Origin of the sequence: Acinetobacter haemolyticus CIP 64.3 = MTCC 9819 (genome assembly GCF_000369065.1) — a bacterium.
In the GTDB taxonomy this organism is placed as follows: Bacteria; Pseudomonadota; Gammaproteobacteria; order Pseudomonadales; family Moraxellaceae; genus Acinetobacter; species Acinetobacter haemolyticus.
On record NZ_KB849801.1, the window covers coordinates 1 to 52,096 of the forward strand.

The 52,096-nt window shown below is 38.3% G+C and carries 43 protein-coding genes, 2 pseudogenes and 1 other annotated feature; of the genes and pseudogenes, 32 read left to right on the forward strand and 13 right to left on the reverse strand.

What is annotated here, in order from left to right:
- Positions 1-364 precede the first annotated feature (364 nt).
- Entirely contained in the window at positions 365-2,506 is a 2,142-nt protein-coding gene (locus tag F927_RS05585) for an STAND family AAA ATPase (protein ID WP_409360445.1), read from the reverse strand.
- 8 nt (positions 2,507-2,514) lie between these two features.
- Positions 2,515-3,003: a toll/interleukin-1 receptor domain-containing protein gene (locus F927_RS05590; protein WP_005082404.1), complete on the reverse strand. Its 489-nt coding sequence runs from the start codon at positions 3,001-3,003 to the stop codon at positions 2,515-2,517.
- Between the two features lie 141 nt (positions 3,004-3,144).
- Between F927_RS05590 and F927_RS05595 the strand changes: the two genes are divergently transcribed.
- The 5 genes from F927_RS05595 (at position 3,145) to F927_RS05615 (ending at position 11,808) form a co-directional block, all read left to right on the forward strand.
- Positions 3,145-5,151 (forward strand): type I restriction-modification system subunit M, encoded by a 2,007-nt coding sequence (locus F927_RS05595; protein WP_005082407.1) that lies wholly within the window; start codon positions 3,145-3,147, stop codon positions 5,149-5,151.
- A gap of 2 nt (positions 5,152-5,153) precedes the next feature.
- A complete protein-coding gene (locus tag F927_RS05600; protein ID WP_005082409.1) occupies positions 5,154-6,482 on the forward strand; it encodes a restriction endonuclease subunit S in 1,329 nt (442 codons plus the stop codon).
- A gap of 109 nt (positions 6,483-6,591) precedes the next feature.
- The gene (locus F927_RS05605; protein ID WP_005082411.1) at positions 6,592-9,876 is read left to right on the forward strand and encodes a type I restriction endonuclease subunit R; all 3,285 of its coding nucleotides are present in this window, start codon (positions 6,592-6,594) and stop codon (positions 9,874-9,876) included.
- A gap of 12 nt (positions 9,877-9,888) precedes the next feature.
- On the forward strand, positions 9,889-11,238 hold the full coding sequence (locus F927_RS05610; RefSeq protein WP_005082412.1) for an ISL3 family transposase: 1,350 nt from the start codon (positions 9,889-9,891) through the stop codon (positions 11,236-11,238).
- Between the two features lie 36 nt (positions 11,239-11,274).
- Positions 11,275-11,808: a hypothetical protein gene (locus tag F927_RS05615; protein ID WP_005082415.1), complete on the forward strand. Its 534-nt coding sequence runs from the start codon at positions 11,275-11,277 to the stop codon at positions 11,806-11,808.
- Positions 11,809-11,854: 46 nt separating this feature from the next.
- Here the strand turns inward: F927_RS05615 and F927_RS05620 are convergent, their stop codons facing one another.
- The 3 genes from F927_RS05620 to F927_RS05630 all read right to left on the reverse strand — a co-directional run bounded on the left by F927_RS05620 (position 11,855) and on the right by F927_RS05630 (position 14,455).
- A complete protein-coding gene (locus tag F927_RS05620; protein WP_005082417.1) occupies positions 11,855-12,121 on the reverse strand; it encodes a helix-turn-helix transcriptional regulator in 267 nt (88 codons plus the stop codon).
- 115 nt (positions 12,122-12,236) lie between these two features.
- Positions 12,237-13,244, reverse strand: a complete 1,008-nt coding sequence (locus F927_RS05625) for a hypothetical protein (protein ID WP_005082419.1) — start codon at positions 13,242-13,244, stop codon at positions 12,237-12,239.
- A 5-nt stretch (positions 13,245-13,249) separates the two neighbouring features.
- Positions 13,250-14,455 carry an inovirus-type Gp2 protein gene (locus tag F927_RS05630; RefSeq protein ID WP_005082422.1) on the reverse strand — a complete coding sequence of 402 codons (1,206 nt, stop codon included), beginning with the start codon at positions 14,453-14,455 and terminating at the stop codon, positions 13,250-13,252.
- Positions 14,456-15,342: 887 nt separating this feature from the next.
- Here F927_RS05630 and F927_RS05635 point away from each other — a divergent pair.
- The gene (locus tag F927_RS05635) at positions 15,343-16,179 is read left to right on the forward strand and encodes a hypothetical protein (RefSeq protein ID WP_004669036.1); all 837 of its coding nucleotides are present in this window, start codon (positions 15,343-15,345) and stop codon (positions 16,177-16,179) included.
- 23 nt (positions 16,180-16,202) lie between these two features.
- Here the strand turns inward: F927_RS05635 and F927_RS05640 are convergent, their stop codons facing one another.
- On the reverse strand, positions 16,203-16,523 hold the full coding sequence (locus tag F927_RS05640) for a pyrimidine/purine nucleoside phosphorylase (protein WP_004669035.1): 321 nt from the start codon (positions 16,521-16,523) through the stop codon (positions 16,203-16,205).
- Between the two features lie 533 nt (positions 16,524-17,056).
- On the opposite strand from F927_RS05640, the gene F927_RS05645 reads away from it, so the two are divergent.
- From F927_RS05645 to F927_RS05710, 13 genes are all read left to right on the forward strand, one after another.
- Positions 17,057-18,088 carry a hypothetical protein gene (locus tag F927_RS05645; protein ID WP_005082424.1) on the forward strand — a complete coding sequence of 344 codons (1,032 nt, stop codon included), beginning with the start codon at positions 17,057-17,059 and terminating at the stop codon, positions 18,086-18,088.
- Positions 18,089-18,092: 4 nt separating this feature from the next.
- Entirely contained in the window at positions 18,093-18,428 is a 336-nt protein-coding gene (locus F927_RS05650; RefSeq protein WP_004669030.1) for a hypothetical protein, read from the forward strand.
- Positions 18,429-18,550: 122 nt separating this feature from the next.
- Positions 18,551-18,808 (forward strand): hypothetical protein, encoded by a 258-nt coding sequence (locus tag F927_RS05655; protein WP_004669028.1) that lies wholly within the window; start codon positions 18,551-18,553, stop codon positions 18,806-18,808.
- A 12-nt stretch (positions 18,809-18,820) separates the two neighbouring features.
- The gene (locus tag F927_RS17185) at positions 18,821-18,970 is read left to right on the forward strand and encodes a hypothetical protein (RefSeq protein WP_004669027.1); all 150 of its coding nucleotides are present in this window, start codon (positions 18,821-18,823) and stop codon (positions 18,968-18,970) included.
- A gap of 61 nt (positions 18,971-19,031) precedes the next feature.
- Complete coding sequence (locus F927_RS05660) at positions 19,032-19,529, forward strand: hypothetical protein (protein ID WP_004669025.1); 498 nt, start codon at positions 19,032-19,034, stop codon at positions 19,527-19,529.
- Between the two features lie 15 nt (positions 19,530-19,544).
- Positions 19,545-20,159 carry a hypothetical protein gene (locus F927_RS05665; RefSeq protein ID WP_005082427.1) on the forward strand — a complete coding sequence of 205 codons (615 nt, stop codon included), beginning with the start codon at positions 19,545-19,547 and terminating at the stop codon, positions 20,157-20,159.
- A gap of 74 nt (positions 20,160-20,233) precedes the next feature.
- Entirely contained in the window at positions 20,234-20,569 is a 336-nt protein-coding gene (locus tag F927_RS05670) for a hypothetical protein (RefSeq protein WP_005082429.1), read from the forward strand.
- A gap of 107 nt (positions 20,570-20,676) precedes the next feature.
- A complete protein-coding gene (locus tag F927_RS05680; protein ID WP_004669017.1) occupies positions 20,677-20,967 on the forward strand; it encodes a hypothetical protein in 291 nt (96 codons plus the stop codon).
- A gap of 26 nt (positions 20,968-20,993) precedes the next feature.
- Positions 20,994-22,034 (forward strand): DUF932 domain-containing protein, encoded by a 1,041-nt coding sequence (locus tag F927_RS05685; protein ID WP_004669016.1) that lies wholly within the window; start codon positions 20,994-20,996, stop codon positions 22,032-22,034.
- A 179-nt stretch (positions 22,035-22,213) separates the two neighbouring features.
- Positions 22,214-23,335, forward strand: coding sequence for a YqaJ viral recombinase family nuclease (locus F927_RS05690; protein ID WP_005082432.1), 1,122 nt, complete (start codon positions 22,214-22,216; stop codon positions 23,333-23,335).
- Between the two features lie 130 nt (positions 23,336-23,465).
- Positions 23,466-24,362: a recombination directionality factor gene (locus F927_RS05695; RefSeq protein WP_005082437.1), complete on the forward strand. Its 897-nt coding sequence runs from the start codon at positions 23,466-23,468 to the stop codon at positions 24,360-24,362.
- Positions 24,363-24,553: 191 nt separating this feature from the next.
- Positions 24,554-25,048: a CC0125/CC1285 family lipoprotein gene (locus F927_RS05700; protein WP_005082439.1), complete on the forward strand. Its 495-nt coding sequence runs from the start codon at positions 24,554-24,556 to the stop codon at positions 25,046-25,048.
- 79 nt (positions 25,049-25,127) lie between these two features.
- Positions 25,128-26,347, forward strand: a protein-coding gene (locus F927_RS05710) for an IS3 family transposase (RefSeq protein WP_111841927.1) whose coding sequence is annotated in 2 segments (ribosomal slippage) — positions 25,128-25,404 and positions 25,404-26,347 — 1,221 coding nt in all. Because the reading frame shifts where the segments join, the coding sequence is not laid out codon by codon here.
- Positions 25,403-25,519 (forward strand) — a sequence feature (AL1L pseudoknot). It overlaps the preceding gene by 117 nt.
- A 1-nt stretch (position 26,348) precedes the next feature.
- Here the strand turns inward: F927_RS05710 and F927_RS05715 are convergent.
- The 3 genes from F927_RS05715 to xseA all read right to left on the reverse strand — a co-directional run bounded on the left by F927_RS05715 (position 26,349) and on the right by xseA (position 28,547).
- On the reverse strand, positions 26,349-26,768 hold the full coding sequence (locus F927_RS05715) for a cupin domain-containing protein (protein ID WP_228127574.1): 420 nt from the start codon (positions 26,766-26,768) through the stop codon (positions 26,349-26,351).
- Positions 26,769-27,100: 332 nt separating this feature from the next.
- Positions 27,101-27,295, reverse strand: a complete 195-nt coding sequence (gene xseB, locus F927_RS05720) for an exodeoxyribonuclease VII small subunit (protein ID WP_005082444.1) — start codon at positions 27,293-27,295, stop codon at positions 27,101-27,103.
- Positions 27,288-28,547, reverse strand: a complete 1,260-nt coding sequence (gene xseA, locus F927_RS05725) for an exodeoxyribonuclease VII large subunit (protein ID WP_005082446.1) — start codon at positions 28,545-28,547, stop codon at positions 27,288-27,290. Before xseA ends, xseB begins: the two co-directional genes overlap by 8 nt.
- Positions 28,548-28,719: 172 nt before the next feature.
- Here xseA and F927_RS05730 point away from each other — a divergent pair, with 172 nt between their 5' ends.
- Positions 28,720-31,278, forward strand: a complete 2,559-nt coding sequence (locus F927_RS05730) for an AAA family ATPase (protein ID WP_005082447.1) — start codon at positions 28,720-28,722, stop codon at positions 31,276-31,278.
- Positions 31,279-31,653: 375 nt separating this feature from the next.
- Here F927_RS05730 and F927_RS05735 read toward each other — a convergent pair whose 3' ends face one another.
- Positions 31,654-32,544, reverse strand: coding sequence for a LysR family transcriptional regulator (locus F927_RS05735; RefSeq protein ID WP_004639595.1), 891 nt, complete (start codon positions 32,542-32,544; stop codon positions 31,654-31,656).
- A gap of 154 nt (positions 32,545-32,698) precedes the next feature.
- On the opposite strand from F927_RS05735, the gene F927_RS05740 reads away from it, so the two are divergent.
- From F927_RS05740 to F927_RS05760, 5 genes are all read left to right on the forward strand, one after another.
- Positions 32,699-33,760, forward strand: coding sequence for a cupin domain-containing protein (locus F927_RS05740; protein WP_005082450.1), 1,062 nt, complete (start codon positions 32,699-32,701; stop codon positions 33,758-33,760).
- Positions 33,757-34,392, forward strand: coding sequence for a maleylacetoacetate isomerase (maiA, locus tag F927_RS05745; RefSeq protein WP_004639590.1), 636 nt, complete (start codon positions 33,757-33,759; stop codon positions 34,390-34,392). The genes F927_RS05740 and maiA overlap by 4 nt, the downstream gene beginning before the upstream one ends.
- 36 nt (positions 34,393-34,428) lie before the next feature.
- Entirely contained in the window at positions 34,429-35,130 is a 702-nt protein-coding gene (locus F927_RS05750; protein ID WP_004639588.1) for a fumarylacetoacetate hydrolase family protein, read from the forward strand.
- 108 nt (positions 35,131-35,238) lie between these two features.
- On the forward strand, positions 35,239-36,576 hold the full coding sequence (locus F927_RS05755) for an MFS transporter (RefSeq protein WP_004639587.1): 1,338 nt from the start codon (positions 35,239-35,241) through the stop codon (positions 36,574-36,576).
- A 111-nt stretch (positions 36,577-36,687) separates the two neighbouring features.
- The gene (locus F927_RS05760; protein WP_370736368.1) at positions 36,688-37,917 is read left to right on the forward strand and encodes an OprD family outer membrane porin; all 1,230 of its coding nucleotides are present in this window, start codon (positions 36,688-36,690) and stop codon (positions 37,915-37,917) included.
- Positions 37,918-38,197: 280 nt separating this feature from the next.
- Here the strand turns inward: F927_RS05760 and F927_RS05770 are convergent, their stop codons facing one another.
- A complete protein-coding gene (locus tag F927_RS05770) occupies positions 38,198-39,583 on the reverse strand; it encodes an ATP-binding protein (protein WP_005082456.1) in 1,386 nt (461 codons plus the stop codon).
- Positions 39,580-40,251: a response regulator gene (locus tag F927_RS05775; protein ID WP_005082458.1), complete on the reverse strand. Its 672-nt coding sequence runs from the start codon at positions 40,249-40,251 to the stop codon at positions 39,580-39,582. Before F927_RS05775 ends, F927_RS05770 begins: the two co-directional genes overlap by 4 nt.
- Positions 40,252-40,360: 109 nt before the next feature.
- Here F927_RS05775 and dsbD point away from each other — a divergent pair, with 109 nt between their 5' ends.
- Positions 40,361-42,247, forward strand: coding sequence for a protein-disulfide reductase DsbD (gene dsbD / locus F927_RS05780; RefSeq protein ID WP_005082459.1), 1,887 nt, complete (start codon positions 40,361-40,363; stop codon positions 42,245-42,247).
- A complete protein-coding gene (locus F927_RS05785) occupies positions 42,244-43,068 on the forward strand; it encodes a TlpA disulfide reductase family protein (RefSeq protein ID WP_005082461.1) in 825 nt (274 codons plus the stop codon). Before dsbD ends, F927_RS05785 begins: the two co-directional genes overlap by 4 nt.
- A 140-nt stretch (positions 43,069-43,208) precedes the next feature.
- Here F927_RS05785 and F927_RS05790 read toward each other — a convergent pair whose 3' ends face one another.
- A complete protein-coding gene (locus tag F927_RS05790) occupies positions 43,209-44,507 on the reverse strand; it encodes a sigma-54 interaction domain-containing protein (protein ID WP_005082464.1) in 1,299 nt (432 codons plus the stop codon).
- Positions 44,508-44,701: 194 nt separating this feature from the next.
- Here F927_RS05790 and F927_RS05795 point away from each other — a divergent pair.
- The 5 genes and pseudogenes from F927_RS05795 to F927_RS05815 all read left to right on the forward strand — a co-directional run bounded on the left by F927_RS05795 (position 44,702) and on the right by F927_RS05815 (position 51,722).
- Positions 44,702-45,384 (forward strand): annotated as a pseudogene (locus F927_RS05795) (MBL fold metallo-hydrolase).
- Between the two features lie 14 nt (positions 45,385-45,398).
- Positions 45,399-47,054: a bifunctional protein tyrosine phosphatase family protein/NAD(P)/FAD-dependent oxidoreductase gene (locus F927_RS05800; RefSeq protein ID WP_005082469.1), complete on the forward strand. Its 1,656-nt coding sequence runs from the start codon at positions 45,399-45,401 to the stop codon at positions 47,052-47,054.
- 105 nt (positions 47,055-47,159) lie between these two features.
- The gene (locus F927_RS05805; protein WP_005082473.1) at positions 47,160-47,954 is read left to right on the forward strand and encodes a sulfite exporter TauE/SafE family protein; all 795 of its coding nucleotides are present in this window, start codon (positions 47,160-47,162) and stop codon (positions 47,952-47,954) included.
- A gap of 147 nt (positions 47,955-48,101) precedes the next feature.
- Positions 48,102-48,914, forward strand: a pseudogene (locus F927_RS05810) (metal-dependent hydrolase).
- A gap of 465 nt (positions 48,915-49,379) precedes the next feature.
- Complete coding sequence (locus F927_RS05815; RefSeq protein WP_005082476.1) at positions 49,380-51,722, forward strand: TonB-dependent hemoglobin/transferrin/lactoferrin family receptor; 2,343 nt, start codon at positions 49,380-49,382, stop codon at positions 51,720-51,722.
- Positions 51,723-52,096 lie beyond the last annotated feature (374 nt).

Consider the following 52,096-nt stretch of genomic DNA (forward strand, 5'->3'; position numbering starts at 1 on the left):
TTTACGGAATTAGGTCGACCACTTACCCAAGTTACGCCTTAAATTTGGCTCAATTAGGGGCGCTTTGCATTTCAAATCTTTGTGCAACAAAGCCCATATGAAGCTAAATTGGCATTTGTAATACCATATTTGAATTTTCTGTATTTGAATTATATTGAATATTGTTATCAAGGTTCGCCAATTGAAAAATTTAGGCTATTTGCATTATAAGGTGGGATTTATATAAATCTCACCTTAATTTTTAAACTCAACAATTTTAAATATTGCAATCTAGGGTTGATTCTACTAAAACATGTTTAACTCTATAATTTGCATTACAGGGTTGGGATTAATCATTTACTATCTAGACTATACTCATTCACATTTAATTTAACAGAGGTACTAGTGTCTGTGAGTTAGATTTAATCTGTGCTGAAACTGCAATTCCAAGTTGAGTTTGTATCCATTGCTTTTCTTGATAGTCCAAGTTATGCAAATACGCATGATTAGCAACGATGCTACCTAATAAGGACATAACTAGTATGTTATTCGAATGTTCACGTTTAATTTTTTTGATTAGATTTTTTGGTAGTTTTGAATTAATCAATAGTTGTGAATGCAAATTAATAAGCTTATAAGCAGCGGTAGCTTGTTCTACTTCACTTATTTGATTACTGATACTGATCAATTTAGTATGTGCTGTTGATTGGGATACTAACTGAATCATATAAAAACAAATTGCGTAAATAAAGTTGTGTATTAAATTCTTTGCTATCTCTTTAGCTTCTGACTCTGAACAATCTTTATTGCTATCTAAAATAACATTAAGTAATAGCTCTTCTAAATCTTTTTCATTATCGTTGAATACACTCAAATAAAAATTTAATACTTTTAATCCAATATTATAAGTTGAACTAAGAATTTCTTGTAACTCTCCAATAGGAATTGATGAATGTCTATTTTTAGCAATTTGTCCCAAAACATCAATACTTCTCAATGCTGATGTAGCTTGTTGTAATAAATTAAATTCGTTTGAGTTATCTAAAACCTTTCCATTTATATCATTAACATCTAAGGCGTAATTAACAGGAGTAAATTCACCAAATTCGTCTTCAAGCTGATCTTGCTTTTCTAATAACTCTATGCGTTGTTCTTCAGCAGTTTTTGTATCATCTAATGAAATTTTCATTAACCGATCACCAAGTATCTGTTTATAATCCTGAATTGCATCTAAGGACATATCAAATGTTTTTATATGATCCAGTAGGCAAATTGCGTGAGTTAAAATTTCATCTAATAAATCTGTTCCACGTAAATGATGGACTAAAAAAATAAGGATGTTAGCATTATGCTCATTATGTATATTTTCACAAAGATATGTGATGTCACTCTTTAAGAGTTTTGAATTATCAGATAGATGCTTAGCACATGAAAAATAATATAAATACTTTTGAGAAAACTTTAATGAATCATTATCAGGAGAAGATAAAATTCCTGAATTTAGTAGAATATCTTTTACATTGTTTGGAGGAACAAATTGCTGGCTATAATCAAAAACAACTATATCAAATTCTTCCTCAGAAATATTTTCAATCTTTAATTTATAAAAATAATATGCTAGATATGATAAAAAGTTTAATATGCCATCTAAGTCATTTATAGCTACCTTTGCTTTACTCAGCATTCCTGTGATTAATACGTGATAGCATTGTCCATATGAAGTAAGAGAGTAATTCCCATTCGTATAAGATAAATTCTCTAGTGTTTGCATAATACTAATGATATAAATTGGGCGAGAATCCATAATATTTTTCTTCATTATGGAATCAAAGTTACGTGAAAATAAATCAATACGATTATATACTTCATCAGATATTATATTTTGGTCATTATTAGATTCTAATAGCACCCATTTTTTAATCAATTCATGGCGTTTTTTATACCCAAAAGGTAGAATTTCAGCCTCCCTAAACCCATGCTTTATATATTTATTTTGACTTTGAATAAACTGTTTTTTATCAATAAATATAATCACTTGAGAAAATTCATCTGCTAATTTTTTTAGTAAATTATCAAGGTGCTGTGGTTTTAACTTTTGTTTTTCAAAATCATCAATAAAAACGGTAATTTCTTTATATGACGGTAGCTCGCTAACTTCGAATTTATCTTTATATGATTGAATTATACTTCCAATATCAGTTGACTTTATATCCAAACCATTGAAAATTATTACCTTTTTTCCATTATTTAGGTAATCTTGAGCTAGTTTTTTTAGTAGAGATGTTTTACCAATTTCTTCCGTACCTAAAAAGTATATAAACTTATGTGATTCTAGAACCTCTTGAGGTGTCCATGTTTGTTTTTGTATTGTTGAAACATCATTTATTACTCGGATATCAGGATAAATAAAGATTTCATTAAGGCTAAGGAAATCTTTATTAGCATGTTTTATTTGGATACCTAAGTTGTTTAAGTAATCACTTAATTTAGTAGATTCTATGAATTGCCCATCGATTACATTTTGTATCTTAGGCGTTAGTTTTTTTTTTCACTTATTTGTTGTTTTTTCAAATACTGAATCACATCCATCAATGCATCAGTTACATCTGATAAAGCATCATCTTTATCAGTCCACTCTTTTAATGGCTTTCCATCTTTAGGTTGGCAAAGAACTTGTCCAAAAAAAGTATGTTTCCATACGCATTTTCGTAAAATAATAGGGAAAATATTTGCTTTCCCTATTTGTCGTTTAGCAAGAGCGTCTTTTAGTTCTTTTTCAATACAATAATTAGAGTTTAAATATTCTGGACTAACCAAACAGATCATTAAATTCATATCATTAAGAGCATTTTCTACTTCAGAATCAATATGTTGTCCTGTTAGCAATTGCTTGTCTGACCACAATTTAACATTATCCATACTTTTTATTGCAGGATTGATGAACATAAGAATATCGTTAAAGAATTTTTGATCTTCATCATTGGTATGACAATGGCTTATAAATATATTGATATCAGTAGTCAATTGCGTAGCCTATTTGGTAAATAATTTGAATTAAGAAAAACTTATTTTTAATTAATATACACATTGTAATTTTGCATTTCAAGGTTGAAAATACTGCACAAATTGAATAACATTTGACTATTGCAAAATAAGGTTGAAAAAATGGCTTCTGCACCAAACAATACTGAATCAACACTGGCAAGTTTTATTTGGAGTAATGCCAATGACCTACGTGGAGGTGGTTTTCAGCATGTAGATTTCGCCAAGGTAATTTTACCTTTTACCATTTTAAGACGTTTGGAATGTGTACTTGAGCCAACGAAAGAAGCTGTGCTCAACACTTATGCGCAATTTAAAGATCAAGGTTTAGCTATTGATGACATTCTAACCAATGTCAGTGCGAATCCGTTCTATAACAAATCAACCTATAACCTTTCCAATTTAGGTGGTACAAAAACCAAAGCCAATCTTGAAGATTACATCGCCAATTTTTCTGAAAATGTACGTGTCATCTTTGAGCAATTTGACTTTAATACCACCATTAACAAGCTGTCTAAAGCCAATTTACTTCTACGTATTTGCAATAATTTCGCTGCCATCGACTTGCATCCGAATGTTGTACCTGACCGTACTATGAGTAATGTTTATGAACATTTAATTGCGAAATTCGGTGCAGAAGTCGGTACGGGGTCTGAGGACTTCATGACTCCGCGTGATATTGTGCATTTGGCTGCCACACTATTACTTGAAGCTGACAATGAATTGTTTGAACAAAAGAATGGCTTAATCCGTACCATCTATGATCAAACTTGCGGTACTTCAGGTTTTTTAACCGATATGATGAACTATGTAGAAGGTTATAAAGACCGATATAGTGTCGCTCCCGTACTTGTGCCTTATGGTCAAGAACTGATAGAAGAAACTCATGCTGTCGCATTGGGTTCAATGTTACTCAAAAAATTAGAATCTGACCCAAGTCGTGATCTTTCCAAAAATATAAAATTAGGCAGTACATTAAGCAAAGATCATTTTTTAGATCAGCGTTTTCATTACCAATGTTCCAATCCGCCTTTTGGACTATCTTGGGCAAACGATGCCAAAGCCGTACAGTTAGAGCATAAAGAAAAGGGTTTAAGCGGTCGTTTTGGTGCGGGCTTGCCTAAAGCCAGTGATGGTTCAATGTTATTTTTACAAAACCTGATTTCTAAGCTAGAACTGCCTGAAAATGGTGGTGGGCGTGGTGCGATTGTGCTATCGGGTTCACCTCTTTTTAACGGTGGTGCAGGCTCAGGCGAGTCGGAAATTAGACGCTTTATTTTAGAAAATGATTATCTCGAAGCAATTGTGGCATTACCGACAGATATTTTCTTCCGTACAGGTATTGGTACATATATTTGGTTGATTTCAAACCGTAAACCCGATCAACGCAAAGGCAAAGTGCAACTGATTGATGCAACTGGCATGGGTTCTTCCATGCGTAAAAATGAGGGCAATAAACGCAAGTTTATTGACCAAGATTCAATTGATACGATTAGCCGTATTTACGCTGATTTTGAAGAAAGTTCAGTCAGCAAGATTTTTGACTATACCGATTTTGGCTACCGCCGAGTGAAAGTATTACGTCCTCTACGCATCAATCTTCAATTTGATGGTAAAAAACTGGAGTTATTTAAAGCATCAAAAGAGTTTGGCAAGTTACTGGACAGCGACCGACAAACAATAGCCACTTATATTGAGCAGCAGTTTGGTGACAGCAAAGACTATGCTTGGTTTGACAATACATTCCTGAAAAATCTACCACTCAGCAAAGTCAGTAAGGGCTTAAAGAATGCTTTGATCGCTGCGTTTGGTGTGCAAAATCCCGATGCCGTAGCCGTAGAAATTAATGGTGAAGTGCAAATGGACAGTGAACTTACCGATTACGAGAACATCCCACTCAATCAAGATATTGCTGCTTATATGGCAAAAGAGGTACTTCCTCATGCGCCTGATGCGGTAATTGACACCACTTATACCGATAGAAAAGACGGTCAAGTGGGTGTGGTAGGTTATGAAATTAACTTTAACCGTTATTTCTATGTGTTTGAACAGCCACGTCACCCGAATGACATTATGGCAGAGATTAAAGAGCTGTCTGCCGAAGTCGCACAATTGCTTGGGGAGGTTTAAAGATGCAATTTAAACAATACCCAAGTTATAAAAATAGCGGTGTGGAATGGTTAGGTGATGTACCTGAGCATTGGCAAGTCAAACCCAATAAATATGTATTTAAAATCCAAAAGCGTATTGCAGGAACATTAGGTTTTAATGTGCTTTCAATTACGCAAAAAGGTTTAAAAATTAAAGATATTGAAAGTAATGCGGGGCAAATGGCTCAAGATTATTCCAAATACCAAATTGTAAATGTCGGTGATTTTGCAATGAATCACATGGACTTACTAACGGGATGGATTGATATTGCCAAAGTTACAGGTGTTACTAGCCCTGATTATCGGGTGTTTGAAGTTAGAAATGAAAAAGTTAGTAAAGAATATTTTTTGCATTTATTCCAATTAGGTTATAGAGATAAAATTCTTTTTGCTTTTGGTCAAGGTGCTGCTCAGATGGGCAGATGGCGTTTGCAAAGTGAAGCTTTTAATACTTTAAAAATGCCATCCCCTAGCATTGAGGAGCAACAAAAAATCGTTTCATTCCTCGATACTGAAACAGCCCGAATTGACAACCTGATTGCCAAGCAAGAAAAGTTAATTGAGCTTTTGGAAGAACAGCGTAAGTCGATTATTTCTCATGCTGTGACTAAAGGTTTAAATCCCGATGCACCGATGAAAGACAGTGGTGTGGAATGGTTGGGGGATGTGCCTGAGCATTGGACGGTGTTAAAGAACAGACACATATTCAACTTTAGTAAAGGCCTAAGTATCACGAAAGAAAACTTACAGGAATCAGGAATTCCGTGTGTTAGTTATGGTGAGGTGCATTCAAAATTTGGATTTGAATTTTACCCTGAAATTAATGACATGAAATTTGTGTCAGAAGAATATTTAGAAACCTCAAAAAACTGCCTTTTGAATAGTGGTGATTTTATCTTTGCTGATACATCAGAAGATTTTGAAGGTTCAGGTAATTTCTCATATTTAAATAGTAATTCCCAAGTTTTCGCAGGGTATCATACTGTTATTGCTCGTTTAAAATCGAAACAAAAACCGAGATTCTTTGCATACATATTTGATTCAAATGCACATCGCAAACAAATTCAAACACAAGTTAAAGGTATTAAAGTTTTTAGTATTACCCAAGGTATATTAAAAGACATATATTCTTGGCTGCCGCCAGTTCATGAACAAGATTTAATTGTTGAGTATTTAGATAATGAATGTAAAAAAATATCATTATTAAAAGCCAAGCAAATAGAACTAATCGAAAAACTGAAAGAATATCGTGCTTCGATTATCTCCCATGCGGTTACAGGAAAAATTGACGTAAGGGAGTTTGACGCATGATTTCTTTAGCAAACACTATCTAAAGCCAATATGGGAATGCCTGAGTTATGGCATCAAGCCCCGTTTTGGCAACACGCATTACAACAGAATTAAAAATTAGGGGAATCGCATGAATATCTTGGCAGACAAAGCCCATTATGAAAGTCACTTAGAAGCCTATATTGTGCAAAAACTGCAAGCGCAAGGTTGGGTGGTTGGGCAAAGTAAAAATTATCATACCGAATATGCACTCTATCCCGAAGATTTAATCACATGGATTCAAGCTACACAGCCTGAAAAATGGGAAAAACTGCAAGCACTAAATGGTAGTAATACCGAAAAACGCATCATCGACCGCTTGGATGATGAACTGAATAAGAAAGGCACAATCCATATCTTTCGTAATGGCTTTAGCATGGCGGGCGCAGGCACAATCGACCTCAGTGAAAGCGCACCCGAAGATGGACGCAATCAAGCCGTCATTGACCGCTATAACGCCAATATTCTACGTGTTGTCCCACAACTCAAATATCATCCATCCAAAGATGCAGGGATTTTGGACCTTGTGTTCTTTATTAACGGCTTGCCAATGGCAACGGTAGAAATTAAGACCGAGTTTAACCAGTCTTTAGAAGATGCCATTGAGCAATATAAAAATGACCGTAAGCCGATAGACCCTAAAACAAGACGTAAAGAGCCATTGCTGACACCTAAGCGTGGTGCAATTGTGCATTTTGCTTTGTCTGAATCTGAAATTGCCATGACCACCGCTTTAGATGGTGAAAGCACCTATTTCTTGCCGTTTAACAAAGGTAATCAGGGACATGCAGGCAACCCTCCTGCGGATGCAGCCAAAGGTGAGGATTATCCAGTGGCGTATTTTTGGGATTATGTCTGCCAACGTGATAATTGGCTGAAAATATTCCATAACTTTGTCTATGTGGAAAAGAAAAATAAAGTCGATCTATATGGCAACTGGACTGTACAGGAACGCTTGATTTTTCCACGTTATCACCAGTTTGATGCGGTGAATAAAATCATTGCCGATGTGCAAGAAAAAGGCGTAGGACTGAATTATCTGTGTGAACATAGTGCAGGCTCAGGCAAAACCTCTACGATTTCTTGGGTGTGTCATTCACTGGTGCGTTTGCGTCATAATGACGGTACACCGTTTTATAACTCCGTCATTGTGGTGACAGACAGAACGGTACTGGATGACCAGTTACAGGAAGCCATTCAACAATTAGACCATCAGAAAGGCTTAATTGCTGCAATTAACCGTGATGACAAAGAACATGCAGGCAAATCGAAAAGCAAACAGCTTGAAGATGCACTGTTGTCCAATAAACAGATCATTATTGTGACCATTCAGACTTTCCCGCATGTGATGGAAGCGATTCTAACCAATACCAGTTTAAGCGACCGTAACTACGGTATTGTCATTGATGAAGCACATACCTCGCAAACAGGCTCAACAGCATCTAAACTGCAAGCGACATTGGCATTGCAGTCGGGTGAAGCAATGGCTAACCTGACTGTTGAGGAATTACTTGAGCAGATTCAAAAAGCCCGTGTACAGTCTAAAAACATCAGTCACTTTGCCTTTACTGCAACCCCAAAACACTCGACTAAAATGCTGTTTGGACGCACTAAAAATGGTGAGCCTGCCAGTGATGACAACTTGCCTGAATCCTTTCATTTGTATCCGCAACGTCAAGCCATCGAAGAAGGCTTTATTTTAGATGTACTGCAAGGCTACGTGCCTTATAAAACAGCTTTTAAACTCGGCGGTGAAGCTGTTGATGATGATAAACGGGTCAATTCTAAAGCAGCCAAAAAAGCCTTAGCCCGTTGGATGGCTTTACACGCGACCAATGTCACCCAAAAGGTGCAGTTTATTATTCAACACTTTCACCACAATGTTGCCAATTTGCTTAATGGTCAAGCCAAAGCCATGATCGTGACCAGTTCACGCCCTGCGGCAGCACGATATAAAATTGCCTTGGAAAAATATATTGAAGATAACCCTGAATACAGTGCCTACCGTGTCTTAGTGGCATTTTCGGGTAAGCTCACGGGCAAACAGATTAGCCATGAAGCAGATGGTGATACCGAAAACGGGGCGCTATTTCAAGTTGGTGAAGATGCTGAATTTACCGAAGCCAATATGAATGCCGATGCACCTAATTCTGATTTACGCATCGCATTTGACCGCCCTGAATATCGTTTAATGGTAGTGGCGAATAAATTCCAAACAGGTTTTGACCAACCCAAACTCTGCGCCATGTATCTTGATAAAGTCATTGCCAATGAGGTTGAAGTGGTACAAACCTTGTCACGCTTGAATCGTACTACCACTGGCAAAGATCAAACCTTTGTAATTGACTTTGTAAATGACCCTGAATGGATTTTAAAGTGCTTCAAAAAGTACGATAACGGGGCAACAATGGTGGATGTACAAGACCCGAATGTGGTTTATACCATCAAAGATAATATTGAAGAACTTGATCTGATTACCGAAGATGATTTGGAGGAGTTTAAAGCAGCTCGTTTTAAAACTATCCGCGATATTAGTAATCATGATTTCAAAGAAACCACACATCCCGACCTGTTTAAAGCAACCGATCGTGTCGCCCGCCTGTTTAACCAAAAACTGAAAATGCTCAAACAGGCGATTGTGCTACAGGAAACCGCATTTGATCAAGCCAAAGCAGACGGCAATGATGAAGGCGCAGAAAAAGCGGAATTTGAGCGCAAGCAGTTAGACGTAGAATTACAAACTTTAATGCGCTTTAAAGGCAATTTGGATAAGTTTAGCCGTATTTATTCCTATGTAGCACAGCTTATTGACTTTGGCGATCCTGAACTTGAAAACTTCTCGGCATTTACCAAGCTCTTATCCAAACGATTAAATGGTATGTCTGCTAAAGAAATTGATATTTCAGGCTTGGTACTGACTGGCTTTGGCATCTTTAAAAAGAAACTTAAAACCGATGATACAGATCATCCCGAAGCGGATGAACCTCAACCATTAGCCCCCATCCAAGGCACAGCGAACGGTGACTTACAGCCAAACAAAATGACTTATCTCAAAGAAGTGATCGAGCTGATTGCACAGACCTTTGGGGATATTTCTACCCGTGAAGAACAGGTGGTGTACATCAATCATTTAGTAACCATTCTACGAAATAACGATGTAGTTATGGCTCAGATTGAAAATAATCCTGAAGCCACAGCCTTGCAAGGTAATTTGCCATCGGCAACGAAAGGCGCAATTATTCAAGCACTGACCTCACATCAAGACTTATCAGCATTGTTGCTCAAGACCGATGCACAAGCGATGCAGAATGTGATCAAGGTGCTGTATAAATTGCTTAAAGATGGTGAAACCATTGATGTGCATCGTCTAACATAACGGAGTATTGGAATGATTGATATTCTGCAACTGGAAGGGGTACAGCCGATAGATTACCGTAATGAAGATGGCTGTATTATGATTACTGTACAGCCAAGCGGTGAGCATTTGGAAACATGCCCTGAATGCGGTGGACGCTTATATAAGCACGGTCAGCGTATCAATCATTTTGCTGATACCCCCTTGCAGATGCAACCAGTAAAAATTGAGGTGATACGAACACGCTATCGCTGTTCTGAATGCAAAAGCATGATAACACCTCAACTCAGCTTCTTAGATGAAAAACGCAGAGCGACCCATCGGCTGATTCAGCAAGTACGCAAGCGTTGCTTAGATCGAACTTTTACACAGCTTGCCGAAGATACGGGTGTAGTCGTGAACACCATTAAAAACATTACGCTCGATTTCGTGGAGGAATTAGAACGAGATATTAAGTTTGAAACTCCAACGATTATGGGTATTGATGAACTTAAATTGATGGGAACATATCGCTGTGTCATCACCAACCTTGCTATGAACAGCTTATATGATATGTTGCCTGAAAGAACTCAAGATACATTGATACCATACTTCGCCAAACTGCCTGATGCAGAAAAAGTAGAATGGATTTGTAGTGATATGTGGCGACCCTTCAAAAAGTCATTCCGTCTGCACCTACCAAATGCCAAGTTGGTTATTGATAAGTTTCATGTAGTGAGAATGGCAAGTGAAGCTTTAGACACTGAACGTAAAGCTTTACAAAGTAGTTTGGACCGTGATGCCCGACTGAATATGAAAAAACATTTACGGTGGATACTGCTTAGACGACCAAATTCATTGACCGAAGATCAACAAAGAATTTTAGGAAATTTAGAAAAATGGCATCCTGAATTTAAGGAAGCTTATGACCTCAAAGAGCAGTTTTATAATATTTATGAAGCAACAACCAAAGACGATGCCATACAAAGGTTTCATGAATGGGAAAGCAGTATTCCCAAATATTTAAAGTCTTTCCGTGACGTTGCTAAAACTGTGAATAATCACTTTGAGGATATATTCACCTATTGGGATGCGCCAATAAGAATTACCAATGCTTATACTGAGGGGCATAATGGTATTACAAGGGTCGCAAATCGAATGGGACGAGGATATACCTTTGAGGTGCTTCGAGCAAAAATGTTATATAACAAAGTGGCTCGATCTATTACAACTTTAAAGACTCCATCATCTTCATTAAAATCAACCGAAGGTTATGAGGGTTTAACTGCATTTCCAACCAAGCAAGAGAAAACTAAGTTGGAATATGGCGCTTATATTCCAACCTTGGTTGAATTGTATGGCGGTGATAAAGATTTGGATGAAGAACTAATTTCAACCATATAATGCAAATAGCCAAAATTTAAAGCTTATGTTGATCTTTTGGAAGAAAAAATTGATTTATTGAGTGCTACAGAAATTGAGATAGCCAAATATTGCTTTTTTAATACAACTAATTTACAAAAGGGTAAGATTAAAAAATTCTGTCAAAAAATCAGAGAAAACTCGGTTCAAATTAAGGGAAAGCGTGCAAAACAACCAATTGAAATCAGTAAAATATCTTTTAATGCAGCTAGTGATATCCACCTATTACATGTAGCAAATATGATGGATGGAGAATATTTGGATGAAAAAAAGCAAGATTGTTGGGTAGTAACAACAGATAAAAAATTAGCTGCTTTTTGTGAACTTTTTCATCAAGTAAGTATTGATGGGGTACTACAGCCCTATGCTATTGCAACAGTGCCTGATGAAATGATAGATAGTGAATATTGGCAATCGGCAAATGAATATTTTGCATTAAAAAGTATAAATCGTAGGGCACATCATTTATCAACAAAAATTGATCTAGATAAACTACTTTTAGTTGTAAACGATGCTGTTGATAAGATTGAAAGAGATTTTAAATATTTATGAGTATTAATAAATGCAAACAACCTGTCATAAGACAGGCTGTTTTTATTTATGCTGCTTTAAGCTCTTTTTGCTCAAGCCAGTTATTAATCTGGCTTTCGCACCAAGTGGGCATACTTGCAGTCAAATACGTAGGTTCTGGGAAATCACCTCGACGGATCATCTTCCAGAAGGTCGACTCTGCGATATTCAGCAGACCTTTACTTGCAGGCTTATGAGAGAGCCGTCTTCTACGACCCTTACGATCAACATAGTCTTTTGCAGGACGTTCAGGGTAGTTTACGAGGTCTTTTACTCGATAGCGTTTTTCAATCATATCTTTGTTCCTATTCAATCAGCATTGGTTGCTGATGCCGATACCGTTGAGATTTAATGCGTTCTCGACGGTATCAAGTTATTCGGGTGATGCCTTATTTCTGTTAGTTATAGCTTTAAGTAGATGGATCATCGGCTTGATAGAACACTTCAAAAGAGGATTTATTATCAAAAATCCGAAGATAGTGGTCTGTACCTACCAAATAGGCCTTTAGAATTTGAAGCCGTTTACCAAAATTGATTTGATTGACGTTATAGAAAATTGGCGTCAATAATTTGGGTAGGGGTGTCCATACCGAGTGAATCAATCCAGTCTGGTCGATGAATTGATTCAGACTCTGATAAATTTTAGTTTCTTCAAAGGGAATGAAGTCACTTGTTTTTCTTGCAACGAAGAAAAACAAGTTCAGATTTACCTGCTGAAATCGATTGGCTTCCCATTTTCCAACGATACCGAGAATATCTGCCTTTTTAGTGTCCTGAGCAACTGAGACGATCTCCTGAATATGGTGATCAAAGAGTAGGTAATTTCGGCTTAAATTCTCATGACTGGTTTTACTGACATCATTGATCAATGTCATACAATAGACATCAAATGAACGTGTCAGTTCCAGTAGATTGGTTATGAAACTTTCGTAAAACCAGTGTCCCTTTCCAAGCGCTCTTGTCCAAGCCTTTTCTCGGTTTTTATGCTTTTGGGTTAAAATAAGCATTTTGTAATGTGCCATATACATATCAACCGCAACTTCAAAGTTGGGATGTAAATGATCCATCATAGGTAACTGATGTTGTTCTATAAGTTCCTTTTGCAACTGGATTCTTGGTGAAAGTTGGATACATGGAATTGTACCAAGTAGATATGGGTTAACTTTCATTCCATTCAGGACAGCACAGAATCTGAGCCCAAAAGGCAGCAATTGCAAATTAGGGGCATCACCAAAACTTCGCATCACCTTAAAAATCTTGCTAGACTTTTTGTTTACCATTTCTGAACCTAAAGCGTCTATCTCATTCAGTGTGGCTTGTTGAGGCGTTGCTAGAGATAAAGAACCAGGCATAGGGATTTGTTGAGGATTCAGATTCTCAAGGAAATGTTCAGCATAAGATAATTCAAACTTATTCATCAGTATTACCCCTTATAGAACTTTTTGACAGAATCAGGATTTAAAGGCGTACACTTTTTCTCACGTGGTCTGCCCATGCCTGATCGCTCTTTGGGAGCTACACTTTTTTGAATCGTGCGAAAGCAGGCGAGTGGTCTAAAAAGAAAATATTGATCAGCTTTTGTTAAATAGGCGAGACAACGACACAAATTATAGATTTTTTCCTGATCGTCATAGGAAATCGTTCCTGTGCAAGGATATTTATAATCTGAGCTGTTCCGATTGCAATTATGATAAGCACCTCTGCCATTGGTAAGCTTGCCCCAATGTTGACCAATATCTTCTGCCCACTTCACGTCTTTTTGATGATCGTGCCCATCCAGTAGAAGAATACAATGCACGTGCTGTCCTTTGTACGGACCATGTTCAAACCGAACCAAATAGCCAATAATTTCTTTAAGCACAGGATTAGAGCGAAAATCACCAAGCAACCGTTCTACATCTGCTTTAATGGTCATTAGACAATGCACATTGTGTCTAGGACTATTAAAGTCTGGAGAGGTATTAGTCAATTCAGAAATATCATATCTGTAGTAGAGGTCTAGACGAAGTACCAGTAGTTTGCTGTACGTGTTTAAATATTTACCCAACCATTTAACACTGCTACGGTAATTCTTCCGGCAGTGCTTTCTGCGCTTTCTGAGTTCACGCTTAGTTTCAGGTCCTAACATGTTTTCTCGAATACGATTTATAAATTGGTTTATTCGCTGAACTATTTCGATATGACAAGGCTCTAACGGAACGCCAGCAGGAGGCAGCATCTGCAATAAAGGTGTATCTGGATAAGCTGATCTGGCATCAACATAGCTGAGAATTTCACTCCCAACTTTAAAATGCCCTGACTCAAATAACATACATTGATCAAATGTACTGCGAGATGGTTCAAACCATGGTGATACTTGATAGGTAATAATTTCACCTTTAGCAGTCTTGTTTGTCTGAAGCACAATTGCGGGAGTTTTGTTTTCCGCACAATGGATTGATAGACGAGAGATAGCTATCATCGTCGTGTATTGATGTTCATCTGGTACCCGCAGATGGTACGGTACGTTATCAAAAGACATGAGTTGGAATAAATCCACCTCACGGTCATCAAGTATTTCTCGATCCGATAACTCAAAACAACCAGCCGTAGAAAGAGCATTAGCAAGCGGGTTAAAGGGAAGGTTCATATAATTTCCTCTAAGCAGAAATTTAGGCAATAAAGTGCCTGCATTGATGATTTACAGGTCATCAATGGCGGTTAATCAAAGAGGATATTCATCGATTCGATTTATTTAGGCACGAGAGAATACCAGACGCAATTCATAGTAAATGCGCGATTGATTTCCTGATGAGAATGGGCTAGTTTGTATTTGTATACGCTTCAATGTCTGAGTTCATTTGTGAATCACTCATTCATATGATCGTGATAACAATCAATGAGTTTGATCGACTGGAATCTCTCCAACTCATTTCAATATCTAATAAATATATTCATATAGATAAATATAATTAAATTAATAACCCGAACTCTCAAGTGCCAATAAATCGAAAATCCATATGGATATCCATTAATTTTTCATTCATTTGTTGCGTTGATCACTTCAATAGTTAGTCCCCTTTTCAGAAATGATTCATATGCAAAAGTATCTATTTGATGATCGGGGATTAGCAGGTCCAAATATTCATTTTCCACAGCAGATCATCAGCAAAAGCGAGTAGCTCATGAGCATTAGTGTACTAGGATTAAGTTTTGAGGTTTTTTTAAGCAAAATCTAAAAAGATTTAGCTAGCGTCTTTTTTTTGTTATTGATTTTTAAAGATTAATTTAATTTGTTTTTTCATGGGTTAAATTTATGTTTACAACTGAGATAATCAGTGATTTGATGTAGCTAGAAGTGTGATTGGGATGATTAGACAGATAAACTCAAGCCAATAACCGAGCTGTTGTAGGTATTAGTATTAAAATTCAACAGTATTCCCAATAGGGTATAGAGCTTTATGGTAAAGTGTTGAAATACAATTGAAAGATGTTAACTTAAATGATACGGGTACTAACTTTAGATTAGGTGACTAAGTGAATGTAGATATTCCAGGCAAAGAAGAACTGAATCAATTAGAACAGCATCTCTATGCTCAGGCATTTTATTGCTTTGGTGTCGGAGCAGATCAGGAAATTTATACTGAGATTGAAAAGCGAGAGACTTTAGAAAAGTTAAGCAAAGGGGTGCAGGCTGTCAAATATGCAATATGTACCAATAGTATTCTATTAGCTGAAATGATGAATACAGTTCATCAGTTGCAAGAAGATATAGATAACACTATTCACTCTGATCAAAATGTTGAAAGATTGAAACTATTATTTAATCAATATAGTGATGCTTTCAGTGAGTTATATGGATTACCCAGTGTTTTTATAGAACGAGTGAAGGGGACAAAGGGAATCAATAAGCGTAAGTCTAATTATCTAAATCGGAAATATAAAATTTTTTACGATATCTTAAGACAGGAAGTTGAAGTACAGGGTAAGTTTAAAAATGCTAAACAGGCAGTTGAGCATGTGATAGATGAGGTCGAGCTTGCCTTTAAAGAATTTGATTATCACTATGCTTCAGAAAGAATAAATGAAATTAAGAAAAAAATTGAAGGTGAAGAGCAAGCACTTGAAAGGTTAAAAGTATCAAAGTCTCCAGCTTTTGCGATAAGGCCAAAATCAACTAAGAAACGAATTGAAAAGCTTAAGATAGATTTAGCAAAGTGGTCTGAAGCCTTACGAAAGGACGAATTGTATTCGGAATTTTCAGGTATCTTTTTGCTTAAGCCTATTAATTTTCTTGATAAAATATTAGCCAGAAACCTTAGAAAGCAGGAAATGCTTTATGCGCAAGTTGTAGAAAAAACATCCAAAACTTAAATTTGGTCTTTTGGATTTGAGTATTATTCAAAATGACAAACATAATCTACGATTTCATTGGTTTGAATCTTGAACTGACTATTTGCAGGAATTTGAAAAGATTCACCAGATCTATAGATTTGCATATTTGGATTATCAGCAATTTGAACTGAGCATTGACCTGAAATGATTTCAATACGTTCAGCCCAATGCGTCTTAAAGGTGAGAGGTTCCTCGGATGGAAGAATGACACCTAAGGTCTTTTTGCTTCCATCTTTTAAAACAAGAATATGGCTGATGGATGCGCCATTAAAATGAACATTGGCTTTCTTTTTAATCGAAACAAAATCGAATTGTTCAGGCACAGTGCTATTCCTAATTTTTATAATGGACTGGAATCAATATTAATGAATTGTCGTAACACAATTCAATATTTTTAACGTTGGGTAAATCTTGTTCCATCAATGCCAATGATCATTGTCTATCTGGCATGTAATCGTTCATCTATTCCTAAACGTATTGACACCATCTATCTCGTTGATTATGCTTTGCTTGCTGGCCACATTGCCAGCCGGTTTTGACGGACCGTTTCTCAGAGCATTAAAAGATTTTTCTTTTAGTGTTTAGCCCCTCGTGCCCCCCTCTAAGGTGGAACGGGAGGGGGGACACCCTTTGGGTGTGCTGGCCTCTGAGACCAGTCCGTCAACCCCTCTTTCGTTCTGCCACCATAAATTCTCAAATGCTTTGGCAGAATTCCGATAGATCAAGGAGTTTGCTATGCGCACTATTGTCTTTTTATTACTCCCTCACTTCATTTAAGTGTTGCTGGTGTTTTGTGCTCTGCACGATATAGCGACGAAAAAAATTAAATAAAAACTTAAATTGACGTGAGGTGATCATGATTCATGGCCGTATTTTAACGACATGTTTACTGCTGCCTTTGTGTATCAGTGCATGCTCAAAACAAGATTCCACGCTTTATATACCTGATAAAGAAGATCAATTATCACAGCGTATAGATCCAATGGCTAATCCAAGGCCAGTTGTTATTGCTGGGCAAAAGATCACAACTTTATATTTAGATAAAACGAGTGATGAAAGTTTTTTACGAGATTTTCAAAACTATATTGTTGATACCAAGGGTGCAAAAAAGACATTTCTTGCTTTAAGACAGCAATTAAAACTCCGCCCTGACCAACTCCTTCTATTTGGGGTACGCAAAAAAGATCACACTGAAATTCCTATAGTCGATCTGACCAGTCCTGATTTGTTTAGTCGAGCGAATAGCTTGGCTATTCAGCATTTGGCTTTACTTAAAGCTAGTTCTATTCCAGATAAAGATCCCTATGAAACAACAGATACTTACCAACAGCGTATCAAAGCTAAACAGCAGCAAACTGAAAAGCTGACAGCAAAAGCCAATATCGATTTGGGGCGTATTGAAGATGCTTTGAACTTTAGCAATCGCTGGATTGAGATTCCTGATTATTTCGACCAATTGAATCGAATTGATTACGATGCTGATCAAGCGTTACTAACCATCCAGACGACAGCACCTGTGGTTCATGAAGATGATTTGAGAATGGTGTCAGAGGATGCACTTATCAGGTTGGTACGCTTTCAAGTTAAAGCATCAGCAGAACAAGCTAAAAGCTTAATTAGCGTATGGGATAGTCGAGCACAAGCATCAGTTTATATGGCTTTTGTATTGGATTACCAACCTCAGGGATTAGCGATCAGCCGCGTTGTACTGATGGAATATCTGGGGATGGATCAACAGTTCCGAGTGATTGAACAACTAAAACCTCAACAGATTTATGTTCAGAAAGTAAGACCAGATTTAACATTGGTCCAACAACAGGTGATTCCACTCCAACAGATCATACCATTCCAATTTGGAATATCCTCACATGCTGAGACTCAAGGATAGCGCCATGAAAATGAATTTTTCCTTAATCAGTTTGATGTTGACTGCAATGATTTGTTCAGGGTGTGGTTTATCTGGAGAGCAGATTGTCCAGCCCAAAGCTAATGATGTTTTGCAGGCATTAAGACAGCAAGATGAATCTGTTGTGCAAATTCAATTAAAGCAATGTCAGCGTTCCAATGTTTATGAGGGGCAAGAGAGGGCACATCCTTATTTTGATTTATATCGCTGTACACTCAGGGTTGAACGCTATGACCTGCTTCTCAACCAAAGTTTTATAAAAGATGAAATATATATATTGAATTTAACGACATCAAATGGCTGGACTATAGGCTCAGGCTGAGGTCTTTTTGATTGATTTCCTGAAAGCAAAATTGAATATAAAGAAAATTCAAATACACATTACCTCAATGAAGCCATATCCAAAGATGGACTGGCGAGCATACGTATTGATAAGAGGATGAGATGGGATTAACACGATTATTTTTATTATTTGGCTGTGCCTTACTGACAGCCTGTAGCAGTTCATTTGAATCCGAGTTTAAGGATGGTTGCCGAAATTGGGGAGCCAATCGCAGTTTCTGTTCCTGTAGCTATGACAAGGTAGAGCAGTACTACGGCGCAGATCGTTTGGAACAGATTAAAGAGCCGTGGCAATTCCCTGAAGACTGGGAGAATAAAGTCCAACAAGCCGGCATGGCCTGTATGTCCAAATTGAAATAGGGAGGACTGACCATGAAGAATTTTCTCATTACTTACCTCCTGATCATGTTGGGCTACTGGGTGAAGCTGATCTGGAGTTTTCCTGCGGGCTATTCCAAAGCCTATCTGCTCGGTCGCGCCTTTGTGTGGCCCTTTGCCTTTCTAGAGTGGCTGTTCTCTTAACAACTTTAAGTGGCATGCCTTTGAGATGCAATAACAGAAAAAAATTAAACAGGTCAGATATATGAAAAAAAGATTGATTTACTTCAGCGCTTTAGCGCTGGGATACAGTTCATGGAGCCATGCAGCGCCTTCTTATGGATTGGGTTCAGCTGAAACCATGGCGCACTTAGTCAATGTACAGAAAGGCAGTGGTTATTCAAGTATTTGTACCTACCGCTCTGCAACACGCCATTATGGTGTACATCAGATTCAAGCCTCAATGTCCAATGGTTGTGAACAACAGCTTGCTTATACCGCAACGTGGGAAGGGGGCGGCGTGTTAAGAGTATTCGGCACAAGTAACAGTTTAATTGTTCGACGAGTCGGCTACCGTGCACCTGCCAAAGCATCACAGGCAGCACCAGCCCCAGTAAGTAAATACAAACGCTTATGTGATAACCCGAATGTCTCCGAAAGCTTTAACCAACAAACAGGTGAAACCACCAACTGCCGAACAGGTGAGGTCACGATTGACCCATACATCAAAGCAATCAAAGAACAAGGCCTATGGCCATATTAAATAGGGGGAAAACATATGCAAAAGCTCAAACCCGCCAGCCTTGTGGCACTGATCATTGGTATTGTCATCGTTGTTGTAGGGGCTTATCTATTGAATCAGCACCAACAACGACAAACAGACCTACAGTTAGCCCAACTGGCATTAGAACAATCCAAAGTCCAAAACCAAACAACGGACATCGCTCAAGCCGCATCTGAACCAATTGAGCACGGGCTCTCAGGTATTGAAGGCTTAACTGAAGATCGTGCCAACCAAACAGCGCATTTAGAGGTCAGTCCTGATGATGTTGCGGGTGCATTAGAGGCAGTCGCACAAGCCAAAGCGACCACACAGAGCAAAAAGAAAGTCACTTCAGGATTGATCGCCTACGGTGATTTGCCCAATGCCTTACAGGAACAACTCCATTGGTTGAATCTAAAAATGATGGAACAGTTTGCAGCCCAGTTTAATACCCGTATTGGTGTCGTGGGTACAGATGAAGGACAGGCTTTTATTATCAATGAACAAACTCCCGACATCATCTATGAAAACAACTTCTATTTAGAGAATGGCACCTGCCGTAAAGCAGAAGCAGGCTTTAACCGTCAAACAGGACAAGCCACAGCCATTGAATTCTACCCATGTTCCTAGTCTCAGGCATACAGATATAGACATGGCGTAACCCTTTTGAAGGTTCACCTATTTAAAAATACAGGAATATTGATATGAATAAATTAAGCCTTATCCTAACAGCATGCGTAATCTCAGCTGTCTCAAATGTTGCAATGGCAAAGACCGAACAGATCACCTTAAAAAAGGATATTGGATTTGGTGAAGAGGCAGTCATTTTTAGCACAACGCAGGGTGAAGTGATTTTTAACTATTTTGCCTTTCCAGATCATGTTGCCAAACAGATTAAACCGTATAAGAAAGGGCAATGTTTGGAAATCCAGTCCAAGTATGGTTTCTTTAAAGATACAGGTGATGGAAGCTATATCCAAAGCATCCGCCCATGTAACAAGAAAACCCAAGTCAGCACCACAACCAAAGTCAATCGTTAACCAAGCCCAAATTCAAACTACAAAAACCTTAAAAAACCACGAGCTCATGCTCGTGGTTTTTTTATGCCTGTTTCCCAATTTCTGAATACCCCAACAAGGAGCACGCCATGCAGCAATGCCCCTATTGCCATTCACCGCATGTGCAATTACTACGGCGCAGCCAACACACCCAGTCCCGAAGCAAAATTTCATTTTCCTCCTGTTCACCGATGTCACTGGCAGCGGTGGGCATGCAAATCTCAAAACGCTTAGGAATCAATCCACTGGTGGGCGGCTTTATTGGATTGGCAGCAGGTGGAATGTTTCTGCTCTATATCCAGCAACAGGACAATCTGGTCACCTTGCATTACCAGTGCGAGCAATGCCTGGAACACTTTGAAATTCAACAGCCTGAATAGGTTAATCTACTTAAAAGGAAAACATTATGGCACATCAACTAGAACAAATGGCTTATGTTGGTCAAACCCCTTGGCATGGTTTAGGCAATCAACTGACTCCAAGCCAACCGATTGAAGTTTGGGCACAACAGGCAGGTATGGACTGGCAGATTGAATCCTCGGATGTGCGCTATATGGCACAAAACCCACGAGGACAAAACATCATTCTACCGTTTGAGGAACAACGGGTACTTTATCGATCTGATACCCATGCACCGTTATCGGTGGTGAGTCAACGCTTTCAGGAAGTGCAACCCAAACAGATTTTAGAATTCTACCGAGACTTAAGCGAACAATCGGGTTTTGAGCTAGAAACTGCTGGGGTGTTGAAAGGGGGCAAGAAGTTCTGGGCCTTGGCTAGAACAGGACAAAGCGCTGCTTTAAAAGGTAGGGATGTCAGTAATGGCTATATTTTATTGGCAACCGCTTGTGATGGAACATTGGCAACAACAGCACAATTCACATCAATCCGTGTGGTATGTAATAACACCTTAGCGATTGCCCTAAAAGGACAACAAGGCAGTGCAGGTGTGGTCAAAGTTCCACACAGTACCAAGTTCGATGCCGAGAAAGTCAAACAACAACTGGGCATTTCTGTTCGGGCATGGGATGAACACATGTATGAAATGAAACAACTGAGTCAGCGCAAAGTCACGCAACAAGAAGCCGCAGCTTATTTCGATGCGGTATTTAACAACACGAATCTCAGCAGTGCTGAACAGGATGATCGCTTGATTCAGTATTACCGTAATGCTGCTATGCCTAATTCATTCCGATCAGACAATAAAACCGAACCGAATGGACGTGCCATGTCTAAAGTGATGACCATGTTTAACGGACATGGACGAGGGGCAGAACTCAGCTCAGCCAAAGATACGGCTTATGGATTACTGTGCTCAATTACAGAATTTGTGGATCACGAGCGTCGTGCTATGAGTACCGACCATCGACTGGATTCCGCATGGTTCGGGGCAGGGGCTTCGATTAAACAACGAGGACTAGAACAGGCACTCAGAATGGTGGTGTAACACTTAACCCTAAAGATTGAATTTCAGCTTCATTTAAGCTTAGTCAATTAGCCTAAGTAGCATCAAGATCACTGATCTAACTGAACACCCTTCGCCACATTCCTCAGATGTGGCTTTTTTTATGCCTGAAATTCAATTTTTACACCTCAACACTTCAATAAAAATAGGATAACCATGCAATGAACAGTAATAGCCAAATACAGTACAGTTTAAACAATCCGCCTTTACAAGCGTATTCCCCCAATCTCAACTCACCAACCACAACCCAAACCGTAGAGGTGGGAACTCGGAGTAAACGTACCCCAAAAAAGACCAAAGGTCTCGCTTCAGCCAAACGCTTTGCCAATACCAAGCAGATGAGCTATCAACAATGGCAAGAACTCAGAAAACAGGGCATTGGTAGTAGTGATGCAGCGACCGCCTGTGGACTGAATCCCTATATGTCGATGCTAGAGTTGTGGATGATTAAAACAGGACGTATGCAACAAAGCATCGAAGATGAAAGTACAGGTTACGCACCTTTATACTGGGGCAAACAACTTGAACCGTTGATTGCTGAATACTACAGCATGCATACCAACCATAAAGTCCGTCGGGTCAATGCCATCTTGCAGCATCCAGACGAAGACAAACAGTTTATGTTGGCAAATCTCGATTATGCCGTGGTCGGCAATGACGAAGTGCAAATCTTGGAGTGTAAAAGCGTTGGAGAATATGGCTCTAAGCTATGGCGGGAGGGTGTCCCACTGTATGTACTGTGCCAAGTCCAGCATCAACTGGCAGTGACAGGCAAACAAGCCGCACATATCTGTGCCTTGATCTGTGGACATGAAACCCGAATCTATAAAGTCAGTCGAAATGAAACCGTGATTCAACACATCATCAATGCCGAACGTCACTTCTGGCAATGTGTTGAAACGGGTATTCCACCGAGTGTCGATGCTTCAGAATCCGCTGCCAAAGCTTTAAAACAACTCTACCCTGAACATATTCCACTGTCGGTTGAAGACCTGACCCAAAATGAACAAGCCAACTACTTATTTAGACAATTACTGCAAGAGCGACACAAAGTAGAGCAACACCAGCAATACTTTGATGAACTAAAACATCAACTGCAAATGATGATGAAAGATGCAGAACGTGCAGTGTTTATTGATGGATCGGTGACGTGGAAGAAGTCACAAGACTCCACCACATTAAATAGTAAAGCCTTACTCAAACAACACCCTGAATATCTACAGCAGTTCCCACAAATTAAAGTGGGGGCACGAAGATTTCAGATTTATCTGAATGGTGGGTAAAGCAGACATCCTGAACATCCATCCATATCAACTCAATCAACAAAGAAATCTATCGATCCCATACCCAAATAGGTGTGGGATTTTTTTATGCATCAAATTTTATTTATACATCTATATTGAGGACATCACCATGATTAAAGGTTTAGCAATTGCACCACCCGTTTTAGGACGTATCAGTATCGGCAAGATCGTCGAAAAGAATGGCAAACGACTCCCTGAAAAGGATGACCAATTTACCATTACTAGCCAAATCCAAAATAAGGATGGCTGGGTCAAACATCCACTCGATGAACAACTAAGGGCTAAGGCACCGAATCAAAAACTCAGAAGCATTCCAGTGCGGATGCTCTTCAATGATCCCGAACTAAACCTACGTGCAGAGTACACTTTATTTGACCGACAAACCGGGCGAGTGATCTGTACGGGTAATGGGGAAACTTGTCAGCGATTGGGACAAAATGGCATTGAACAACATCCATGCCCATCTCCTGATCTATGTCCACTGGCACAAGGTGGACTATGTAAACCCTATGGCAGACTTTACGTCAATTTAGATGAATCAGATGAGTTTGGCACCTTCATCTTTAGGACCACAGGTTTTAATAGCATTCGAACCTTAGCAGCACGACTCCGTTATTACCATGCAGCATCGGGCGACTTGCTGTCATGTCTACCTTTGCAACTCACACTGAGAGGTAAAAGCACCACGCAAAGCTATCGTACTCCGATCTACTACGTGGATTTAACTTTACGGGATGGAACTAACCTGAAAGATGCAATTACTTCAGCCAAACAGATGGATGAACAAAGTAAGGCAGCAGGATTTTATCAGGAGGCATTGGATCATGTGGCACGGCAGGGCTATGGCAATGCGAGCTTTGAAGTGGGCGGTGAAGAAGGGATGGATATTGTTGAGGAGTTTTATACGGATGAATCTAAACCAGATCAGCAACATCAGACTCATGAGCTCACAAATGTAAAGGATATTCAGAAAGGCTTGCAGCAGTCGGTTCAGGCTTTGAATTAAATGGAAATACAGAATTGTATTTATTTTGTGATGTGTTGTTTATTATTTATTTGGTTTTGTGATAAAAAGCACACTTAACGATACATTCTCCAATGGAATAGCAATGTCGTAATCCCACGCTCTTCCCCAAGGGTGCGGGATTTTTTTTATTTAGGGAATCTTTTTTACATTAATGTTAAGCAGGTGATTGCGTGAAAAATTTTTTATTTTTTAGTCTGCTCGCTTTAGGAGTTCAAGGATGTACTACTCCATATCAAAATATGGGAGCTTCAGGGGGAGTTGAAAGTACGATTATTGATGATAATGTTTTTGAAGTGAAAGCTTCTGTAAATGGGTATACTCAAAAGTCTGTAGCAACACAATATGCAATTAGAAAAGCTGCCGAAGTATCAAAATCTTTAGGGTGCAGCTATTATTCGGCAATAAACAATAATAGTCAGACTTATGATCAAAATACATCAAAAACGAATATTGGTCTTATGACGGACAAAGGTGGTGTTTACTATACTTCAAGTGTGGGAACTCGATATCGCTTAGTAAAACCTTCAAGTCGAAATACTTATGTCTGCTTTAATGAGAAGCCGAATACAGTCTTACCCGGATTAGTTTTTAATGTTAAATATGTATTGAGTTCAGATTTACCTAGTGGTAGTGGGAGGTTTAAAGTACCAAATAGTTGGCGTTAACTTGTTAACAGTCTAAGTATGTCGATTAGTGAACCGTACCGGGTTTGTCGGAGGGTCAATATTCTGAGAGACTATTCCGATGAAAAAACCAAACTATACCCCCGAAATTAGAGAAAGAGCGGTTCAATTACTAATTGAATCTGAAAAAGATTATCCTTCTACTTGGGCAGCAATCACAGCTATTGCACCTAAGATTGGTTGTACTCCTGAAACATTGCGTGTTTGGTATTTAAAGCATATGGATCAACTAAATCCTGCCAAAGTACAACAGATATCTGACCAAGAAAAAATGAAGCAAATGGAACGTGAAATTAAAGAATTAAAACGTGCCAATGAAATTCTACGTAAAGCAGCCGCTTTTTTCGCCCAGGCGGAGCTCGACCGCCCACACAAATAATGGTGGATTTTATCCATAACAATAAAGATCGATATGGTGTTGAAGCGATTTGTAGAATTTTACCGATTGCAGCTTCGACCTATTATCGGGCTTTAGATCTCGTTGATAACCCAGAACATCGAGCGAAACGTGCTCAGCATGATTTACATCATGCAGAACAAATCAAACGTATTTGGAAAGAAAGTTCAGGTCGATATGGTGTACGTAAAGTCTGGCAAAAATTGAAACGTGAAGGCTATGTTATTGCACGTTGTACAGTTGCTCGATTGATGCAGAAGCTAGATATACAAGGTGTTTGGCGTGGTAAGAACAAACAAACTACCCGCAGCCGAGATGATCAAAAACGAGCAGATGATTTAGTGAAACGGAATTTTAGTGCTGATCGACCTGACCAATTATGGGTCAGTGACTTTACGTATATTCAAACTCATTCAGGCTGGGTATATACCGCATTTGTTATTGATGTGTTCTCACGAGCAATTGTTGGATGGAAAGTATCTACACGGATGAATACAGATATGGTGCTCGATGCACTTGAGCAAGCATTGCACGATCGAGGCATGCCAAAGAATGTGATTCATCATTCCGATAGAGGTGTTCAATATCTTTCTATTCGCTATACCAATCGTTTAGAAGCTGCAAATTTACGAGCATCAGTCGGTACAACTGGTGATTCATACGATAATGCTCTGGCTGAAACGGTGAATGGCTTATACAAAACAGAGGTGATTGAATATTTAAAAGCAGATTGGCAAGGTTTAGCAGATGTACAACTTGCGACACTAAACTGGGTATATTGGTTCAATAAAAAGCGTGTACACAGTGCACTGGGTTATGTATCGCCTTTTGAGTTTGAAGCAATGTACTATGATAAGATTAACCCGTTAGGTCAGGTGGCCTAACTTAAATAAAAAAGTCTCCGACAAACCCGGTACGGTTCAGAATTTCCAGCAAAATACAGCCAGTTTCGCTACTGAAAGGCCCATGCTCTGTTCCAGCTGGTCTTAAAAAATATTCACCAGCTGTATAGTTCTTTTTCATCTCCAAAGTATTTTTGTCTAAGAGGATTTGATCGCCTGAGACTAGATAAACTTCTTCGTGATAATCATGTACAAATACTGTTTTAGTGGCTGCACCTGAGTTGAAACGTACAAAGCGGGTTCTTATACCTGTCTTTTTTTCGATATCTAATGAATCTTCGATAACGATTTGTTCAATTCCTTTATCGAAAATGGGGGGGGCTTCCCAGTTTTGAGTTGGTATATGTAAAATTCTTTCCATTACATGATTTGCTCTTATTGGTTCTCTTTTATTTTTATTCACTTGAAGATATGTTACTTATTCTTGAGGGACATTCTTGTTTCCCAAATGGTCAAAATTCGTATTTAATAGTTTCTCCACTCTATTGAAAAAGCTAGACCAATTACTGTGCATGTATAGAAGAAAAAAGATGAGTTTGAATGTATTAGAAGTTTGTATTAGACATAAGGAGTGGTTGTAATAATTAGATAAAAGATAGATCAGTAATTTTCACAAATAGTTTGTTTAGGAGACTTATAGAGTAAGCCCGTTGGGACATTGTAAATAGTATTCACTAATTTTATTGTGAACAGTGAATATCTAATGATTTCGTAAATACCTTCAAGAAAAGATATTTATTCTTTGAAAGTCTCATTCAAAGCCTGTTGCACGGCATCCACGCGTGATTTGCAGGCTTTGTACGCTGACATGGATTCCTCAACGATTTTCATTAAATTATCGATGTCAGGTTCTTCTTGTGCTTCTAACAGGGCAGCATTCTTCTTTAGTAATTCATAGCCATCTTTAAAGCTTAATTCTTTCTTACTCATTACTGATTACCTCACTGACGTTGGCATGTATATGCCCATCCTGCATCTCAATCGAAATGGATGAATTGGCTTGATGGATAGAATGGATTGCTTTGCCTTCATAACGAACAATAGCATAGCCTTTAGCAAGAACATTTTTAGGATTCTGCAATAAGGTCTCACGCATTAAAGACTCAATCTGTGTGGATGCTAGTTTAATCTGCTGCTGAGCAAAATATTGCGTGGTTGATTTAACTAAATCAAGATTCTTATTTGCAACATTGAGCTGATTCTGGGCATAGGTTTTGATGGTACTCATCAACTGATCATTTTGACTTTGATAGGCGATAATCTGATGTTGAGAGCGTAATTTAATCGTTTGCAGAGAATCCAATACATCCTGAGCGCGTTCTGAGATTAGATTACGAATACCTGCGATTACTTTACTTGGAGTATCAAAAGAACGATGAGCGATTTCATCTAAAATGGTTTGATCTTTTTCATGCCCGACACCCACCCAAATTGGGACTTTTCGTTTACAGAGTAGGGCAGCAAGTTCATAGTCATTTAAATAAGCTAAATCATTGACTGCGCCACCACCACGAATGATGACGATAAGATCAGGAGGTATTGAGTAGTTCTTTGCCCATTGACGTAGACCTGAGCCTAAAGATTCCATAATGCTGTTTGCCGCAGTATTACCTTGGAATGTCGCTGTATGATAGACAAAGTGACAAACCCCAGCTTTCTTCAGAGCGTCAGCATCTTTCTTAAAATCACCCAAGCCAGCAGCATTCTCTGGTGCAATCACAAATACATTTTCAATATCAAAAGGAGCAGGGAGTGACTTATTGAGATTTACTAAGCCTTCACTAGTTAATTGAGCAAGAATCTGTTGATAGCGTTTGGCAATATCACCCAATGTAAAGCTGGAGTCGATCTCTTCAATGTTGACTGAAAACCCATACTGAGGATCAAAACGAGCTTTGACTTTAATCAGAACATTTAAGCCCTTTGACAGGTCAATGCCACTTTCACGCTCAAACTTCGTCACTATTTTTACGGCGGTGAATTTCCAGATTGTTGCCTTACAGCTTGCAATAACCTTGTCTGTATCCTCTTCCTTTTCAGCCAGCTCAAGATAGTAGTGTCCACCCTTGATACTCAGGTTGCGTATCTCAGCCTTTACCCATACAGGCTCATCAAAGGACAGGCGAATGACTTCCTGTATAGTAGATAGATAGTTGCTGAGGGAAAATTGAGGTAGGGACATTTGATTAAATTTTGATTAGTTATGTATTTAAAGGTAGCAAATAAAACTATCTATAACAAATCAGCTTGTATAAAAAAATCTGTTCATTAATTATCCTGATAGTATCTTGTTAACTTTCATACTAAATATTATATTGAACTTAATTTAAAAAACTAATAACTAAGGAAAAATAATGCCAGTCGCAACAAAAATATGTGAATTTGTAAATAATAAAGCAAAACCTGATTGGTGGCGATATACATTAAATAAAGCGATTGAACTTGGTAAGTTGTCTACGACTGAACTAGAAGTTGCTTATTTAGTGGCGAAAATGGAATATGGTCTTGAAGATAAATGTCCAGATTATTCAGTATTAGTAAAACCCGCAAAAGCTACAGGGTATCATACAGAAATAGAAGAAAATAAATTAATCTCTATAGGAAATATTGAGAATATCTCAGCATTAGCATCACAGCAGAAAATTGAGTTTTCGGCTACGGGATTAACTGTAATTTATGGCAATAATGGTGTAGGCAAGTCAAGTTATGCCAAAATTCTTAAAAATGCGTGCTTAACAAGAGGAGAAATACCAGAACTAAAACACAATGTTTTTAAAGGGACGGCTGGATTTCCTTCAGCAGAAATTCAAGTTCAGTCTAATCAGAAGCTAGAGTTAGTTCAATGGAATACGCAAATAGAACCGCACCCTCGTCTTAAAGCAATTAGAGTTTTTGACTCTGATTCATCAATACACTATTTAACAAAGACAGGAATTTTGGATTTCAAACCAACAGCATTGAAGCTACTTGATGAATTGTTAATAGCTAGCGCTTTTATCTTAGATAAAGCGAAAGCTGAAGAAGTTATATATTCACCTTTACCTATTTTACCTTCAATGAATGTCGGTACGACTCCGAGTAAGTTAGTTATAAGCCACTTGTTAACTGAAGAAGAGGTAGATTTACTTTGTGCAACTCAGAATGAGCTCAATGAATTAAGTGAGTTAAGAAAAGAAGTTATTGAATTAAATAATAATTCTCCACAGACTTTGAGATTAAACTATCAAAAAAGAAGATTGAGATTATTACCTCTACAGATTTTTTTAACTAATTTAGTTCAAATACTAAATTTGGAATCAATAACTAGACTAAAATCAATTTATGATGTCAAAAACAGAGCTAATCTTGCAGCAACCGAATTTAGTATTTCTACATTTTCTAATTTAAAAATATCTAATCTAGGCTCTGATCAATGGTTGGTCATGATGAATGCAGTTAAAAGTTTTATAGAAAATAGCGATAGTTATAAAAATGACACATTGCAAATAGGAGATGCTTGTCCTACTTGTCTTCAAGAATTAGATATAAACGCTGTTTCACGATTAGAGTTATTTGACAGCTATCTTCAAAGTGAATTACAGAAGGATTCTTCTATAGCAAGTAAAAATTGGGAAATTGAACTTGGGAAAATTAGAGTGCTTAACTTCTCAATTGAGCCTTATAAAGCTATTCTTGCAGAAATTAATGAAAAAGATAACTCTTTAGGTCTACTATTTTATAATTTAATTGATGCTTTAAAAGAGAGGGGTGATAATCTATTACAAGATCAACCTGTCTTCGGATTATCAGAAATAGAGGTGGAAGCGTTAACAAGATTAAATATGCACATTAAAAAACTTGAAGAGGCTGAAAAATTAGTCTTAGATGATGAGGGAAAGTTGATATTAATTCAAAATAAAAACCTAAGAATCAAAGAGATTGAGGATAGGGAGAAAATTTTGACTCTCAAAGATCAAATTAAAGCTGAAATAAAAAAAGCAAAAAAGATAGATTGTTATACTCGTATTAAACGCTCCACTTCAACATCAACGATTACATCATTAAATAATGAGATATGTAATACTAGCCCTCTTGGAAGGATACAAGAGTTTTTTAATGACGAGTTAAAAAAATTAGGGTTTGAACATTTTAAAATTAATGCTTTAACAAAAGGGGTTAAAGGTAATCAAAATTTTAGTGTCCAAATTGCTGAAAATAATTTGAACGTACTTGAAATAGCTAGTGAAGGTGAGCAAAAGTGTATTGCATTAGCAAGTTTTTTTGCTGAGCTAACAACAGATGATAGAAAATCTGCAATTATTTTTGATGACCCAGTAAATTCTTTAGATCATATCTGGAGATTAAAATTTGCGACAAGAATTACAGAAGAATCAAAATTTAGACAGGTAATTGTATTTACTCATGATTTACCATTTTTAAAAATGCTTCAAGAAACAGCTGAGGAAATAGTAATTCAAGCTATTACTAGAAATAAAACTGAAACAGGGATTTGTATTGGTACACCGCCTTGGGATGCATTGAAAACTGATAAAAGAATCGGAAAACTTAAAGAAAAACTAGTTAGAGCGAGAAAAATAGCTAAGGAGTCAGATGAACAATACCAACAAGATGCTGGAATTATATATGGGCTGATGCGTGAAACGTGGGAAAGGCTTATTGAGGAATGGTTAATTCGTGGAGTAGTTGAGCGTTTCAATAGAGAAGTGAAAACACAAAATGTAAGATATTTAAAAGATATTACTGATTCTGACATCGCAACTATAAATTCTGCAATGAGTAAATGTAGCACTTATATGAATGGTCATGATATGTCAGAAGGGATTTCAGGAGCTTTTCCTGATGCAAATGAATTAGAAAGTGATATAGCAAACTTGGAAGCTTACTTCTCAACTTTGAAGAAGAGGAGATCATAATAAAAATATTAAGATAAATTTTTTTGTAGTAAAAATAGCAGTAAAAAACTAAATTAAAATATTTTTATTTATATTAATCAATTAATTGAATTTTTAATGTGACTGTCACCGCTTCCGCCAAATATCTAAATAAGCCCTTGTTTTTACAAGGGCTTATTTTTTATCTGTGATTTTACCCCTCAACCTATCCTTCATCAAATTTTGGATTGAATCGAATAATTTAGAACCTCATTGGACTGAAAATCGATGTTCTGAATTTCTATCATATTGTTAATCACGTTCAGCAAGCAGTAATTTCGCCCATCTCTTAGCTGATCTTGTGTTTGCATAACACGTCTGAAGACGATTTTCTGTTCGTTTTGACCAGAATCAGAGTTAGGCTGAGAAGAGTTTAAAGCAAATCCGTCTTAACCACTGATTACTTGGTGTCTGATGGACGCGTGAATGCCAGTGCAGCTTGACGCTGAATTGAGGGAATTTATAAGGAGGGTCGAAGCTTTTTAACCCACCTTGTGACATTAACACTTGTGCCAGATAATTGGGAATAGTGGCAATTGCATGAGTGTCTCGGACAATCAGACCGACTCCCAAATAGCTGGGTAAACGCACTAGAATATTTCGGTTGACGCCATGTTTTTGCAGTTCATGTTCTACGACATAATGTCCCCCAGTTGCCAAAACATCGACATGTAATTCTTGAGCAAACTCCAACGCAGATAGGCTGGTTCCTAGTCTTGGATGTTGTTGGCTGGAGATGCAGGTGTAATGCTGCTGAAAAAGAGTTTGTTGGTAAAAACCAGCTTCTAATTGAGGTAGGAACCCAATCGCGAGATCAATATCTCCATTCGACATCATCGGTGCAGTTTGACTATCAATCGGTAAAATTTCCAGTCGAATTGAGGGTGCGTGCTGATGCATATAATTCATCAGACGCGGTAAAAACACTAAATGACTGATGTCAGTCATACTTATACGGAATCTATAAGCCGAAGTTTGGGGATCAAAGTCAATATTGTAATTTTGAACTAACTTCAATCGGTTTAAGATTTCCACCACCATAGGGTAGATTTGTTGGGCAAGCTCAGTTGGCTGCATTTTATTTTCAATACGTACAAACATCGGATCACGAAAATGAGCCCTGAGTTTATTTAGCGCGATACTCAAAGTGGGTTGACCAATGCCAAGTTGTTCTGCTGCTTTAGAAATACTTTTATGCTGATAAATTTCAAAAAAAATTTTTAGTAGCCTTGTATCTAGATCAAACATGTCAATGAACTACCGTATTGATTTTATCAATACAGCCTATTGTTTTTTTTGCATAGATTCAACACATCCTTATTGCTACATTGAGCCAATACCGAAAATTGATGAAATTATCGCCATTAGTATTGTGCTTCGTGGGCAGAAAAAGGAATGACATATGGAACAGTTAGGCAAGCTCGAAGAGCTACCAGAACGTTATCGTGAAGAACTAAATGCATCAAACTTGGTGCCATTGTGGCCCAACCTAAGAAGTTTTATTCCACCTCATAAACCACGACCGCAAACGGTTGCAACGGCTTGGTATTTTCAACAGATTAAACCACTGTTGCTTGAAGCAGGAGAATTAACGCCGATTGAAAAGGCCGAGCGTCGAGTGTTGGCACTCGCAAATCCTGGCCATGGCTTGGAGAATATGAAAGCCAGTCCTGCGATGTATCTTGGTATGCAATTACTGCTTCCCCAAGAATGGGCGCCCGCACATCGACATGCTCCGAATGCGGTACGTCTTATTGTCGAAGGTGAAGGTGCTTATACTACGGTTGAAGGGCAAAAGTGCATGATGGAACATGGGGACTTAATCCTGACCCCATCAGGGTTATGGCATGAACATGGACATGATGGTGATCAACCAGTGATATGGATGGATATCCTTGATTTACCACTGGTTTACTACATGGAAGCCTCTTTTGTAGAAGAAGGTCGTCGTCAGGAGATCGATCGAATTAATCAAGGTTCTACCCCTCAGTATGCGGCGGGTGTTGTGCCAACACCACATTTTAGTCGTGAAGATGCCTCTTATCCGATGATGCGTTATGCCTGGGAAGATACCAAAAAAGTATTGGATGCCTTAGCTGAAAAAGATGGTTATCAGGAGCCGCTACATGTGGCATATGTAAATCCTGAAACAGGTAAAGATTGCCAGAACATTCTGGGTTACTCAGCTTTGCTACTCCGACCAAATGAAGTGCTGTCTTTGCCTTTACGTTCTACTGCACAAGTCTTCCATGTGATTGAAGGTGGCTTGACTATCGAGATTGATCAACAAGACTTCCATCTGACTAAGGCCGATACTGCATGTGCACCGTGTTTTGCTACTATTGATTTAATCAATACATATGGACAGCCATGCTATGTATTTATTGCTGATGAGGCGCCGTTGCAACGTAAATTAGGGCTTTATTCGGTACGTGAACGTCATGTTGCAGGAGTAAGCCTATGAAACTGTATGGCTTTTTTCGTAGCAGCACATCGCACCGTACTCGCATTGTTCTGAATCTTAAAGGTCTGGATTATGAGTCAAGTTATGTTTCATTGGCTAAAAATGAGCATCAAAAGACTACTTTTAAAACTCTAAACCCTCAGGGTTTTGTTCCAGTCTTGGAAACTGAGGTGGGGCGATTATTACAAAGTCCCGCCATTATTGAATGGTTAGAACAGCAATACCCTGAACCGGCTCTGTTGCCAGCAGATGTGCTAGGTAAAGAGAAGGTACGTGCCATTGCGGCCTTGATTGGCTGTGACATTCATCCTCTAAACAATAAGCGTGTACTCGAATATTTACGCCAGCTTGGGCTGGATCAGAACCAGATCAAAGCTTGGTGTACTAAGTGGATTCAGGATGGCTTTTCAGCCTTAGAGCAAATATTGGCTGAAGATTCTACTCGGGAAAAGTTCTGCTATGGCAAGCAAGTCAGCATAGCGGATGCTTATCTGATTCCACAAGTGGTATCAGCACAACGGTTTCAAGTCGATCTTTCCGCTTATCCTAAAATTAATGAAATTTATCAGCATTGTATGACTCTCGACGCGTTCCAAAAAGCTGCACCTGAACAGCAGGCAGATGCGTTTTAAGGCTTTTATTTAACTTATATCAACAAGGAATATGCCATGACTTTTATTTTCCAGCCAATGACACCAGCGGGTCTGTTTATTCACGGCTCAGATCAGCAATTTCCAGTACGCCGTGTGTATTGTGTCGGACGTAACTATGCTGCCCACGCACGTGAAATGGGCTTTGATCCAGATCGTGAGCCACCTTTTTTCTTTTGTAAGCCCAACGATTTAGAGTCAATTGTACCTGTCAATCAAGATGCGGTAGCAATACCTTATCCAAGTCAAACCTCAAACTATCACTATGAAATTGAATTGGTAGTGGCAATAGGGCGCGATGCTAAAAATGTCTCGGTCGAAGATGCCACGAACTACATTTTTGGCTATGCCGTTGGTTTGGATATGACTCGCCGTGACTTACAAATGAGTATGCGTGAAAAGGGTCGTCCATGGGAAATTGGTAAAGCATTTGATTTCTCTGCTCCGATTGGCCCCATTCATCCGATGGACGTCAGGGGTGAAATTAATCAGGCCGAGATTCATTTGACTGTGAATGGTGAAACTGTACAACACAGTGATATTTCCCACTTGATTTGGTCGGTTGCCGAGACTATTGCCAATCTTTCTACTCTATTCGAACTTAAAGCAGGTGACTTGATTTTTACAGGCACGCCTGAAGGGGTTGGTGCTGTAGTTCAGGGAGATGTGATGCGTGCTGAGATTGCGGGTTTAACAGGTATTACCGTTAATGTGAAATAACTCATTTGATCTCAGTGGTTTAAATGGTTGCTCATACTAAACAATAAATACAGTTGAGCACCTTCAGTAAGGATTGCACTGGCCAATATATTGGTAACAGGAGTTGTTATGTCTCAAAAAACCATAGACGTACAAAGTTTCATCGATGAAATACCACTTTCAGCTTTGCAAAAATTAATCATTTGGTTGTGTTTTTTAATTGTTGCAATTGATGGTTTTGATACCGCAGCAGTGGGTTTTATTGCTCCCGCATTGAAAGCCGAGTGGGGATTACAAGCCACAGATCTGGCACCGTTATTTGGTGCAGGTTTATTTGGCTTGATGGCAGGTGCACTGATTTTTGGCCCTTTGTCAGATAAGCTCGGTCGTAAACCGATTTTGATTGGCTCTGTGGTTATGTTCGGCTGTGCTAGCCTATTTGCCGCTTTCTCACCAGATTTGCAAACGCTAATTATTTGGCGATTCCTCACTGGGCTCGGTTTAGGTGGGGCTTTACCTAATGCCATTACCTTAACTTCAGAATATGCACCAGCTTCCCGCCGTTCCAATTTAGTCACTATGATGTTTTGTGGTTTTACCATTGGCTCTGCGCTGGGGGGGATTTTGTCGGCACAGCTGCTCCCTTATATTGGTTGGCATGGCATTTTATTGATAGGGGGAATTGCACCTTTATGTACAGTGCCTTTTTTATACTATCTATTGCCTGAATCTCTGCGTTTTCTGGTTTTGAAACAAAAAAGTGCCGAAAAAATTGAAAGCATTATTCGTCGTATGGCGCCAAATATCACACAGATTCCAAGCTTAGTGCCACCTAAAAATGAAGTGGCAAAATCAAGCCTTAAAGACTTATTTAGCAAAGGTTTAGCTTTAGGTACTTTCTTGATTTGGTTTACATTTTTTATGAGTCTGCTGATCATTTATATGATCTCTAGCTGGATGCCGACCTTACTCACCAACGCAGGTTTCAACTTATCCAACGCCTCATGGCTAACGTCGATCTTTCAGATTGGAGGAACGATCGGTGCCATCGTCTTAGGTTTACTTATGGATAAAATGGATGCGACTAAAATTTTAAGTGCAGCCTATGCCTTTGGGGGAGTGTTTCTGATTTGTTTAGGTCTGGGGATCGAACAAACCAATACTATATTGCTGATGTTTGCCATGTTTGGTGTGGGTGTTGGTATTAGCGGTTCACAGGTTGGAGCAAATGCCTTTTCATCCAGTTTTTATCCAACACATTGCCGTGCAACTGGCGTGAGTTGGGCCAATGCTGTAGGACGTGTTGGGTCTGTAGTAGGCTCAATCATGGGGGGCTGGATGATGTCATTGAATCTTTCTAGTTTTGCCATTCTCAGTATTCTTGCTATTCCTGCCTTCTGTGCAGCGATTTCATTATTGCTGATCAAACGTCTTAAAAAAGAACAGCCTGTCGTTGCGACAATGTAAAGCTGAAATCAAATATTTTCCGAATAAAAAAAAGATTGCTGTGCCAATGGATGGTACAGCAGCCAGCTATGGATGATTCTTTCTATGTACAATTTAAACACGCAAACTTTCATGTTGAGCATACTGTTATGGATGTCTGGCAGTAGCTCAATGTTGTGGGCGGCAGATCCAACCCAAGCCATTCAAGATGAATGGAAATTTAACTTGAAGAATGCCTATCTATATCGGGATTATGATAATCCCAACGTTAAAAACTTTGGTAGTTGGTCTCAAGGTATATCTCTATTTTATACCTCAAACTTACATGACACACCTTTAATGATAGCAGACAAGCCGTTTCGAATTGGTGCAGATGCTTCAGTTCAATATGCTGTACGTTTAAGTGGAGATCGGCATGTCAGTGACATGATGTTACCTTTTGATTCACGAACACAATCTCAAGCCGCTGATTATTCAAAATATGGGGCAACTTTAAAACTGGGTTATGATAAAACCTTGTTGAGTCTTGGGGAGTTATGGTTGGACTTGCCTGTCACCACTTCAGATGCAAGTCGGCAGCTTATTACTTCGTATTGGGGAACTAATTTAAAGTCACAGATTTCGGAACAACTTTATGCTGAACTGGGTCGGGTGGAAAAAGTATCTCCACGGAATGAGGAGGATTTTCGAAAATTTTCTTTTACCTCTAACGGTCGAACAGAATACTCCGATGGCTTGAATTATCTTGACCTACGTTATCAAGTGACTCCAGCACTGAAAGCAGAATACTATTTTGGTAATTTAGAAGATTTATATAACAAGCACTACTTGGGCTTGGAGCATAGTTGGAAACAGCCAACTTTTTCGCTTAACTCCAAGTTAAAGTATTTCAGTGCCAAGAATGATGGCCCTAACTTTGAGATTGATGCGCAAAATATCGGTGTATTAGAAATGCTGAAAGTGAATAATCAAAGCTTTGGTTTGGGCTATCAACAGATTGTTGGTAAATCGGCATATCCTTTACCCGATGGTTTTTTGCCAGAGTTGTATTTTATTAACTGGAATGCCACAGGCTTTTTTAAGAAGAATGAAAGGTCGTATCATGTGATGTATGGCTATGATTTTAAAGATTACTTGCCAGGTCTAAATGCCATGGTGAAATATGTTTATGGCCACAAATTTAAAACGGCTACTGGTGAGAACAATCATGAAACTGAATCCAATGTCTTGGTCAATTATACCTTTCAACAACCTTATTTAAAGGGTTTTGCAATTCAATATTTACGTGTTGATTATAAGGTTAAATATGGTAATGACTTTGGTGAAGATCGCTTTTTTTTGAACTATACGAAGCGGTTTTAATCGATACCAATCTTGTTAAAGAAGAGTGTTTGGGCACTCTTCTTTATTGTTTTTATCATGAAAATAAATTTTAGTATTTGATTTCTATCTGGTACGGCTTTGTTACACAAACCTATTTCTATAAGCTTATTCAAAAATATAGTTTTTAGATGGATAAGCCTGCTTATAAAATCTATTGTATTAGCAATTGCTTTTTTACAATCAAGCTTTAATGGCCTATTACTGATTGCATTGCTGTTTAAACATGTACTCATATTTACATACTAATTGCTAAGGAAAGTCACAGTGTGTATCTGTTGTGATTTTCCTTTTTTAAAACCATCACTTTTAAACCACTCGGTTTATTGTGTGTAAATAAAATTGTGAACATATATTTTTCAATTAATAATTTGACCAAAGACAAACCTAGACCATATCCATCATTTTTAGACGATTTTCTCCAAAATCGCTGTGTGAGTAAATCGAGTTCATCATCTGCTAGGCCTTGACCATTATCAGCAATAACTAAAGTATTATTTTCCATGTACACTTGAGTAAGGGTTGTAGACTGTGCATGTAAAAAAGCATTTTCAATGAGGTTTTTAAGAACAACCGCCAAAACTGCTTGAGGTAGATTGATTGTGGAAAAGCTTCCCCAATCAATATTGAGATGCTCTGACAAGTCAGGGTATTTCTGCTCAAGTTCAGAAATGACCTGTTGTAGTGTATGGGCGACGTCTGAGAATTCCATTGAACTATGTTGAGGTTGTATTTCAGTTTTACTCAGTAATAGTAGTTGTTCCAATAACTGCTCATAACGTTGGATACTGACTTCTGCCCGTTTGAGATTGAAGCTAATTTTGTCATGTGTGAGCTTATTCTGACTCAGCATAAGTTGGCTAAGTTGAACATGAGTTTTGATTGCTGTGAGTGGACTGCGTAACTCATGAGCAGCAAAAGCACTAAAGCTTTTTTCATTTTCAAGACTTTGGTGTAGGTTATGTATAAGCTCCAACAAACCATCGACAAAGGGCTGAATTTCTTTAGGGATATTCTGGGTTTTTAATTCTAGTAAATAAGTGGCTGCATCGGATAAATGCTGTTTCTTATGGCTTAAGTGTTGTGTAATTTGATCTAAGGGTTGAAACTCAATCCGTATAATCCATAGAATTAAGAAAATACATAAAATCAATGTCATGATTAAAGGGATTAATACTGATTGTAAGATCTGTTTGAGTAAAGAATAACGTAGTTGTAATTTCTCTGCAGCCACAACCTGTATCTGTCCTTTTTGTAAGACATAACTACGCCATTCCACCCCATTTTCTGACCATGTGCTTAGGCCCGCTTTTCGTGTACTTAGACTTTCAGGTGAACCTTGTGTTTTGGTAATTACCTGATGGTTGGCTGAAACATTAGAACTAAATAATGAAACCTGACAAGCGATCACATTTAGGGTATCGGAATCTTGTTCTATGGCATTCACTGTATTACTAATCTCATCTACAGGAAGTTGCTGAATTAAACGCGCAACCATATGTGCAGAGGCAGAAAGGCGTTCATCCATTGTGCTTTGTAGACGTTTCTCCAGTGCAAAATAAAGCCAACAGAATACCAGTGACCATAAGATAACAAAGACCACTAAAATGATAGAAACTAGTCGCCATTTTAAACTATAACTTTTCATATACTTTGTTTTGGCTCTTTGAATATATAGCCTACGCCACGAACTGTTTGAATCATACTAGGGTGAAGTTTTTGTCTAAGGTGATGGATATGCACATTGAGAGCATTGCTTTCGATACTGTCCTGATAACCATAAATTTTATCAATCAGTTGTTCTATTTTTAATACTTGATTGGGATAAAGCATAAAGGCTTCTAGCAAACTATATTCCCGCCTGGATAGGGTAAGAAGTTGTCCTTGATAGTGCACCTGTTGTGTATCTTGATGTAGCTCTAAATCACCCATATGTAGCACATTTGAGGAGTAACCACGATTACGTCTTGCCAAAGCATAGACTCTAGCAATCAGCTCACTTAAGTCAAAGGGTTTGGTTAAATAATCATCTGCTCCGATATTTAAGGCATCTACACATTGCTGGGTTTGATTACGTGCTGTGAGTACCAAAACAGGTGTATGGAGTTGATCTTTACGCCATGTATTTAATAAATCAAGTCCATCCTGATCAGGTAATCCCAAATCCAGTAAGCATAAATCTACTGCACTGTTACGAATAAAATAATCCGCTGCTTTGGCTGTATCGACATGCTCAACTGAAATATTTAAATAGTCCAGTGCCGCAACAATGCTTTGGGCAATATAGGCATCATCTTCAACAAGTACGACAAACATAGTGTTTCCTCATTTAACACAGCCATTTTATAAACAAAAACAGCTCTTAATGTCCTGTTAATTTTATGTCCCAGATAATGCCCTGATTTTTAAAGTTAGATAAGCTCGTATGTTGATGAAACCATTGATAACGATTGCATTATGTATCGTTACCACATCGTTATATGCAAATCAGGATTTTTTACCACCAGATCAGGCATTCAAATTTCAGGCAAGCTCAATTTCTGAAAAAACAGCTGAATTAAAATGGGATATTGCTCCTCATTATTACTTATATCATGATCAATTTAAGGTAAGGCTAAATCAGCAGAATCTATTTTTAAACTTGCCCAAAGGACAGGAAAAGGATGATCCAACTTTTGGTGTAACCCATGTGCATTACAATCAGGTATTGACGCAACTAGGTCTGAAGCCAAATAGCGAATATACAGTGAGTTGGCAGGGCTGTTCAGAAGATGGCTTATGTTATCCAGTACAACGTACTACGATCACAACTGATGCAGCAGGACTGCTTCCACAACAAAATTCAGAAACAAACTTCTCTAATTTTGCAGCTTTAGTCACTCAGGAAAATATATCAGAAGTAACACCAGAATCAGAGGCGCAAGCTGCACATGAAAAATCGAATCCTGAAATTTCCTCGACTTTACAAAAGATCAAATCATCCAAACCTCTTAATGATCAGGTACAAGAGCAGGTTGAAATCCAACCACAAAAAGCATCACTAAGCGATGACTGGAATAATGATCAATTCTTTTTAAACCTTTTATCCAATCAGGGTGTCTTTTTTAACATTATCCTATTTTTAGGACTAGGCATTCTGCTTGCCTTTTTACCTTGCTCATTACCTTTGATTCCTATTCTTTCAGGTATTTTGGTGCAAGGTAATAAAGGTTATAAAGCCGCTATCATCGCATTGACCTTCGTAATGAGTATGGCATTGGTCTATGGCCTTATGGGTATTGTGGTTTCACAAATTGGTTATGGTATTCAACGCTGGTTCCAAAATCCTGTATTCATTGGTTTATTTGCCCTGATGTTTATTGTATTTGCGTTGAACTTATTTGGTTTATATCAACTGTCCTTACCACAAGGTCTTTTACAGCGTTTAGATCAGATACAACAACGCCAAAAAGGGGGAACACTGTTGGGTGCTGGAATTATGGGAGTAGTTTCGGCCCTGATCGTTGGCGCGTGTATGAGTGCACCTTTGGCAGGGGCTTTGCTCTATGTCTCTCAACTTGAATACAGCCTGCTTGGTGGATTCTACCTCTTCTTACTGGGGCTTGGGATGGGTATACCTTTATTTATTGCCAGTGTTTTTGGAGCTAAATATCTACCTAAACCTGGTTTATGGATGGATCGGTTAAAGCTTAGTTTTGGTTTTATCATGCTGGCAATGGCCGTTTATTTTGCTCGTCCTTTATTGCCTCTAACTTTGTACTATGCAGGACTGGCCTTAATTCTGATCGCAATGGCGGGATATTTAATAGCTATTTTACGCCATATTGTGCATATCCCTTATAAAGTTGTGATTTTAGTTTTGATCTGTGGCTGTACTGTGAGTGGAATTTGGTATATCAATCAAGCAACTACAAATGTTAAGACTACAGAAAGTGACTCACTTCAATCGTGGATCATTGTTAAAAATCAACATGAACTAAATCAAGTGTTAGCCGCATATGCTAAAGATCCTATTGTAGTTGATGTATATGCTGACTGGTGTGTTGCCTGCCAGCCAATTGAAAGAGAGATTTTACCAAGAACTGATGTTCAGGATGCATTGAAAAATGTGACTCGTATTAAGCTAGATTTAACCCAGTATGAAGCTTCACAAGACATCATTTTAAAACAGTGGCAGATTCTTGGCCCACCGACGATATTGTTTCTTTCACCTAACCAGAAAGAGCAACGTGATCTTCGTCTTACAGGGACTTATACCGCATCACAATTAATTCAGAATATTCAAAAATTAAATGAGGAGAATCAACCTTGATTTCTTCCCAAGCACTACATCTTGGCATGTTCATGCTGCCGTGGTCAGTATTAATCTTATTATTTGGACTTATCGGCTTATGGGGTGTTGGGAAGTATTTTAAACAACGCCATCAATGGGCTAATTCAACTTGGCAATGTTACAAGGATTCTTTATGGACCGCAATTTGGGTTGGCTTACTTGCTGCAAGAGTAGTATTCGTGATGACTCATGCTGATCTCTATCTAGTTCATCCAATTGATATTGTTAAGATTCAGGATAGAGGATTTAACTTTTATGCAGGTATCATTGCGGGTAGTAGCTGGTTTATATGGAAAAATCGCTTATTAAAAATGCCTGTATTGGTTAGCAGTTTTCTATTGTTTATCACAATACAATTTGTGGGAATCAATCTACTCAACCATTGGAATGCACAGCAACACTATCCAGATTTAGCATTTAACAACCTCAAACAGCAACCACAATCCATGACTCAATTTATTGGTAAACCTACTGTGGTGAATTTATGGGCGAGTTGGTGTCCGCCATGCCATCGTGAAATGCCTGTGTTGTATCAGGCACAGCAACATTATCCAGATGTCCAGTTTGTCATGCTTAACCAAGGTGAAACACCCGAAGAGATTGTGTCCTATTTACATCGTTATCAATTAAATTTTAAAAATGTCCTGTTTGATCCTCATGGGAAAATGCCTCAACATATGAATATGTATGGCTTACCCAGTACCTTATTTTTTAACGCAAAAGGACAACTTGTAGAAAGTCATGTTGGTGAATTAAGCCAAGCCATGCTCAAGCAATACCTGCAAAAAATCACTCATTAATTGGAGGCTTCTCAGGCGGTTCCTTAAGACATAGTTGGAAGCTTAAATTAATGTGTCGAAGTATTAAAACTATTTTTGCAAGTTGAAAGAGATCTTTATCTAAATATCGATAAGCTAATTTTGATGGTCTGAGTAAAGGGTTATAAGTCAAATTTTTTTCGATAACGCCAAAGAGTTGTTCGACTAATTTTCAACTCTTTTGCAGCAAGATTAAGGTCATTTTGATATTTAATCAAAACATCTCTAACTTTATTTTTATTGATTTTTTCTGGATAAACAGGCTTCTCTGATACCTCATTATGTAATTGTGATGAATGCAAATGAATATCTATGATCTCATCTGGTAGATCAACAACTTCAATTTCTGATTTTTCATTTGCCATGGTCAATGCATATAAAAGGGTATTTTTAAGCTCACGGACATTTCCTGGCCAATCATAAGCAATTAAGGTTTTTAATGCTTCGTCGGATAGATGCGGTTGTGTGTGAAATACAGATTGCTGCTGACTCAAAATAAATTCAGCGATCAAAGGAATATCCTCTTTGCGATCACGTAAAGGCGGAATAAAAATAGGGATGACTCTAAGACGATACAAAAGGTCTTGGCGAAAACGTCCTTGCTTAGCTTCTTCTCTTAATGCACGATGCGTTGCGGTGATGATTCGCACATTGGCTTTAATAGATTTTTCACCACCCAAAGGCGTAAACTCACCTGTTTCTAAGACACGCAAAAGTTTAGCTTGTAACTCCAGTGGAATTTCAGCAATCTCATCTAAAAACAGTGTTCCACTCGCAGCACGTTCGAAAACACCTTTATGCTCACGAATCGCGCCCGTAAAAGCACCTTTGACATGTCCAAACAATTCACTTTCTAAGATATTTGCATTTAATGCAGCACAGTTAATCGCGATAAATACTTTGTTTTTTCGCTGACTGTGGTCATGAATGGCTTGAGCCACAAGTTCTTTGCCGCTTCCAGATTCACCACGAACTAATACTGGAAACTCAGTAATTGCAACGCGTTCAATAATTGAAAACATACGTTGCATTTCAGGAGATTGGCTATGAAATGTTTCAGACAAACTCTGACCACTATTTTCTATTTTTGATGTTTCAGTCTGTTGCAATGGTTGAACTAAGTACAACTTTCCAGAGAAATCCTGATCTGAAACTTGGATATTGTGTTGGTGACATAAAAGCTCAATTGAAGCTGTGGCAGATTGCAGATGAATTTTCCCAGTTTCTAATAGATTGTTTAGTATTTTTTGTTTAGTCAATTGAGCAATAGAGGGATTAAAACGTGTTGATTTGAACTCATAAATTATAGCTGAGTTTGATTGATCAACAATAAACAGGGCGCAGTCTGTAATGAGTTGTTGTAAATACCCTAAGAAGTTTTCCAAATCTACTTGTTTTATAAAATCAATGGATTGATTCATATTGTTTCAGGTGTTGTTTCTTTAAGTGTTTCATTGAAACATAAAATGAATTGATGGTGAAACATAAATTTAAGAAACTATTAAACAATACGTAATAATATATTGTTTTATTTGAATATAATAATTTGTGCATAGAGTTGGCATCTTGTTTGCAATTTAAGAATATATAAATAAGTACATCGAGATTGATCCACATGATATTTCATCAGTTTTTTGAAAATGAAAGTTCAACATATACCTATCTCATCGCATCTGAACAGACACGTGAAGCGGTACTGATTGATCCAGTTGCATCGGAAATTGAGCGTTATGCGGACATGCTTGAACAAAATAATTTGAAGCTAGTTTATAGCCTTGATACGCATGTGCATGCAGATCATGTAACGGCAGCAAATCTGTTACGTGAACGCTTTGGATGTAAAACAGTGTTACATCGCAACTCCGAAGTTGCATGTGGTGATATTTTTATATCTGACCGTAGTGCAATTCGCGTAGGGGAGATTTTAATTGAAGCTCGCTATACGCCTGGACATACCAATGCATGTACCAGTTATGTAGTGGACGGCATGGTATTTACGGGTGACGCATTGCTTATAGATGGGTGTGGGCGTACTGATTTCCAAGAAGGTGATGCGGCAACTTTATATGACAGTATTCATCAACAGATATTCACTTTAGCTGATGAAACTATTGTTTATCCAGGTCATGACTACAGGGGGCGCGTATCATCTACGGTTGGACAAGAGCGACTACATAACTCTCGATTGGGGTAGGCAAAAGTAAGCAAGACTTCATCATTTTGATGGAAAACCTCAATCTTCCTTATCCAAAGAAAATTGATATTGCTTTACCTGCGAATAAAGCCTGCGGTCATTAATAGGAGAGAGTGGCATGCAATTAAAACAAGTGAATCAAGAATTTTATGTTGCAGATCAAATCTCTCAACGAGATGTGGCTGAACTTGCAAATAAAGGTATCAAAACAATTATTTGTAATCGTCCTGATGGTGAGGGTGCTGATCAACCCAATATCATTGAAATACAAGAAGTAGCATCTACTCACGGGATTCAAGTTGAGTATTTACCTGTGGTGAGTGGCCGTGTAACTGATGAGCAGGCTGAAGAGTTTAAATCAGTTTATCAAGCAGCTCAAAAGCCAATCTTGGCGTTTTGCCGAACAGGTACACGTTCAATCACGCTTTGGGGATTATCTCAGGTTTCAGGATTAAGTCTGGATCAAATGCTATTGGTGTCTAAAACTTTGGGTTATGACTTACAAGGTTTAGTTCCAAGAATCCTCAATCAACACCCGATACAATTAAATAATGTGCCTAAATTTTCGGTGCTGATCGTAGGTGGTGGAGCCGCTGGGATTTCAGTTGCTTCAAGCTTACTTTCACGAGAGCCAAATCTAGATATTGCTGTGATTGATCCAGCAGAAATTCATTACTATCAACCTGGTTGGACGATGGTCGGTGGTGGAATTTTTGCACCTGAAAAAACAGTTCGAACCATGGCGAGTTTGATTCCTAAGCAAGTACAGTGGATAAAAGCTGCTGTAGCGGCTTTTGATCCAGACAATAAACAGGTGTTGTTAGAGGGCTGTAAGCCGATCAACTATGAAGTATTGGTGGTTTGCCCAGGTTTGAAGCTTAACTGGCACGGTATTGAAGGTTTAGTTGAAACGTTAGGCAAAAATGGTGTGACCTCGAATTATCGTTATGATCTAGCACCGTATACATGGCAGTTAGTCAGTCAAATGAAACGTGGTAAGGCGATTTTCACTCAACCACCTATGCCGATCAAATGTGCAGGTGCACCACAAAAAGCAATGTATCTATCTGCCGATTATTGGCAAAAACAAGGCGTATTGAAAGATATTCAAGTTGATTTCTTCAATACGGGTGCGGTGTTATTTGGTGTTGAAGCTTATGTGCCAGCATTGATGGAATATGTGAAACGCTATAACGCCAATCTGCACTTCAACCATCAGCTGGTAAAAGTTGATGGTGCAAACAAACGTGCATGGTTCAAGGTCAATCAAGGTGAAAGTACATCACTGTTAGAAACTGATTTTGACATGATTCATGTCGTTCCACCGCAACAAGCACCTGATTTTATTCGCGCGAGCAATTTAGTTGATGCAGCAGGTTGGGTGAGCGTTGATCAAAATACTTTGCAGCACAGTAAATATCCTTACATTTTTGCACTTGGAGATGTCATGAATGCTCCGAATGCGAAAACTGCTGCGGCAGCGCGCAAACAAGCGCCAATTGTTGCAGTGAATGTTTTGCAGTACTTAAAAGGTAGTGATCAATTTGCTCAGTACGATGGTTATGGTTCATGTCCTTTGACTGTTGAGCGAGGCAAGATCGTTCTTGCAGAATTTGGTTATGGTGGGAAACTGCTTCCGAGTTTTCCAAAGTGGTTCTTGGATGGTCAAAAACCTTCACGTATGGCATGGCTGTTAAAAGAACAAATCCTACCCCCGATGTATTGGGATGGCATGCTAAAAGGGCATGAGTGGCTGGTAAAACCTAAACTGTAATTTATTCATTAGATCCTATAAATCATTGGCTTAGCTCTAATTTTAGAGCTGGGTTAGGTTTTGTCACACTTGAAAAAGTGTATCTCATTTTTCATGAGGTCCTTTATGGATATGTGGTTATTAGTCTTGGAAGGTCTAGCAATCGGATGCTTGCTTGGATTAACAGGTGCGGGAGGAGGAATTTTAGCCGTTCCTGCACTAATGGCGAGTCAAGGATGGACTGTCTCACAAGCTGCACCTGTCGGACTGCTTGCAATTACACTTTCTGCGTTTGTGGGGAGTGTACAAGGCTTATTGAAAAAAATCGTACGCTATAAAGCTGCAATATGGATTGCTTTGATTAGTATTCCATCGGCTAGATATGGCGTGCATTTATCTAACATCATCTCTCCCACATGGTTAAGCCTAGCTTTTAGTTTAGTGATGATGGTTGTTGCCTATCGAATTTTCTTCAATAAAGTTCATGATTTTGAAGATCCACCATGTAAGGTTAATCAGTCTACTGGAAAACTTATTTGGAATGTGAAAACAGCCAGTGTATTGGGTCTTATTGGTGTGGTTGCAGGTTTGTTGACTGGATTGCTTGGTGTCGGTGGTGGATTTGTCATTGTTCCAGCGCTGCGTAAAGTAACTGATCTCGATATGCGCAGTATAGTTGCAACGTCGTTAATGATTATTTTTCTGATTGGCGGTGTGAGCATTTCTATCCACATACTCGATGGTTTCCAATATCCAGCTTCAGTAACGATCAGTTTTGTTGTTGCTTGCATCTTAGGGATGTTAGTCGGACGACGACTCATTAATTTGATTGATCTAAAAACAGTGCAAAAGATATTTGCAACTGTGGTAATCGGTGTTGCAGTTTATTTATTTTGGTCAAGTGTCGTTGTTATCATCTAAAGTCATATTTGCTAAGGATGAGCAGATTTATGTTATTTTTCTAATTCTTTGCAATGGAGGAAATAGTCACCATAAGATATTTTCATTAATATTCGTCAAAGTGATATTGTATCGTTAGCTTATATCCTTCGAGTTAGGAAAGAGACTATGTCAAAAGATGCAATTAAAATTACTGTTCGCCAAACGCAATTCAAAGCTGAGAATATTACAACGCATTATACTGAATCCACGTTGATGTCACATTTTCTTACGGCATTGTCCATGAGCTTCCCACAAGGTGAACGTTTTTTTGTAGAAACTGTGCGTAATGTACGAGATCAGATTCGTGATGAACAACTACAAAAAGATATTTCAGGTTTTATTGGCCAAGAGGCACATCATGCCCGTGCTCATGAACAGTTCAATCAACTGGTTCAAAGTAGTGAATATCATTTGAGAAAATTTGAAAAGGCTTATGAACAGGAGATGATTCGTTTAAGGGGGTTAAGTAAGCGTCGTCAATTGGCTGCAACGGTTGCACTTGAACATTTTACAGCGATGATGGCGGGTTATATGCTTGAATATCCAGACGTCATGTTCAAGGGCTTATCTGAAAATATGAGAAATCTTTGGCTTTGGCATGCTGTTGAAGAAATTGAACATAAACACGTGGCATTTGATGTATATCAGCAGATTTTTGCTAACTTACCTCAGCGTCGAAGAAGTATGCGAACAATTACAGTGGGATTTATCAGCAGTACGATAGTAATGACCAGTCATCTTGTCTGGCAAGACCGTAAAAATACTTTGTATTCACCAGGGCAGCTTTTTAAAAATTTCCAAACACTTTTAGGTCTGACACAAATGATCTAGCGTTTATTGCCTGATTATCTGGCATTTTATAAAGAAGACTTCCATCCTTCCAAGATTGATCAGCAGGATTTATTAATAAATGCTAGAGAATTATTAGGGAGGTGCTGACATTTCATAAAATACTATCCCTCGAAAAGTTTTGGATTGACATGGATTGATTTAATTAAATTAGGATGGCATTTGCTTAGCTGTGCGAGTAAGCCTATGAACCCTTATTCAGCAAAGTTAACTCTCAAGTAAATACATCTACCTCCAAAACTTAACGTACATTCAATTGGCAAATTACTGACAAATAAAATTTAAACGTTTAGTCAAAAAATGATAATAAAAACCTTTAAAAATCATAATAATTCATTTACAAATCTGTTGATGTAAATGATAATTAATATCATTAAAGCGGTGCTGCATTGTCCCATCAATGTTATGTATTTTGAACAACTCTCAAGTGATCTATGTTTTAAGAAATCGTGATTCGATAAAACATTTCAAACAAATTATTGCTTTCAATTTTCTAGCTTAAAGCTCAGTTGTGTTTAGAACAACTTACGATCATGATTAAATTTAGTGAATTTTATGTCCAAATCTTCCAACACTTATACACTTATTCAACCACATGTATTGGCTATTTCAATTGCTGTATCAATGGGGCTTATGTCTCAGACTTACGCAGAAAGCTCAAAGCTTCCGATAGATACCGCAGATAAGCGTATATCGAATACTGCGTTAGCGAATGTGAATGCTCAGAATCAAATTTATCAGATGACTCCGATTGTTATACAAGCTGAAAAAGAAGATACCATTCAGTTCGGGCAAAGTATTTTGAACCAAAAAGCGATTGATCGTTATCAAGCCAATAATGTTGCGCAATTATTGGATAATATGCCAAGTGTTGGTTCTGCAGGCTCACCAAGACCAGGTGGTCAAACGATCAATATCCTTGGGATGGGTGGCGTTGAGGATGTGCCGATTAGCTTGGATGATTCGATTAAAAGTTTTGATAAATATCGTCAAGGTTCAGTTTTTATTGAACCAGAAATTTTAAAGAAAATTACTGTAGATAAAGGTCCACATAATGTTGAGGTAGGAAATGGTGGCTTCGGTGGAAAGGTGACTTTAGAAACCAAGGATGCAACTAACCTACTTGTTGATGATAATCATATCGGAGCTTTTTTAAAGTATTCACGCTTCTCAAATAATACACAAAATACCTATACTGGGGCAGTTTACGCTCAGACTGAAAATGGTCTGGCCGATGGGATGCTTTATTATACCAATCGAGATAGTGGGGATGTGAAACGCCCAGATGGCAGCAAATTTCTATATTCTGCACAAGAGCAAAATACCTATTTGGTTAAGCTTAATTTTCATCCTACAGACAGCCAAAAAATTACGCTAAATGCAATGCAAAGTGGTCATAAAGGGTGGGAGCCATTTGCAGCTATGCGTGATCAAGACGCTGTACCAACTGAGGCAGATATTAAAAAATATGGCTATGAAGAAGCTTGGAAACGTCGTCTGGTTTATCGTGATCAGAGCGATACAAGCTATTCGATCGGTTATGAACTCAACCCAGAATCAAACCCATATCTGAATTTGAAAGCAGTTGCATCCTATTCCAAGACGAATCAACATGATCAAAGATTACCTAGTGTGAACGCTTCGGCTGCATTATTGGGCAATGAAAGCTGGGTGAAGTATACCAATACTGCATTTAAACTCAGTAATATTAGTCTTGTTGAAACCCAATACGGTACACATAAATTAAAAGTGGGTACGCAATATCAAAAAATGGAACAGAACTCGCTTCTGTATGATAAGAATAATTCAAAGAAAGCAGATTATAACTTTGGCTATTATGAGCCTAACTATATGCCATCAGGGCATCAGCAGATGTTGAGTGCATTTGTAGAAGACCAGTATCAAATTAACGATTTCACCATTACGCCTTCGATTCGCTACGATCATATTATCAATACAGGTACTCCAAATCGCGCACCACGTTTTAATGATCCAAGTGCAGGGCATGATTATTCTAGTAAAACTTATACAGGTTGGTCGCCAAGATTAGCATTGGCATGGAAGCAGGCGGATTATCTGACGTGGTTTGCCAATATCAGTAAAACATGGCGTGCGCCACGTGTAGATGAGCAATATTATGTGCAATCTGCAATGACTTCGGTGCCATCAACCAGTCGTTATTTATTGCCAGAAAAAATGCTAGCGATTCGTTTGGGTAACGAAATGAATTTTGATGATGTCTTTACGACAGATGATCATCTACAAGTCCGTCTAACTTATCACCGTAATCGTGGTAGTGATGAAATCTTCCGTAATCGATCAACCTTCTGTAAAGCACAGGCTGAAAATAATGCCAATGGTGGCAATGGCAGCATCAATGACTGTAATGGAAAGTATCATCATGGCTTCTATCGTAATGTCACAGACTATACGATCAAAGCATATGAGGCGGAGATTTTCTATAATCAGCCGACTTGGTTTACAGGTTTGACTTATTCATATATTCGGGGGCAACGTGATAATTCACCTGTTAATCCGTGGTTTGATCAGAAAACATGGATGACGGATATTCCACCGAAGAAAGCAACAGCAACCCTAGGCGTCAATGTTCCAGAGCATCATCTAACAATAGGATGGCGAGGAATATTTGTTGCTGCACAAGATCGCAGTCTTTCTGATAATGATAAGTCGATTGCAGCATCCTCTTTTTCTTTACCCAAAACCAAAGGGTATTCACTGCATGGTGTTTACATCGACTGGCAGCCGGTGGGAGAAAAAGGACCAACTTTAAATCTTTCGATAGATAATTTATTTAATCGAGATTACAAGATGTATTTAGGGGAATACATGACGGGTACGGGGCGTGATTATAAGTTGAGTATTTCCCAAAAATTCTAAGTTTAATCAGTTAGTAAATTGGGACTGTCTATTTTCTAATAAATTCTTCCTCTTCTTTATGATATTTGGAGAGGAAGCTCACTTTTTGAATCAGATAACATTGATATATGTGGTTAAAAATACAAATTGTCACAAATAGACGGGACGGTCTGAACATCTGATCGAATTTTCCTGTAAAATGCCCTCACGTTTAAAAAAACTCAATAAGAAGCGATGTTCAAGACTATTTATGCTGCATTAGAACAACTTGGCTTAACCGCACAAAAACGTGCGATACAAATACAATTTGCCAATCCGAGCTTAAATCAACAAGTCTTCCTCCAAAAAATTCAAGGTCAGCATGCCATTAATCAGGGCATGACTGCAGAACTGAT

What these genes read in the sequence shown, in the direction of transcription:
- F927_RS05595 (WP_005082407.1), top strand. Translation starts at nt 3,145, where the DNA reads ATGGCTTCTGCACCAAACAATACTGAATCAACACTGGCAAGTTTTATT.
- F927_RS05600 (WP_005082409.1), top strand. Translation starts at nt 5,154, where the DNA reads ATGCAATTTAAACAATACCCAAGTTATAAAAATAGCGGTGTGGAATGG.
- F927_RS05605 (WP_005082411.1), top strand. Translation starts at nt 6,592, where the DNA reads ATGAATATCTTGGCAGACAAAGCCCATTATGAAAGTCACTTAGAAGCC.
- F927_RS05610 (WP_005082412.1), top strand. Translation starts at nt 9,889, where the DNA reads ATGATTGATATTCTGCAACTGGAAGGGGTACAGCCGATAGATTACCGT.
- F927_RS05620 (WP_005082417.1), bottom strand. Translation starts at nt 12,121, where the DNA reads ATGATTGAAAAACGCTATCGAGTAAAAGACCTCGTAAACTACCCTGAA.
- F927_RS05625 (WP_005082419.1), bottom strand. Translation starts at nt 13,244, where the DNA reads ATGAATAAGTTTGAATTATCTTATGCTGAACATTTCCTTGAGAATCTG.
- F927_RS05630 (WP_005082422.1), bottom strand. Translation starts at nt 14,455, where the DNA reads ATGAACCTTCCCTTTAACCCGCTTGCTAATGCTCTTTCTACGGCTGGT.
- F927_RS05645 (WP_005082424.1), top strand. Translation starts at nt 17,057, where the DNA reads ATGATTCATGGCCGTATTTTAACGACATGTTTACTGCTGCCTTTGTGT.
- F927_RS05650 (WP_004669030.1), top strand. Translation starts at nt 18,093, where the DNA reads ATGAAAATGAATTTTTCCTTAATCAGTTTGATGTTGACTGCAATGATT.
- F927_RS05655 (WP_004669028.1), top strand. Translation starts at nt 18,551, where the DNA reads ATGGGATTAACACGATTATTTTTATTATTTGGCTGTGCCTTACTGACA.
- F927_RS17185 (WP_004669027.1), top strand. Translation starts at nt 18,821, where the DNA reads ATGAAGAATTTTCTCATTACTTACCTCCTGATCATGTTGGGCTACTGG.
- F927_RS05660 (WP_004669025.1), top strand. Translation starts at nt 19,032, where the DNA reads ATGAAAAAAAGATTGATTTACTTCAGCGCTTTAGCGCTGGGATACAGT.
- F927_RS05665 (WP_005082427.1), top strand. Translation starts at nt 19,545, where the DNA reads ATGCAAAAGCTCAAACCCGCCAGCCTTGTGGCACTGATCATTGGTATT.
- F927_RS05670 (WP_005082429.1), top strand. Translation starts at nt 20,234, where the DNA reads ATGAATAAATTAAGCCTTATCCTAACAGCATGCGTAATCTCAGCTGTC.
- F927_RS05680 (WP_004669017.1), top strand. Translation starts at nt 20,677, where the DNA reads ATGCAGCAATGCCCCTATTGCCATTCACCGCATGTGCAATTACTACGG.
- F927_RS05685 (WP_004669016.1), top strand. Translation starts at nt 20,994, where the DNA reads ATGGCACATCAACTAGAACAAATGGCTTATGTTGGTCAAACCCCTTGG.
- F927_RS05690 (WP_005082432.1), top strand. Translation starts at nt 22,214, where the DNA reads ATGAACAGTAATAGCCAAATACAGTACAGTTTAAACAATCCGCCTTTA.
- F927_RS05695 (WP_005082437.1), top strand. Translation starts at nt 23,466, where the DNA reads ATGATTAAAGGTTTAGCAATTGCACCACCCGTTTTAGGACGTATCAGT.
- xseB (WP_005082444.1), bottom strand. Translation starts at nt 27,295, where the DNA reads ATGAGTAAGAAAGAATTAAGCTTTAAAGATGGCTATGAATTACTAAAG.
- xseA (WP_005082446.1), bottom strand. Translation starts at nt 28,547, where the DNA reads ATGTCCCTACCTCAATTTTCCCTCAGCAACTATCTATCTACTATACAG.
- F927_RS05730 (WP_005082447.1), top strand. Translation starts at nt 28,720, where the DNA reads ATGCCAGTCGCAACAAAAATATGTGAATTTGTAAATAATAAAGCAAAA.
- F927_RS05735 (WP_004639595.1), bottom strand. Translation starts at nt 32,544, where the DNA reads ATGTTTGATCTAGATACAAGGCTACTAAAAATTTTTTTTGAAATTTAT.
- F927_RS05740 (WP_005082450.1), top strand. Translation starts at nt 32,699, where the DNA reads ATGGAACAGTTAGGCAAGCTCGAAGAGCTACCAGAACGTTATCGTGAA.
- maiA (WP_004639590.1), top strand. Translation starts at nt 33,757, where the DNA reads ATGAAACTGTATGGCTTTTTTCGTAGCAGCACATCGCACCGTACTCGC.
- F927_RS05750 (WP_004639588.1), top strand. Translation starts at nt 34,429, where the DNA reads ATGACTTTTATTTTCCAGCCAATGACACCAGCGGGTCTGTTTATTCAC.
- F927_RS05755 (WP_004639587.1), top strand. Translation starts at nt 35,239, where the DNA reads ATGTCTCAAAAAACCATAGACGTACAAAGTTTCATCGATGAAATACCA.
- F927_RS05760 (WP_370736368.1), top strand. Translation starts at nt 36,688, where the DNA reads ATGTTGAGCATACTGTTATGGATGTCTGGCAGTAGCTCAATGTTGTGG.
- F927_RS05770 (WP_005082456.1), bottom strand. Translation starts at nt 39,583, where the DNA reads ATGAAAAGTTATAGTTTAAAATGGCGACTAGTTTCTATCATTTTAGTG.
- F927_RS05775 (WP_005082458.1), bottom strand. Translation starts at nt 40,251, where the DNA reads ATGTTTGTCGTACTTGTTGAAGATGATGCCTATATTGCCCAAAGCATT.
- dsbD (WP_005082459.1), top strand. Translation starts at nt 40,361, where the DNA reads ATGTTGATGAAACCATTGATAACGATTGCATTATGTATCGTTACCACA.
- F927_RS05790 (WP_005082464.1), bottom strand. Translation starts at nt 44,507, where the DNA reads ATGAATCAATCCATTGATTTTATAAAACAAGTAGATTTGGAAAACTTC.
- F927_RS05800 (WP_005082469.1), top strand. Translation starts at nt 45,399, where the DNA reads ATGCAATTAAAACAAGTGAATCAAGAATTTTATGTTGCAGATCAAATC.
- F927_RS05805 (WP_005082473.1), top strand. Translation starts at nt 47,160, where the DNA reads ATGGATATGTGGTTATTAGTCTTGGAAGGTCTAGCAATCGGATGCTTG.
- F927_RS05815 (WP_005082476.1), top strand. Translation starts at nt 49,380, where the DNA reads ATGTCCAAATCTTCCAACACTTATACACTTATTCAACCACATGTATTG.